The organism is Bradyrhizobium sp. ISRA436, assembly GCF_029910015.1.
Lineage (GTDB): Bacteria > Pseudomonadota > Alphaproteobacteria > Rhizobiales > Xanthobacteraceae > Bradyrhizobium.
The window spans coordinates 5,514,981-5,572,651 of the sequence record NZ_CP094519.1 but is presented as its reverse complement, the minus strand read 5'-3'; the positions used below and the strand labels follow the sequence as shown (position 1 = coordinate 5,572,651).

Below are 57,671 nucleotides of genomic sequence, written 5' to 3'. Positions count from 1 at the left end.
GGCGCGTGCCCTACGGTTTGTCATTGTCAGAATGCAAACGCGCAATGTCTGGAACAGAACAGGCTGTGCGCGAACGCGACATTGGGCTGCAAAACCGACGCGGACATCGTCTGCCTTGCCGTGGCCCAAATCCTGCAATGCATTCGGGAGCAGGCTGAAGGATGGGGAGGCGTGCTTGAATCTCAATTTCGCAAATGCCGATCCGGCAGCCACCGCGCCTTTGGTGAGGGGCGTGGCTTGCCCGTTTCATGCCGATCAAGCGCGCGTCCGACCGGGAGAACAGAAAACGCTGTTGCTGACAGGGGCATCGCGTGGCATTGGCCATGCGACCGCCAAGCTGTTTTCGGACGCGGGTTGGCGTATCATTTCCTGCGCGCGCCAACCGTTTGATGGCAGCCGCTGCCCATGGGAATCAGGGACTGACGATCATGTTCAGGCCGACCTCAGCGACCATCGGATGCTCCCGCGCGCCATCGCCGAGGTCAAGGAGCGACTTGCAGGGACGCCGTTGAATGCGTTGATCAACAACGCCGGCATGTCACCGAAGACACCAGATGGCACCCGCTTGACATCATTGGCGACGTCTATCGAGACCTGGATGCAGGTGTTTCATCTCAATCTGGTGGCGCCGATCCTGCTCGTACAGGGTTTGTTTGACGAGCTGAAATCAGCGTCAGGTTCGGTCGTCAACGTGACCTCGATCGCCGGCTCACGGGTGCATCCGTTTGCGGGCAGCGCCTATGCGACGTCGAAGGCTGCGCTTGCAAGTCTCACGCGCGAAATGGCGCACGATTATGCGCCACACGGCATTCGCGTGAACGCGATCGCTCCTGGCGAAATCAGGACCGAGATGTTATCGCCGGACACGGAAGCCCAGCTTGTGCCAAACATCCCGCTACGTCGGATAGGCACGCCCGAAGAAGTCGCCAAGGTCATCTTCTTCCTATGCTCAGATGCGGCAAGCTATGTCACGGGTACCGAGGTGCCGATCAATGGCGGCCAGCATCTGTAGCCGGCAGGATCCGGCAATTCATAACTTGATTTGAGCAGATCAATGGATCTCGCGTTCTCCGCCGATAACGTGCAGCGATCCACGAACATGAAGATGGCGGATCAACGCTTTGTGAAGTTGCTGTCGCACCATGAAAGGATGTCATCTATCTATGTCATCTGGTCAAACTGGGCGCTAGATTGAGCATGACATGCAACACGAAGCTCGCATACCCGAACAAGATGCCAGGCAGGATGATCATAACAACGGAGACCTTCGCATGCTGCATATGGCTTGCGCGCGCGAAAGATCACAGTCAGAGACAGACCGCGAGATCTGTGTTGAGCCGCGGCGCGAGAGCGCGCTGAGCGGCATCTTTGAAATATCGAAGGTGCTCGCCGCTCCGTGCCGGCTCGAAGTCACGTTGACCAATGTCGTGGATCTGCTGCAATCGTTTGTGCAGATGCGACACGGCATCGTCTCGCTGTTCGACGATGATGGCATGCCGGATATCACGGTCGGAGCCGGCTGGAGCGAAGGCAGTGATGAGCGTTATCGGATGCGTCTGCCACAGAAGGCGATCGATCAAATTATGGCGACGGACAGGCCGCTCGTCGCTCAAAATGTGGCTGCTGAGCCGGCCTTCACTGCCGCGGACCTGGAGGTGCTTGGGGCGTCCGACAATCAGCCGGTCTCCTTCATCGGTGTGCCCATTCGCATCGACGAAAAAGTCGTCGGGACCCTGACCATCGACCGCATTCTCGACGACAGGTCGGACGTTTTGCTCGATTACGACGTGCGTCTGCTGACCATGATCGCCAATCTGGTCGGGCAGACAGTGAAGCTGCATCGCCTGTTCGCCTGTGACCGCGAGCGACTGATGACGGAAAAGGACCGGCTGCAGAAGCAACTGTTCGAGCTTAAGCCGCCTGCGCGGGAACGTAAGAAGGTTCATGTTCAGGGCATCATTGGCGACAGCCCGGCTCTGCGAGGCCTGCTGGAGAAGATTGCCGTGGTTGCCAAGTCTAACAGCACGGTTCTGCTGCGCGGCGAATCCGGAACGGGTAAGGAGCTGGTCGCCAAGGCTATTCACGAGCTCTCGCCGCGTGCCAAGCGACCCTTCATCAAGCTGAATTGCGCTGCCCTCCCGGAGGCGGTGCTGGAGTCCGAGTTGTTCGGTCATGAGAAAGGTGCGTTTACCAGCGCGTTCAGTTCGCGCAAGGGACGCTTCGAGCTCGCCGACAAAGGCACTCTGTTCCTTGATGAAATCGGCGAGATCTCGCCCTCGTTTCAGGCAAAGTTACTACGCGTCCTGCAAGAGCAGGAGTTTGAGCGCCTCGGCAGCAATCAGACCATCAAAGTCGACGTTCGCGTGATTGCGGCAACCAATAAGAACCTCGAAGAGGCGGTCGTAAGGAACGAATTCCGCGCCGATCTGTATTATCGGATCAGCGTGGTTCCTCTGCTGCTGCCGGCGCTGCGCGAAAGGCGCAGTGATATTCCGCTGCTCGCCGTTGAGTTTCTCGCCGCTTTCAACAAGGAGAACGGCCGCGCGCTGACGTTCGATACCAGCGCGATTGAGGTGCTGATGAACTGCGGATTTCCTGGCAATGTCCGCGAGCTTGAAAATTGCGTCGAACGCACTGCCACTCTGGCGCCGGGACCTTCAATCGTCAGGAGTGACTTTGCATGCTGCCACGGTCAATGCCTTTCCGCGATGCTGTGGAAGAGCAAGCCGGAAGAGGCGACGCCCCAACCGGGACTTGCTGCGCCAATGTCGGTGAGGCCGGCCACGCGGCCCACTGAAGCGGCTGCGCCGCTCGTACCTGTCAGCGATGATCGGCCTCCGCTGCCTGCTGCCGGCACAGCTCTCGTGGCGGGCGGGAAGACGGCCGATCGCGAGCGCGTCATTGCCGCGATGGAACGGTCGGGCTGGGTGCAGGCAAAGGCAGCACGGCTGCTTGGACTAACGCCGCGGCAGATTGGCTATGCATTGAGGAAATATGGAGTCGAGATCAAGCGCTTCTGAACGCAAGAGCGCGTCGCGACGGCAATCAAGTGAGGCAAGCGGTCGGCACAGAGCAAGGCTCAAGGGTTCGCGCGGACTCCTGCATATGATTAGTCGCAGCGGTGAAGCGCTCGTCAAAGGCTGCCCGTAGGTAGTTAACTGGACGCTGCGAGCGCCGCCAAAGCGGCGCGATCACCAACGGCCCACCACGTCAAACCTGTCGTCCGTTGGGCGCTGCGGCCTTGCTGCCGCTGCCGGACCAGCGTCGGGATTGGCGCCAGCAACACAGATTCCATTTTGAATGGTGCGCCGTAGCTGGCAGGTCAACTCCACATCAAGCAGGCCGAACCTGCTGTCGCACCCACGACGAATGTCGGAGTTCTGTCGTCGCCGGAGCTTGTGCTGGTTATGCTGGAATCTCATAAGTCGCTGTATTAATTGATCTATTCTTGGAGTCTGCAATGGTACGACACTTGCTGTTCCCGTTGGCTGTCGAAGCCTCCGGAGAACAACATGCACACCGTCGTCTGCATCAAGCAGGTCCCCGATTCCGCGCAGATCCGCGTTCACCCAGTCACCAATACGATCATGCGCCAGGGCGTGCCGACCATCATCAACCCGTACGATCTCTTTGCGCTTGAGGCCGCACTGGAGCTGCGCGATCGACTCGGCGGTGAGATCACGGTGCTTACAATGGGGCCGCCGTCGGCGGAGGATTCGTTACGCAAGGCGTTGACCTTTGGCGCCGACCGCGCCGTTCTGCTTACCGATCGCTGTTTCGCCGGCTCCGATACGCTGGCAACGACTTACGCGCTGGCGACTGCGATCCAAAAGATTGGTCAGGAATATGGCGCGCCAGACGTCATATTTACCGGCAAGCAGACCATCGACGGAGATACCGCGCAGGTCGGGCCCGGCATCGCCAAGCGGCTCGGCGCCCTGCAGCTGACCTACGTCGCCAAGATCAGAGATCTGGATTTGACAGCGCGTACGATCGAAGCGGAGCGACGCTCCGAAGGCGGCGTCCAAGTTCTGCAGACCAAACTGCCATGTCTCATTACGATGCTCGAGGCGACCAACCAGATTCGCCGCGGTGCAATGGCCGATGCATTGCGCGCCGCTCGCGCGTCAATCGTGAAATGGAGCGCGCAGGACGCCGGCGTCGAGGACCTCTCCAAATGCGGACTCAAGGGCTCGCCGACCGTCGTCAAGCGTGTGTTCGCTCCCTCTGCGCGCGCTGAAAAGGCGGCGCTGGTGGAGGCCGCCGAGCAGCCGGCGCAAGCGTTGATCGATGCCATTTTCAAGCACCAGCCAAAGCTTGAGACCGATCTTGCGACACTCGTCCGCGATGTCTGATCCGCAGGATCGTTTGGCGATGGGCCACGTTGTCGGAGCAGCGCGTTGTCGGCGAGTGAGCGTACCCTGGTCAAAAGGGGCTGTTCAGTGCGTACAGCGCAGCTCGCGGGTCGCGAATATTCTCGTATCGCATGACGGCTCGCTGAACTGTCTCCCCAGCAGAGCGCGTGTGGTATACCATCACATCACTTCAAGGTGGCGCGATACGTCGGCCCCTGATAATGAGTTCGCTCTGTTTCAGGCCGAGGATGCAGCCGGGTCGAGGCCGACCTCTGCGAGGTGAAACGGAGCGCCTGCCAGCCGAGCCACAGTCAGGTCAGAGGCCCAGCGATACCGATCCACGAATCCCAACTGGAGCAAGTCGATGATCGCGATGATGGTCGTGTCCTCGCGGCGCGGGCGTCAGCGCCAGCAGTGCGCTGATGGCGATCGCGAGCGGGGTCGAGAGTCCATCCGCCAAGACGGCCCCTGACGATTCGCGTCAGGGGCCGTCATGACGGCCAAGCGATTGAGGCTAGCGCGGTGTGGCCTGCAAAGCCCCGGTGGGTCGTTCGGGCCGCGCCGGCTTCGTAACTCTCGAGGGCTTTTTGGTTCCGGGATAGACCGTAAGTGCCGCAATGATGCCGAGCAGGGCCGCGAACATCAGCCAAAAGCCGGGCGAAGCCTTATCGTCAGTTTGATTGATGAGCCAGGTCGAGGCAAATGGCGTAAAGGTGCCAAACAGGGCGGCCGCGAGCGCAAAGGCCAGGGAGAAGCAGGTGGTGCGCACATGCGTCGGTGCGATCTCAACAAGCGCGCCCAACATGGTGCCGCTGTAGATGCCGAAATAGAATGAGAACATCATCGCCACTGCCAGCATCTTGGCGAACGAGGGCGCGCTGACGAGCCAGGACAAGGCAGGATAGGTGGTCGCCAGCGCGAGCCCCGCAATGGTCAGCAGAACCGGCTTGCGGCCGATTCGGTCAGAAATGGCGCCGCCAATCGGATTCCAGATGAAATTGGTGACGGCAACCAAGAGTGTCACCAAGAGAGCGTCCTGGCTGGACAGTTTCAAGACGCTCTTGCCAAATGTAGGCGTGTAAACCGTGACGAAATAGAAGGTCGTCGTGGTCAGGATTGCGATCATCATGCCGAGAATGACCACGCGCCAGTTGGCCAGCGCCGAAGCAAACACCTCGCGGGTCGTGGGATGCTTCTTCATGGCCAGAAATTCCGGCGTTTCCTCCAGCGTCCTTCGCAGGAAGAAGATAAGCGGAATAATGAGGCAGCCGAGAAAGAACGGGATGCGCCAGCCCCAAGCGGCCACCGTTTCGGCCGGAATCGATTCGTTCAGGACGTAGCCTATGATCGCTGCGACGAAGATCGCGACCTGCTGGCTGGACGACTGGAAGGAGGTGTAGAAACCGCGCCGGCCCGGCGTTGCGATTTCCGACAGATAAACCGAAACGCCGCCAACCTCGACGCCGGCAGAAAAGCCCTGCAGCAACCGCCCGACCAGCACGATGATGGGCGCTGCGATGCCGATTGTCGCGTAAGTCGGACAGAAGGCGATAATCACGGTGCCGATTGCCATGATCGAGAGTGTGACGATCAAGCCTTGCCGACGTCCGAGCTTGTCGATATAGGCTCCGAGCACGATCGCGCCAACCGGACGCATCAGGGCGCCGAGCCAGAACACGCCGAAGGTGTTGAGCAGCGAAGCTGTTTCGCTCTCCGAGGGGAAGAACGCCTTCCCAATGGCGCTGGCGTAAAAGCCGAACAGAAAAAAGTCGAACTGCTCGAGGAAATTGCCGCTGGTCGCACGCAAGATCGCGCCGATGCGCGACTTGGCCGTTGCATGCGAATTGGACGCTTGTGACACCGCGAGTTTCCTTCCCATCTGAAATGGCCGGTTGCGGAAGACCCTCTCGCCGGCCGAGCTGTAATTCGGGCCGGGAATTGCCATGATTGGGTATTGCCGACCGGTCGGACAGCGCCTGATCTTTTCGGCATATTTTCGGCGGTTGCCGCGTGGTTACACAGATTATCAAGACCAGTTTTTTTCTGTTACGTCAGGAACCAATCGCGGAGGAAGTGGCAGCTTTGGCCGTTGGTAGGCGCACATCATCGACCGCCCGCGCAAACTTCTCGCAGCTGCGCGATCGTCAAGCTGTTTAGCCGAATCAGGCCTGCCTGAGCAGGTCAAACCTCCAAGGCGATCGTGCATCTTGTGATGGACGGCGTGGATGTGACCGTTCTCGTCGATGACGTAGCTGCACACCAAATATGCAGGTGCAACCCAAGGTTCACGTCATCAATCGGCGATGTCCTCATATCGGCGGTCGAAAATCGAGAAGCCAACGGATGCGTACAACTTCACCGCCTTCGGACTGTCGAACTCGTCGGTCCGAAGCCAAATCCGGCCTGGCTGGCGAGCCCATGCAATTGTAAGGCATTTCGACAGAAAATAACGTCCAAGTCCTTGCCCTTCCAGTTGGGCATCGATGCCGAAGAACAGGAGCTCGACTTCGCGGTCGGATTGTTGGCGGAATTCACATAGACCGCGGGCAACATCGCTGACACGCAGCACGAGCGTCATCAGGTCGTGCGCGCTGATCAGCTGCGCTACCTCGGCCTCGGATGCCTTGGTGCGAAGGTCCCATTGAACGCGATCCCCGACCAGACGGAATAGGCGCAGGTAGTCCTTCACAGCAAGTCGCCGTCCGGTAATCGAGAGCGGCAGCGCTGGCGCTGGAAATCTCATGACCTTCGATGGATCTGTCATCTCAAGATAGGTAACCCACGCCTTCATTGGCTTCGACCGTGTGAGCTGACAACAAGCGGAACCTGGTCGTTCAAGGCAGAAGGCCCATCGTGGCGAACGATCGCAACGACAAGCACCGTCGCCGGAGGTGGGTTTTCTGGACCGCCTTGCTCGTCAACAGTCACCGGCTCGCCAAGCACATGATAGTCCGTTATCGGGAGGCTGGATCGCAATCCGATCTTCAGGTCGGCACCGCGCGAACTGCCGTTATAGGCTGAGACACTGGCCAACTGCGGCACGGCCAAGACCGACGATAGATCATCCCTGATCCGATGCTGACAAAGTCTGATCCGGGAAAACGAGGTGATGTGAAATGGAAGCAGGAGCGTGGTCAGTCCGCCGACGCCTTGGACGACCAGGTTCATCTGACTTGTTCGCTTTCGGGGGAGCGGTCTTTGTGCGGGCCCAAGCGGGCTGCGCGCGTGGTGTCTTTCATCGCGCTCTGGTGGGCTGCGACGGCGTCGGGATCAATTGGGTGGGCGATTCAGTTCGTCTTGCTCTGCGGCTGTGAGCGGCTTTGCGATATTTCTCAGGATCGTGGCGCGGCACCTGGCAAGCATTTCCTTCGTGTACACCCGGCCGAAGTAGTCCAGAAGGAAGGTGCCACGATAAGTCGGATCATTGACGACGCCGCTGATCAGGCGATCGAGAATTGCGCCGGCTTCGCGAACGCGACCGCGATAGCGGGCACGGATAACATTAACAGCGTTCATCGAATGAACCGCCTCGTCGGCGATCAACTCCCTCAGCCAACAAACGAAGCTCTGGTTCTGAAATACGGCATAGAAATCCTTATCCGCAGCGTAAGCGCGGCAAGTACACATTTCATCGAATGCGATCACGACCATCAGTGCGAATTCGTCCTTCAGAAATTCGGTGATGTGACTAAAATCATGCGGTCGAGCGTCCAGTCGCTCCCAAAGATCCCTTTCGGATCCACCAGCGACCAGTTCAATGATGCGGATGAAGCCATTGGTGTGGCGCTCCTCGTCCACCGTCCAGGCATTAAGAAACGCCTCGGCTTCGCTGGTCGCAATCAAGTGGCGATTGGATAGCTCTGCCTGCAGATACCTTGCATCATATTCCGTGTACAGGTCTGGCCACAATTTGTCCCAGCGAGCGCGGACAACTGGTGGTTCGGCGGCGAACATCGCCGGCGTCAATGAATTGAATAACCCTTTCGCATCCCAATTCCGCCGAACCGGCGTGATCATCTGATTGCTCCGAACCGGTGCAGGCGATCTGCCAGACGCTTGTTATCTTGTTGAATGATCGCCGCGCATACTGTGCTACGCACAACATGCTGTCGCCTGTCGATTTGGGTGGGATGCAGCTTCGCATCGATGCTCGGTGAACGCGTCGGGCAGGCTTCCTGGATGAAGCAAGCATGCGCCAGATCGTCGCGAGCAATTTGGCGGGCACGGAACCGGTGCGGGCGTGACAGCGTCACTTCGCAAACCTGACCTACGAAGTCGTGACGTTCGATAGGGTTCAGAACCGCTTGCGAGCCGCTGCGACAGCTGCTGCTGTCCGAATGTGAACGTTCCTGATGTTTGGAATCCGCCAGGATGTTCGCGAACACGACATCAGGCAAGTCGGCCAGTTGCGTGGTCTATGGTTCTTGTAGAGGAGAAGAGTATGCAACTCAGTGGCAAAGGCCTGTCGATCCTGTTGTCCTTGCTTATGGCTGCAGCCGTGAGCCCGATCGCCAAGGCCGATGAACCATCGCCGAAATACGTTGAGGTGCTCAGTGCACTGCAAGCCGGCAAGAATGTGAAGCTGATCCTGGACCTCAGTCGTTGTGCCACCGTCGATGGGGGCAAGCCGGGGCCGGCCACGCAGGGAGGGCTGGTAATCAGTGCCTTCAGGGTGACCAGCCAGAATGGTATTAGCTTTGCCAATGCGCATCAGACCTTGGATAGTTCCGGACGCCCGGTGACGGAGTACATCCGCCACAGCCTCAGCCGCGAAGGCAGGCTCACCGTGCGGGCCGCTAAGCTGGCCGCGGGGGCGACCGAGGTCGTGAACCAGGGCGAATTCGTCTGCGAACTGCCGGACGGCGCCAAGTTTATCTGGTAATTGGAGAAGCACCGCGCACCCGACGGGTGCCGCTCTTCCAGCCTGATCCGCGAAACGTTCGTCGCAGCCATGTCTCGGTGGCCGCGATCGCAGGTACGTCCGGATAGTTTTTTGGCCTTCCTCTCGTGGCGGCTAGCCGCCACGAAGTTGGTTCAGTTTGGCGAGGCCGCACTCGACCAGGTGGTCCTCCGCATAGAGGTGTTTGTCGAGCGAGTATTGGACGGACCGCGCGGAGAGGGAGGTGGCATGAGCGTATGTCGGCTGCTGCGCCGCGGACGTCATCTGTCGCGACATCTGCGATAACTTCGGTTGGGCTCTCTCGAGCGACGAGTTCGCTTGGGGAGCGGCACCTTTTATCGGGATCTGGATCCCCTGTTGTCACTGGGAGGTGCGCGACTAGATTAATCTTGCCGCTTGCTCGCCACCAGGGCCGCTCCTCTAATCGTGCTCGTCGGCTGTGCGAGCTGCATGCCCAACAAATTGCTATTGATTGGCGGCGCCTTACAAGCGGGCGGCGACGGAAATATCCGTCGCTGCCCCATCAAATTGAAGGCAATCCGCCTCAGATCCGTGATGCCGTCAGATTGTCAAAATTGACGGAATTGCGAGGGCGCCGCGACGCTTGTGGCGGTCAGCGAAGGCAAATATCGCGCAATATACGCGCACTCTCGCAACACTGATGTCGTTTGCGGGTTCTTACTTTCCTCTTGCAAACCTGCCTTGTCCCGCGAGGTGCGCCGTATACCTATCCGGTTGATACCCGCACCAAGTCGTGCCACTGTTGTCACTGGAGACGCCGCAATGACCGAATCTGTTCGAAGCGCAGAAATGCTGCGGCTCGCGGCCAAATACGTCTGGTGGACGCCCCCCCGACATCGTCGTGTCCGAAGGAATGTCAAGGCTCGTTGCCAATGTGATGGAGATGGGTACGTGGGAAGATGGCACCGCGCTCATCGAATGCGTCGGAGTTGACGCGTTCAAGGAGGTTCTGAAATCTCCGCCAGCCGGCGTAATCTCCAATCGATCGCTCGCTTTTTGACATTTTCGATTGGGCGAATGTGGAACATCGCCGAGGTCGAGTCGCCGGTTTTCCTGAAACTGGACTTGCTCATCGTGCCACGGCGTCAGCCCGCAGCACCTGCAAGCGTGCCTCAACGAGCTCAGCTTCCGGTTCGGCTATTCTGTCCGTTTCACGGCTTCCGCGCTCTGCTCGGGGTCGCTGGTGAAGCCGGCGCGCCGGCTTACGAAGCGCCTCATTGGGGCGAGGGGCATCCTACATATCGCCAGATGAGTGAAAGAAGCTGATCGGGCTCTTGCTCGTCGTGAGGGCGCAGGCGCTAAATTCACCGTATCTTGTTTCCCCATGAATGGCGTCCCCTGCGCCAGCAAGTGGACTGTGCGTTCATGTGTCCGATTCCTCGGGCTAGTTGGTGATCTGTGAGCAGCGCTTTGAGCACCACGATTTCAACTACCTCTGGTTAGCGGAAGTGGCAAACCGTCGCTTCTTAGCCGTCGCCATTGTTCACTTTCTGACCGCCCATCAATCCTGTCGGATTCAAAACATTTGGCGTGATCGGTTAGTTGCGCACCTTCAACGCATACTCAGTGTCTTACAATGTGAGGACGGGTTGGCACGGCGGTTGCTCTGAGCATGCTACAACGCGGAATGAGGCGAGGGCATGCGGAGGCGCGCCGCTTTCCTTCATCTTAATGCGTCTCACATGCGTGCAACTTTTCGCAAAGCTGCCGATAGGAGAGTAACATTGCTGCCTGCCGCTCGTCCCGATCTGCAAACATGCGGCACACCGATAAGGAGGTCGAACTGACCAAGACGCTGGCCACGAAGCTCAGCCGCAACTCGCTGCAACGCGACAACGTCGTGAGACATGTGGACTTGCATCGCGCGATGCATGGGCCGACCGGGCGATCACAGCCGCAAGCACACATGTCGGACGACGTTCTACTGGTCTCTTTGGCTCACCACGATCTCTTGCCAACCGCCAGAGCTATTGAAAACGAAAGGCACCCATCTTGGTTAGCTCCTGTTTTGTGTCTTTCCCGCTTATCCAGGGAAAGCTCTCGTGCATAGTTGGGGTCGCATGACGTCGTCTCTCGCTTCTCACTCTAAGATGCAGCAACCTTCCGGGCTATCAGCCGGCGATCACCCGGTGCACCAAGCTCGGGCCAGGTTCGGCCCCCATCCGTTCGCTGCGGAGATGTCCAAAGAGCAGCTTGCGACCCTACTGCCTGAATACTTCGCGATGTCACAGGCGTTTCCGTATCTGCAATCGGGATCACAAAGCGATCTCATCTTCGATGCAATGCATCGCAATCGAAGCGTGCCGAAGGACGTTGAATTAACCAGCGTGGTCGCAAATTTCATCTGCTGGGACGAGACGGGAGGCCATGGTCGCGTTCTCAAAGGCGGCAACGCTGCGTTGCCCGATATTCTGGACACAGACAGCTTTCACGCCAATCTCTTTAGAAGAGACGCGTCGCGGCTGCTCGGCCGGCCGATACAGCCTAGTTACAGCTCCACGACGCGCCGGTACCTGCGAGCGCTGTATCATGGCTTGTCATCTACAGACGCCATAGTGCGTTGCGCCTACATGGTCGCGTTTGAGCTGCACGCTGCCGAGATGATCCAGGCGCTGTGGGGCAGTGTGGTTAAAACCTTTGATGTTCGCTCTGACGACCTTGAGTATTTCCGAATCCACGTCGGTGGAGAGGATCCCGCGGAGAAGTACCATGGTGAGATGACAAGCCGCCTTATCAGCGAACTGGTCCCCATCGACGCCTATAGCCGTTTCTCAGATGAGTACGATCGTGCGTACCGCCTCAACTTGGAATGGTGCCGCAACGTCGCTCGATCCGGCTCTCCTGGTGGAGACGATCGGCTCGAGATTGAGCATTACGGTCGCTGCCACTGCGGATCTGTCAAATTTTGCGTCCGTGCGCCGCAGGACGTAGCTGCAGTGAGCTGCAATTGCTCAATCTGCGATATGTCCGGATTTCTGCACCTGCTCGTTCCTGGCGACAAGTTCAGAATCGAGTGCGGCGAAGAATTCCTAACGACATACAAGTTCAACAGCAATATTGCTCATCACACCTTCTGTCGGATTTGCGGCGTAAAGCCATTTTACCGGCCGCGGTCAAATCCTGCAGGATTCAGTGTGAACGTTCGCTGCCTGGATAAGACCACCATCGAAAGCATCACAGTGGATGAGTTCGACGGTGAGAATTGGGAGCAGGCGATCCGCTCATGGCAGATACAGTAGGCTTCCCTAAATTCGAATCGTTGAATGAACCTGAAAGGCGTGCACAATGAACGATAAATCCAGCCTGCTTATAGAAGAAGCTCTCGCGAAATACCGAGGCGAGCTAAGAGATAAAGGTACCGTCCTGGTTAGTCCCGGGGTGCTCTTCACCCAAGACGACCTGGCGGAGATCAATCAGCTGCAGTCAGATATCCCTGAAGAGGTGGTTCTACAGGGAGATGCTGGAGACTCTCACAATCTGTTCGTGAGGCGGCTCCGCACAGATCACCCCGGCCGTCGTCCCAGCAACGTAAATGGGAAATCATCAGCGCGGATCATCGAACTTCTCGAAAGGAAGGACCGTAGTTCCGTGCTTAAGAAGATCTTCGGAGCATCGTCAGAGTACGTCGTCCGGCGATGCCAAATGCATCGCATGCCGCCTGGGTCCTTTGTCGGCATTCATTTGGATGCTGAGAGCGACCCAGACTTTGAGTATTCTGTGATTGTTCAGCTCGCGAAAGACTTCGAGGGTGGTGAGTTCGTCGTATATCCAACCGGGCGCGAGCCCGAAATATTTCGTCCATCGCTAGGTACGGTGGTTATCACCACGTGCAAGTTCCGCCACGAGGTCAAGCCCGTGCATAGCGGGGAACGCCGCTCATTGGTGTACTTTTGTTCGAGGCGCGGCGGTGCAAACCGCCGGATGATCGAAGACGTCGTAGTTGCCGGATAATCCAGGCCAGCTGAGAGGAACGGTCGGATTCGGATCCGGACGAGGACGATTGATGTATGCCGGCAATCTCTGGCATGCTGAATAGGCTCGAGCTGGGCCTTCAAGTCGTGCATGAACGCCGTACCGGTGTGCGAGCCACGGTTGCCCACATGCCAAGAAACGATCAGTTCGGAGTCTGGATCCATCGCGGTCCACGTCCAAACGTCGCCAGCATCGGCCGGGGCTGACTTGGCGAACTTGACATTCCTGGCCTTGGCGTAGCTGAACGACCAGATTTCATCACACTGGACCGGCTTTGAGGGCACGTTGCGCCGGTTGCGTCATACCCCTCGCGGATTTGGACGCGGGTTTGGAGCGACAGCTTGTTCATGCCCCGAGTATTTATGCTTAGCGTCAATGTGAAAATTCATTTACTTGACTTCCCGCAACTCCCTCTCTCCCGGACGGCTCTCCGGACCTGCTAGGTTCCAAATCAGTCCTTCAAGCTCATCAAGGGGCAAATGGAGGCTTTTTGCGATGTCGTTCTTCGTAGTTCTCTCGCTCCATAGCTGTGTAAGCACCTTTCGCCAAATTGCTGACGTTTCTCTTTGAATGCCATTCGGTTCTCCGTCGCGATATCCCCATTTGCCCAAGTCCATGATGATCGACTTGTAACGCCAGTCTGACAGCATGCCTAAGGCATGCAGACGATATGAGAGAGCCATCGCGGAAACGCGCCACCTGGACTTCGCTCCTAAGATCGCCTGCGTGGAGATTGGTCTTTGAACTTGGGCCCGCACATCTCTTGAAGGCATCAAAAATGCGGACGCGAAACCGTTGGCCTCTCGTTCGGCAGCTCTCGTTTCTTTAGGGTCACCGTGCTTGTGCATTACGAGATGGCCAAGCTCGTGAGCCGAGTCAAAAATACTGCTTTCCGCTGTCTTGAAATTGTTCAGGAAAATATACGGCTTATTATCTCGCCAGAATGAGAACGCATTGACTGACGCGGTGTTCTCGGCAAGGGAAAAAATCCGCACTCCTTTGGTTTCCAGAAGGGCCAGCATGTTGGCTATTGGGCGCTCGCCCAGTCCCCAGTGCTGACGAAGCGCCGCAGCAGCGGATTCCGGCTCGGTCTCATAGCTTAGATCTATCAAACTCGGCTGGGGAAGCTGAAAGCGCTCTTCTACCCATGCGCTCAACTGCAAGCCCATCGTGCCAGCGGCAATAGCCGCATCGCGCTCCTTCGCGCTCATTTTAGTGAAGCTGCGAAAGCTAACCGCGCCTGTGTCAATTTCTTCCGGATCACGGTCGAGGAAAAACTCACGCGGAAACTCTAAAGCCTGCACAAGTTTGTCGAATGTTGCGGCATCAGGCACGTTGGTGCCCTTCTCCAGCCGAGATATTGTTAACTCGGCTAGCCCTGTCTTTTCCGCAAGCGCTCGCGCTGTCAGCCTTCTGCGCATTCGCGCAAGGCTGAGCCTCCTAGGATTGAACATCTACTTACTCAGAGCTTGCGCGCAATCTGCGGATCAAATTCGACGGGCGCGTCCGGTGTATCTTGCAGGAGCCCAGTCCCATCGTCGTCAGCTCCGTAGGAAAGATAGATGCGCTCGATCATGGCTGTGAATCCACCGCCTTTCACCACAGGCCTAGATAACTCAGCCGCCCCGTTTTCATCGACCATAAGGTAAAAGAACTGCCATTCCCCTTTGGGACGCGGCGCATACTGGGGAAGCTGCTCGAACAATCCGGGCTCGGATGCTCGCTCAACACCGCTTCCTTTCTTCGTTCTTGGTTGAGGTTTATGGAAATCCACGCAGGCAAGATCGACGTTGCAGAAACTCACCACCAGTTTGAGTCTGTCGTTCCGGATCGTTTCTACCCCATTGGTCCGATCCACTCGCCAATCGGCTCCGACGAAGCGGTGTCGGAGCGCCCAAATGCCGTGGTGATATGAGAACGTGCCGGGTGCGTTGGCGGCATGGAACGCCGTCGCATTGGCCCTTTCGTGCACTGCAATATCACGAACCTCTAGCAACTTATTCTTGTGGAGAGTTAGTTCCTGCAACCTAGGCGTCACTTCCCAAGGCTCGCGCAGTATGATGGCTTGGACGATATCCATAGAGCCCTCGATGTTGATTTTCTCGCCCTACAAGTAGGTCACAAAAATCAACATTACAAGAGGCCGCCACGAAACCCACGAAAACCGTTCCCACGTTGGGAATTTTTAAATTGATCCCATATTGGGAACATGCTATGGCAATGAACGTAATAGCGAGGAGGGCGCTCAAAGTCTTTTGGGAGCGGTACCCCCAAGCAGAGACCCCTTTGGGAACTTGGTACGAAATCGTTTCCAAAGGTAACTGGGGTGGCCCAGCAGACCTGAAGACGGCATTTGGGAACAATGTGGACTTTGTTGGAGATAATCGGGCCATTTTCGATATCGGCGGCAACAAGTACCGCCTCGTGGTCCATTTCTCCTACAAGTTCAAAACCGGCCTGATCAAGTTTGTAGGCACGCACGACGAGTACAACGGAATTAATGCGGAGACTGTGTGATGATGGACGTAAGGCCTCTCCACAACGAACAGGACTACGACTGGGCGATCCGCGAAGTAACCCGTTATTTCGAGGCAGAGCCCGCTCCAGGCACGCCCGATGGTGATCGTTTCGAAGTCCTTTCCTCACTTATTAAGGAGTACGAGGATGGGCACTTTTCCACGCCTCGCGGCGACCCGGTAGACGTTCTCCATTTTGCGATTGAGTCTATGGGCAAATCTCAAGCCGAACTCGGCAATCTTATCGGGCGCAATCGCGCATCTGAAATACTGAACCGAATTCGACCTCTAACGCTGGAAATGATCCGCACCATTAGCAAGGAGTGGAACATTCCAATTGATGCCCTGACGGCTCAATACGAACTAGCCCGCGCATACGCCTAAATTTTGAAGGCCCCGCTTAGGCGGCGCCCTTTTCTTAATTGGCCAAAATACTACTTGCCCCAACGCTTTGACGACCGGGGCCAGACAGATCAAGCAGGCACGACCCAGCGGTAGATACCCGATTTGTGGGCGTTCGTGCTCAACCTCGGAAAGAGTCGCCGTGATCCAAATCGGATTATCTCGGTAGTCGATACTGCAAATTGCGAGCCGACAGCCTGTCGTGCGCGATCACCAGACACTCTACCGTGCCTGCATCTTGGTCGGCGGCGAGCGGAATGAGCCCTTCCTTGCGTGTGTCGTCGAACAGCCATCCCCTCTTGGCGAAATGGTCAATTGCAGCTCGCAGGGAGCTTGATCGAACGTCCCGTACAGACGAAACCACGTAGGAATCAGAATAGTCGGAACCGAGCAGCCGGGCTGCGATGCTGTGCAACACCGAGCCTCCACCCCACCGGCCGTTCGCCTCATTGAACAGCAGTCGACCGTCCGTCGAGAAGATGGCGTCGATGTTGATCAAGCCGCGGTACCCCAAGGTCCGCGCCAACTCTGCAAATCGATAGGCGTGAGCGTGAGCGATCGAGCGTTGACGATTGCTCATGTCACTTGGAAGCTCGAGTCCGGTCCAGACGAGAGCTCTTTCCGACCGATCTTTGCTTCGACGCAGACGGATGTCTCCACTATTGACGTATGTGATTGCACCTTTTTCCTCGATCTCGAACTCGAGGTAGAACATGGACCGAGCCAGGTGGTACGATTCAACAACCAGCGTCCTGCATGACGGTGTTGTCATCTCGGACCAAACTGCATCGGGATCAAACGTCGGCCAATGGACTCGCCGAGTTTCTCTTGCGCCGGGGAGCGGCGTGGTCTTCTTGCTGGTTAGGACGATATTCCCCGCGCCGCCGGCTCCGTTGTCCAGTTTTAGGATCACGTTGCCGGTCTCAGACCTCAGGCGGGTAACGGCTGCGAGGAGTTCGTCCGAGCTCGTCGCTACGCATCCATTGGCCAACGGAAGGGCGACACTCGTTGCCAACTGACGAAAGTGGCTCTTGCGATTCAGTAGGTCGGGCCCTCGCTGAAGAGCGAACTTGTCCCCGTCCTTGGCTATGCCGAGCACGGCGGCCAGCCGGGCAACACCTTCAGTTGCGTAGCAGGCGGATATCTTCCAATGTGTATTCTGACGAACGATGTGGCTTATTCGTTCGACAACAGCATCGGACTGTAGGGTGACATCACAAAGGACCGGATGGTCGTGCGCGCCCTCAGGAACAAACAGCAGCAGGCTCGCAGGATCGAACTTAAGCGTCGAGCCAACGAATGACAGCAGATCTGCTGGGATGGGGATCGGCGAGACAATCAAGTCACCCTCCTGTGCCAGCCACACCGAGCGCCAGGCCGACTTCGCGGCAAGCGAAAGCTGGATCGCCGTCAAGTCGGTCCCCGACATTTGAGCCGTACCGGCGTTCATGATGAGGATCTGAGGCATCAGCTGTCTCGGGCGCTTTTGGCTTTGTTGGCCGCAGAGGGCCGCCATCCGTGACGACAAACACCTAGCCGCAAATTCGCGTGGTCTTTTTGATCGCCGCGACTTTCATCGCGGCGAGAATGAACGTCGTCCGTGCCTGGTTGAGGGATGCCGTGCCGATTCCAGGTGACGGAGTTCAATTGTTATCGCCTTGCTGTGGTGATCGCGTACCGAGTTGCTTCAGCATGAAGTGCTGGACCTTACCCAGCGCCGTTCGCGGCAATTCTTCTGTGAAAATGATCTCGCGCGGCACCTTAAAGCCGGCGAGTTGCGATCGCAGATGGGCGATCAGCGCTTCAGCCTCAATTTGTGCTCCAGCTCGTTTGATCACATAAGCGACAGGAACTTCCTCCCAGCGTGGGTCCGGACGACCGACAACGGCGCAGTCCGCGACGTCGCCATGCTCCCTGAGCACACGCTCAACTTCGGCAGGAGAGATATTCTCCCCACCGGAAATGATCAGATTCTTCTTGCGATCTTGGATCCAAAAATACCCATCACCATCGCGTCGTCCGATGTCGCCGGTGCGATACCACCCGCCATGTAGGGCCGCCTCGGTTGCTTGTTTGTCACCCCAATATCCGCAGAAGACGTTGGGGCCGCGCACCACGATCTCGCCTGGGCTATCCGGGGGCACCGTGGTGCCGGCATCATTGATGATCGCTGCTTCACAGCATAGACCGGGCAAGCCGCTCGAACCCTCGTGCGCAGGATCGCCGCCAAGCTTCGTATAGACAGCAATGGGGCAGGTCTCCGTCGAACCGTAAACCTCCAGAACCGGCACCCCCCGCGCGGCAAAACGGTCGGTAAGATGCCGCGGCACCATCGTTGAGCCGGTGCAAATTGCTTTCAGCGAGGACAAGTCCGTCGTCGGCCATGATGGATGGTTTGTGAGGGCCTGAATCGCTGCCGGCACCAATGCCGCAAGCGTCGGCCGATCGCGCTCAAATGCAGCGAGCGTCGCCTCCGGCGTAAACCGCGCGTGGAGAGTGATGGTCGCGCCATTGTGCAAGGCTGGCGTTGTCTGGATATTGAGGCCGCCAACGTGAAACAGCGGCAATACTGTCAAGACATGATCCGACGAACTGAGGTCATGCATGTGCTGACTCATGACCCCATTCCACAGCAACGCGTCCTGCCGTAGCACGGCGCCTTTCGGCCGACCGGTGGTGCCGGAGGTGTAAACAATGAGAAGCGGGCAGGAGAGGTCCGCACCCGGATTGCGACCATCGCCGGGGGCACGGTCCAGCAGGCTGTCCCACTTGCTGCCGCCGGGAGGCGCAAAATCCAACCCGACAACGGCGGTATCAGGCGATTTCTGTGCAAGTGCGGGCAGCAGACCGTCGAACGCCTGCTCGAGAAGCAGCACCTTGGCCCCGGCGTCGGACAGGATGAAGAGCTGCTCGGTGACAGCAAGGCGCCAATTCAACGGCACGACCATGGCTCCGAGCCGTGCACAGGCATAAAGCAGCGCCAGATAGTCAGGCCGGTTGAAGCTGAGAATCGCGACCCGGTCGCCTTTATCCACACCGAGCCGGCTTTTCAAGGCGCCAGCGATCTGCCCGATCCGTTGATTGAAGGCCGCATAACTTAAAGTCTCGCCCTCGAAATGGATCGCCGGCCTGTTGGGAGCGAACGCCGCATTACGCTCAATCAGTGTTGCGAGATTCATTTCCGTTCCCCTGGATCGGTCCATGCGCGATCAGGCCCTTCCTGAAATTCTTTGGAAAGTCTGTTGATGGTGATGCTATTGTGTTGATAGGCATCTCAGATGCGGACGATCGTCAGACTGTCTCAGTGAATGCCAGTCAAACGATGTTACAATCGTTTCGGTGAAGGGCCCTCGAGAGCTGGTGATCCGGACGCTTCATTTCGCGCTGAGGGTTGCTCAACGGATGTTGAGTGCATCTGTCCGTAATGATAGGCGCACCACGACGAAATCTTCTTGCCCGGCTTTCTAAGTACAGGTTCGCCGCACATATACGCCTCTCTCTCATCCTCATCTTTGAAACCGACAATGGCCCGGCATTGCCCCTCAGTATGGTCGATCAAGAGAACCTTCCTGGCGCCATCGGGTTTTTTCACTTTGCTGCTCCGATCTGCCAAGCAATCGAAGCGCCGCTTATGCAGAGCGGCCCTTTCAACCTAACGCGGTTGAAAATCTCCACAGTAAGACCGATCGTCATGGATTTGCGCGATAGCAGCACCATACCATTGCTCATCGACCGCTGTGAGCGGCATGTTCGCCAAACTCGTTTCGAGGCGCACGTCGGCTGGCAAAGGTGCTTGTGTTCGGATGTGTGAAACGGTGGACCCGCGCAGAATCTCTCAGGCGATGCCGATCGCAGCGGGCATATGGCCTCGGTTCTGGATTGCCCTGTCTTTCACTATCGTTCGCCAATAACGGCGCCGCAGTTGACGATCGATGCATCACCATGTCGGCAAGCTCGATGTCGGGATCCAGTGTCAAGATGAGATCTCGTGGCGTCAGTCTTTCAATTTGGGGCATTCGGAATCCTTACCTCGATGCAAGTCAAAGACTGGCCACCTCAAGAACGTACAATTTAACGTTACGTGCGATTCAAGTCCCTCGGAGCTGGTCATGTGGAATATCTACAACCGGACGTGGGAAACGCGACAAGAAAGCTGGATGATCCCAACCCTTTGGCGCGAGCCCGAAGCAGTCCGTTCGCCGCTCGTGTGTGCTGGGACGGCGGTAGCGAATTCCAGGACACAACCGTGCACGATTTGCTGCGTAACCTGCGATGGTCAAAACGAGTGCTCGGCGGTCGTAAGTCAGGCTAGTCGCGACGAGCGAAAGGCACGTCGCCTTCTGGTGTTTCCCGCACTAGCGTCCGCGTTGTCCGGTCGTCCCCTGGGCGCGTCATGGTCGCCGGCATCGCGTGGAGCAGCGATCATCGCAGCGTCTGATAGAGGCGATGCAGGAGCCGCGCGCGCGGCTCGAGCGAGGAGATATAGAGCTGCTCGTAATGGGTATGCGCACCCTTGCCGTCGACGCCGAGACCGTCGAGGGTCGCGGTGTGCGGCGCGGTGAAATTGCCGTCGGAGCCGCCGCCGGTGAAGACATCGAGCAGATCGAAGCCGAGCTCGGCGGCGACCGTCCTGGCGTGCTCGTAGAGCGCGGTGCCGGAATTGCTCTTCTCATAAGGCGGACGATTGAGCTCGCCCGCCACCGTCACGGTGACGCCCTCGGTGCGCGATGTGATCCCGAGGATCTTCGACACCAACTCGTCGGCGTCGGCCATCGTCGGAACGCGCAGGTCGACTTCGGCATAGGCCTCTTCGGCGATCACGTTCGGCTTGGTGCCGCCGCGGACCACGCCGACATTGACGGTGATGCCGCGCTCGAGGTCGTTCATCGACTCTAGCGTCTGGATCACGTTGCCGAGCTCGCGGATCGCACTGCGACCTCCCTCGGGGGACGCTCCGGCATGCGCCGGCGCGCCCTTGATGAACACGTCGAACCGCGCGACGCCCTTGCGCCCGGTGACGATCTTGCCGCCGGCGCGCGCTGGTTCGGTGACCAGCACGTATTTGGCCTTGCGGCCCTCGGCCTCGATCAGCGCCCGCGAGGTCGGGCTGCCGACTTCTTCGTCGGAGACGTAAAGCTGGGTGATGCCGAGCGGCGCGCGTGCATCGTCGGCGCAGATTTGCCGGAAGGCGTGATAGGCGAGATAAGCGCCGCCCTTCATGTCGTAGATGCCGGGGCCGAACGCGCTGTCGCCGTCGATCCTGAACGGCAGCCGTTCGATGAAGCCCATCGGGTGCACGGTGTCGAGATGGCTCAGCACCAGGATGCCCGGCGCTTCCTGGCCCCAGGACGAGCGCGCGACCAGGTGATCGCCGCGGCCGTCGCGCCCGGCGATACGTTCCACGGTGGCCGGCAGATCGCGATAGCTTGAGGCGACGAGGTCGGCGAGCTTGTTGACCTGATCGGGCCGTTCGGTCGGCGACTCGATCTCGACCCAGCGGCGGATGCCGTCGAGGATCGCGCCTGATTGGAACCGGTTGCTCGACATGGATGTTGTCGCCGCCTGTGAAATGAGATTGTCATTGCGGGCACGAGATCATGATACGATTCGCCTGGTCCCAACCATGATGTCCCGCGACGATACGTTCCGCTCGCAACCCGTTACCGGCCGAGAGTGGCCCTGTCGGCGGAAACTGATGTTACTTACTTGCCGGCAGGAACGGAGCTGTCAACGTTGGTAGGTGTCGACGCAAATCATGCAGGACAGATCTGACTCGCTCTCGAAATGAGCGATAGCGTCTCCGACCTTAGGACCTTCTTTCGATGTGTGCGCGAATCGCATCCGCGTCGACGTCAATCCAGCCGTACTCGCGAGCGCTCGCCACCATCTTGCCATAGGCCACTTGCCAGGCTTTGCTTTCCTTGGGGCAACCGGACAGCGTAGGCACCAAGTCGACAGGGACAAGCGCATTGCCTTTGTCAACGAGGGTGATGCCCCTCAAGGCTTGAGTGTTAGAGCAAGTGAGCCCTTCAGCACGAGTTTGAATCCGCCAAAGTCCAAAGGATCCACCAACTGTACGCCGCTTTCGGGTGAGTATTCTATGATCATTTGCTCCGGTCCTCATTGCGGTCTTCAACGTGATTGAGCCGGCTGCTCGTCCGCCTCTTGCGTGCAAAATGCATTCAATCTTCCGGTATGGTTCGAAGCGTACCGCGGAAGTTGATCAACGGATCGCCCTGGCCTGGCCGGGTCGCGACAATTCGTCCGACAAAGATGGTATGCGTGCCAATCCTCTTATGGTCATGCAAGATGCACTCGAGCGTAAACATCGCGCTTTGCAAAAGCGGTACGTCGAGAATACCCTGATTCCACTGCGCCGAAACGAAACGGTGAACTCCTTTCGCGCCATCCCGCCCCCCAAACCGCAGCGCAAGGTCTTCCTGATCGCTGCACAGAAAACTCACTCCAAAACTGTTGTTGGCGAATATCGCGTCATGCGTCTCGGAACTGGCGTTAATGGCGACCAGAAGACAGGGAGGCTCCATGCAGATCGAAGTCACAGAACTGACTGTTAACCCGCGCCGCCTGACGGCCGCTCCAGTCGTCACAATCGCGACGCCACTCGCCAGATTTCGCATAGCCTGGCGGAACTCGATCGCCTGGACCGACGGAATATCGTGCATCTTGAAAGGGGACCGGCAGCTCATGATGATTGGCCTGTAAAGGGGCGTCGAGTTGGCTGTCTCATTCGCCGCGCGGAGAGTGCCGTGGTGGCCGTTCTCGAACTCGCGGTTCGGCGTACGGGCTCATGACCGCCTTCTGGCGGCAATCGGCATCAGAGCGCGCCTGCCAGGTCTGCAAGTGTTTGGCGGCGCCATGTGAGGCCGATTCCGATATTGGACCGCCGTTCGTGTTTCTCTTCGTATAAGGGGCATCATCGCACCGGTTGCGTATCCAGAACGCGCTGTTTTGCCGCGCACAGATGCTCATCGAGCGTGATGTGCAGCGTGCCCCGCAGCTCCGGCGGGATCGAGCCATCTGTATCGATCAGTTCTCGAAACTTTCGAATAATGTGTTCTATCTTCGCGATCGATCCGAGAACTTCCAGCGTTTGCCATGACATCGTCGATTGTCTCCTTTGACGCACTGCGTGTCTTTCACTAAGTTGTAATGGCTGCCATCGGCGCCAGCAGCGAACGTGTTGCGGTGCGTACATCAGCTTGCCGCATCAAGCTCTCACCGACCAGGAAGGTCGAAATCCCAACACGCGAAAGCCTCGTAAGATCGCCGGGCCCGAGTATGCCGCTTTCCGAGACGATCAGACGATCTTTCGGGATGAGCGGTGCCAGGGTCTCGCTCGTTGAGAGCGTGGTTTCGAACGTGCGCAAATTGCGATTATTGATGCCGATCATCGGTGAGCGAAGGATGAGAGCACGGTCGAGTTCCGCGACGTCGTGGATCTCGACCAGCACGTCCATGCCGTGCGTTAGGGCAGCGGCTTCGATATCGCGCGCGGCAGCGGCCTCCAGCGCTGCCATGATGATCAGGATGCAGTCGGCGCCATGGGCGCGTGCCTCGGCCACCTGATAGGTATCGAACATGAAGTCCTTCCGCAGCACCGGAAGAGTTGTCTGGCTACGCGCCGCCACCATGAAATCGAGATGTCCCTGGAACGATGGCGTATCGGTCAGGACAGAGAGGCAGGCTGCGCCACCCACCTCATAGGCTTGCGCGAGCGCAGGAGCGTCGAAGTCGCCACGAATGCAACCCTTGGAAGGCGAGGCCTTCTTGATCTCGGCTATGAGAGCATGCTCGCCGGAAGCCTGCTTATTGCGGATCGCATCGACAAAGCCTCGGGGAGGCTGCGCTCGCTTCGCGAGTGCCTCGACGTCCGGAAGCGGTAACGCCCGTTTGGCAGCTGCAATTTCCTTGCGCTTATAAGACTCGATCCTGGTCAGAATATCGGACATCGGTCGGCTCGGCAGTTAAGCGTTGGAGACCGCTATCAGACGTTTCAATCGTGCGGCCGCGGCGCCGCTGTCAAGCGAGCGCTGGCCGAGCGCAACGCCCTCCTCCAAAGTCGCAGCCCGGCCGGCTACGATCAACGCCGCGGAGGCATTTAGAAGCGCGACGTCGCGATAGGAGCCTGGTTTGCCATCGAGTACGCCTTTGAGCGCTACCGCATTGGCATCGGCGTCGCTGCCTTTCAGTGAACCGACGTCACAGCGGGCCAGACCAGCGTCTTCGGGCGCTACTTCGAAGGTGCGGATCGCACCCGCATCAAGCGCGGCAACAAATGTGGAGCCGGTGAGAGTGATCTCATCGAGCCCGTCTGAGCCGTGAACCACCCACACCGACGTAGCGCCGAGAGTCTTCAACACCTGCGCCAAAGGCTGCACCCACTGGCGCGAAAATACTCCGACGATCTGCCGCTTGACCCCAGCAGGATTGGATAGTGGTCCGATCAGATTAAAGATCGTGCGGGTGCCAAGTGCGGTCCGAATTTGTCTAACGCGCTGCATGGCCGGGTGATGGGTCGGCGCAAACATGAAACCTATGCCGGCCTCGTGCAGACAACGACCAACGGCTTCCGGCTTGAGGTCAATCTTCACGCCAAGGCGCGCCAAAACGTCCGCGGCGCCTGATCGCGAGGACACCGCGCGGTTGCCGTGCTTGGCCACGGGAACGCCGGCGCCGGCAACGATAAAGGAGGCGCATGTCGACACGTTGAGCGAGCTAGAAGCATCGCCACCCGTGCCCACGATGTCGACGGGATCGCCCGGTACGCTCACCGACAGCATTTTGCTTCGTATCGCTGACGCCGCCCCGGTGACTTCTTCCACCGTCTCGCCGCGCACCCGCATTGCCAGCAACAGTCCGCCGATCTGCGAGGGCGTCGCCTGGCCTGACATGATGATGTCGAAGGCGATCGCAGTCTCCTCGCGGGTCAGGGTGGCACCGCTGGCGAGTTTGCCAATGATCGATTTGAGGACGTCCATCGTGCTCCAGAGCGTGCCTAGTTGTCCCAATTAGCCGTATGCGCATGCAGCCCCATCGATCGGCTAGCCGGCCTCATCTCCTGGTCTGATGACGGAAGTGGCGAGCTACCCGTCACCCGAACATAGACTCAGCTGACGCGCCTTCGACGGATGCGCGGTGTTAGCTTGATCCCAGGAGCGCTGTGAAAGCTACAACCTGACGTTACGTCAAATTCAAGCCCTTCCATTCCAATCTGGCGGTGGGTCGGTGCAAAGCGCAAGGGTGGTCGCGAACGTTGCAATCTGATCGGTGGGCTGGACTGGTGCCGTTCGAGTAGGTCATCATCCGACCGAGGTCGCCAAATGAAAATTGTGATACGGGGAGCGAAACGGAGAGGTGGATCATCAAGGCGGTGGCCGGCTTTCCGGTCTGACCGACGCCGGTTCTGCTGTGTCGGCGCGCTGCGAACGACGTCGCGACGCTGCAGACAAATTGCAGGCACGTTCGACAAGCCGCGTGCGGATAGCTTGGCGATCCGTTCATCGCTGCATTCCGCCTGACGCATCGACCGTGCCGCCCTCGCGAACCGAAGGTCGCATCCAGCGGCACCGCCTACCCAGATCCGCCGCTACATTCGGAATACGCCGTAATGCGGTGCTTCAATTGGAGCACTTAACGAAGCACTCAGGGCAACCGCGAGCGCGCTTCTGGTATCGATCGGATCAAGAATGCCGTCGTCCCAGATTTCAGAGGTTGCATAGTAGGCGCTGGAACGCTCCCGATACTCTTCGAGAATCGGTTCGCGAATGGTTTCCAGCTCCTGCTCCGACAGACGACCGCCCTCGCGGGCCAATTGCCTTGCCTTGACATGAGTGAGCACGCCGGCCGCTTGCTCGGCGCCCATCGCAGAGATCTGAGCTTGCGGCCAAGTGAACACAAAACGGGGATCGAAAGCGCGTCCCGCCATCGCGTAAGTACCTGCGCCGTGTGAGCCATTGCAAATGACGGTCAATTTTGGCACCGACGCGCCGGACATCGCCATGATGAGCTTGGCGCCATCCTTGGTAATACCGCGCCGTTCGTACTCGCGGCCGACCATGAAGCCCGTGACATTCTGCAGAAAAAGCAGTGGCGTGCGGTTGCGGTCGCACAGCTGGATGAAATGAGCACCCTTCAATGCGCTTTCGTTGAACAAAACGCCGTTGTTTGCGATTACGCCAATTTGATAGCCATGAAGCCGCGCGAAGCCGCACACCAGCGATGTACCAAAGCGCGGCTGGTATTCGTGGAATCTGCTGCCATCAACCAGTCGAGCGACAATCTCCCGCATGTCGAACTGGACACGGGGATCCTTGGGAATGATGCCATACAGTTCGCACGGATCGTAGAGGGGCGGCTCCGGGGCAGTTCGATCAATCGACGCCTTGGCGGGACGCTTAAGGTGAGCCACGATGTCGCGGGCAATTGCGATCGCATGCATCTCGGAGCTTGCGAGGTAGTCGCTCGTGCCCGACACGCCGGTATGCATGTGGGCTCCGCCAAGCTCCTCAACCGATACATTTTCGCCGGTGGCGGCCTTCACGACCGGTGGGCCGCCAAGAAAAATCGCTCCCGTTCCCTCAACGATAATGTTGTAGTCGCTGAGTGCGGGGACATAGGCGCCTCCCGCCGTGCAGTGGCCCATCGCAATGGCGACTTGCGGTACTCCCATCTTGGACAGGATCGATTGATTGCGCAGAATTCGACCAGCGTGGTAGCGATCTGCAAAAAACTCGGCCTGCAACGGCAGGAATCCGCCGGCGCAGTCGCATAGATGGACCACCGGCAAGCGATTTTCGATGGCTATGTCCAACGCTCGCACGATCTTCTTGACGGAGAGCGGATACCATGCCCCGCCCTTGACGCTGGCATCATCGGCGTGAACAATCACCTCGCGACCTGCTACGATGCCGATGCCGACCACCTGGGCTGCACCGGGTACCTCGCCCTCGTAAGCCTTGTTGGCGGCTAACGTCGAAAATTCAAGGAACGGCGTGTGTGGATCGAGCAACGCTTCGACCCGATCTCGAACAAAGAGCTTATTCTGGCGACGCAAGCGCTCGAGCTCTCGCTCCGGCCTCTGGAAGCGGGCAGCACGCTGCCGCTCCTTCAATTCGTCCGCAAGGCGTCTGTTGTGGAGCTCGTTGTTGCGGAATTCGTGCGAGTTGACCTTCAGAACAGAAGTGATCCGCTGCATGTCAGCGTCCTTCCTTGGTCAGCGTGACCAGCACTGCGTCCCGCTCGAAGCTGTCCCCTTCCTCGAAGTGAATTCGATCGACGACACCGTCCTGCGGGCAGCGTATGATGGTTTCCAACTTCATGCTCTCGATCATCATCAGCGCCATGCCCGCGGAGACCGATTGGCCCGGTGATACCGTGGTCGTTACAACCACGCCCGGCATCGGCGCGCGGGCCACAAGGGAATTGTCCTGTCCAGCTACGGAAGCGAGCGTTCGCAGTGGGTCGCGGTAGCGCAAGGTACGCGTCCTGCCGCGAATGAGAACGTGAATGACATCACCGTCGACGACGAAGCGGACTGGCTCGGCTTCGCCGGCAATGGTCAGCAGACCGCAACTGTCGTTGTGATAGACGAACTTGACCGGAGCAATCACCTGGTCAGTTAGGTGAAGACGGTACCCTTGCCGGCAGGGTGAAAGCCACAGCTTGTGGTCGACGCCATCAACCTCGAAAGTGTGATACACGTCAATTTCTCCAACTGCCGATTGCTGCGTGAAGATCAGGGATAGCATCGGCCGAATCACGGACGGTTCGCGTCAAAAGGGCTGCCGATGCCAGGAAGGCGGACAAGCCGTCAGAAGTATTGCCCACTGCGATGTGCGGGTTCTGTTCAAGGTATCCGGTATGGAATTGTCCGCCGAGAAATGCTTCGTCGGCGAGAATGCGGGCGAGAAAGCCGGCATTCGTCTCGCAGCCGAGAAGCACCAGTTCCTGAACCGCCCGATGGGCCTTTGTCACGGCATCCATGCGCGTCGGAGCATGAGATATAATCTTGGCGAGCATCGGATCGAATGCCGTCGTGATGTGCTGACCTTGCAGGATACCGCTGTCGATGCGCACGCCGTGCGGGTACTCCAGAAGCAGTACCTTGCCGGTCGTCGGAACGTATCCGCGCTCGGGAGCTTCTGCATACAGCCTGACTTCGATCGCGTGTCCGTCCGAGACTATGGCCGATTGCGAGAAGTCGAGTTCTCGGCCCGCGGCCGCATAGATCTGTTGGGCAACAAGATCTATGCCGGTGGCCATCTCCGTCACAGGGTGCTCAACTTGCAGGCGGGTGTTCATCTCCAGAAAATAAAACTCACCTCGGCCGAAAATGAACTCGACGGTCCCTGCGTTCTGGTAGTTCGCGGCGCGGGCGATGCCGACCGCGGTTTCGCAGATCCGCTCCCGCAATTCTGGTGACAGCGCTGGAGAGGGCGATTCTTCGATGATTTTTTGGAAGCGACGCTGGACAGAACATTCGCGCTCGAACAAATGCACCACGTTTCCGAAGGCGTCGCCAAGCACCTGAACCTCGATGTGCCGTGGGTCTTCGACATATCGCTCGACGTAGAGCCGGCCATCGCCGAAGTATCGCCGGCCCTCGCTCCGCGACAGGTCAATAGCGTCTTCCAGGGTATCGAGATCGCGCACGATCCGCATGCCCTTGCCGCCACCGCCTGCCGACGGTTTGACCAGCAGGGGCGCGCCGATAGCCCGCGCTTTGGAAACAAACGTCGCCGGATCATCCTCCTCAATCGCAGAGGGGGCGACCGGAAATCCGTTCCGCTGCACGAAGTTGCGGGCCCGGATCTTATCGCCCATGAGTTCTATGGTCTCGGGAGTGGGTCCGATGAACGCCATTCCGGCCTGTATCACCGCCCTGGCGAACTGCGCATTTTCGGAGAGAAAGCCGTAACCCGGATGTAGCGCGCCGGCGTTCGCCTTGCGGGCCGCGGCGATGATCTGCGCGATATCCAGGTAGGCCGCGATCGGCATGCGAGCGCTGACCTCAATCGCTGCGTCGGCCATGGCGATGGCGGGAGTTTGCGCATCGATCTCGTGATAGACGATTGCGGACCGAAGTCCCAGCTTGCGTAATGTCTTGATAATTCGGACGGCGATCTCGCCCCTGTTGGCGATCAGAACCGTATCGAAGGGGAGTGTGTGCATTCGCCGTTCCGAATCAATGCGTGAAATCAGATAGTCCATTGGTTGCGAGAGCGGGTCGTTCGTCCCGAACGCCCGTGCCGGCGAGCAGTCTCCGTCAGGCGTGGCTCTGGAGGAGCTCCCCGAACCGAAGGCGCCCGGAGATACGGGCTGCCCTGTCGCACTTCATCGGGAGTCAGCTTTTCCTTTGGTCGTGTCTCGCGTTGACATCACGTAGCGGCATTGGTGGCTCAGGCTCGCCTGCTTGGCCCTGAGACACGCAGTGATGGCGGCCCGATCCGGTATCTGGCTGCTGCATAGGCGGAAGACGTCCTCCATGCAGGCCTCTTTCTCATCCGCGGTCGGTGCCTGATCTCGCGCACTCACGCATCCGAAACCTAGAAAGGTTGCTGTAAGACCAGCAACAATCCCAATCGCACAGCGATTGGCCTTGGGGCGCGAAGACCCATGCGTTCGTCGTTGTTGATTCACGATATCCTCTTTGGATGGTGGTGTCTGCGGTAGCGGTTTCCTACGCGAGGCGCACTGTGACCTGACTACCGATAACAGGCCGAAGTCATTGAAGGTCTCGACCGTCGCGATCTTTCTGCGGGCTTACCGCGGTGGTGGCTCGGTTGTTGGTCGCTGCTCGGCCACGGCCGCGATTGAAGCGGAATCAGATCCGCTGGAGTTGCAGCAAGGCTCGCTGCGCAATTGATAGGGCGACCTTCCGATGTGTGCTCTTGGTTGTACCATGGCTTTGATGTGTAGCTTTTGTCGTCACACGCCGGTCGCTACCGGAAATCGTCGGCGATCCGATGAGATCATCGACCGGAACGCAAAGTGAGACTTGCGGTCCCGATGGGAGACGGTCGCGACGGCGGAGAAGCGAAGGCGATTAGCGCTGGTTGCCCGCGAGGCGCCACAGGGATGGCTCGCGATTAAGCGGAGCGCCCTGAAGCAGGAGTGAACGCTCGATCGAGGGCCAATGCAGTCGGCAGTTCATGATTGACGTCGTCCAACGTCGCTCAGCATGCTTGAGAATGGTGATTGAGCTTTCAGGTGTGAGACATTCGCAATTCTCATTGGCTGTCATGAATCGTCTGGATTGTCCGGGGTGGCTCCCAATTGTCCTTGATCGTACAATCTGACGCTACGTGCGATTCAAGCCCATTCGCGATGGTCGTGCGAATATATTCGCACTTACATATGTTCGAGATGAACCTCGCACAAAGCGAGGGCGGAAGGTCACAAGCGGAATTGCGCGGCTCGCTCTCGCTCGACTGGATGGCTGAGCGATGGTGCGCGATACGCACGATAGTGCTGGCATGGCGGCTCGGCGTAAGCGATAGAGGATCTCGTGGCTTGTAGGCGTGCGATCCGGCTCATTTGCGCATGGCCGCTCACAGGTCTGTTGCTGATCGCCGGACGTGAACAACGATCCGAACGAATGCGCGTCGAATCAGCCACTCTCGTTTTGCGAGCAACCGCGCACCGCCTTGCTGGTGAGCACACGGATCGACCGTCACAACGCTGCAAGAGCGTGCAAAGCTCGGACGTCATTTCGACAATTCGTGTTGCGAGGGAAGGCGCTTACGTAATCGTACGGAGCCCACATGTCGCATTACTTTGATCCGAAGACTGCATCTTGGTCGACATGAATCCGAAGAGTAAACTCTACGATCCCGACCATTGGCGAGGCCGTGCGCGAGCAACGCGAACCAAGGCCGAATCGTTGGCGAATGGCAGGCCCCGAGACAAACTCCTCAGGGTTGCCGAAGAATACGAGAAGCTGGCCCGGCGTGCCCAAGAATGGCAAGCGCGCAGAAACGACGACGAGCCAGATCCTGGTCAGGAGTTCTGATGCTTCGCTGCGTCTGGGCTAAGTGAGAGTTGGGCGGCCCGACGCTCGGTCGGAGCCCTTTGGGAAGGCCAGCCGGCCTTGTTCGATATCGGGTTTACGCACATGCGAGCGTGGCTGGTCGAATTCGCAAGGCCGAGAAGGGGAGCGATCTCGATCTATTCCAGTGACAAGCGAGGGGTTGAGCCCGAACCAAGTGCTTGGACGCTTCCTTGCAAACGAGAAGGTCGCCTTGATGGTGCGGTCAAGCGATCTGCGAATGGTTCGGCACGGCATTTGCAAAAGCAAATATGGGCATCGCGATGGCCGTGCGCCGGGAAGCGCCACGATGGTCCACTGCCTCGCCGATGCCCTGAGCGGCTCGACGCACATTGATCTCCTGCAATGTGCGCCGGGTCGGCTCATCTTGCCCGAGCCAGCTCATCACGCGCTCCCAAGCATCCCATCTGGGGGCGCATGTTCCCGACAGGTCGTGAGGCGCGTGTTCGGTCGACAGCCCGACGCGCGTCGATCCGTGGCTCCGACGACAGGCTTGCATGTGCACTGGCTTACGACGTTCGGTGGCTTGTTCCGGTCAAAAGAACACGGCGAAAGCCCAGGCGATGGCCCAGCAGATCAAAATCCAGAGCAGCGCGTTGAGGAGGAGCGCCGCAAGCGGCCAGAAGTTCCAGACGGTCCGCGCTTGTGAAGCGCTGAGGTCCGATGCGCGGTTGTCGTGTTTGATCACGGAATGTCTTGATACGCGCCAGTGTGTCATCCGTACGCTTTCTTACCCTGCCGTCGTCACGAGCCATGGCTTGGCTTATGGTCGAATAAGGTCACTCAAGGCCATAGCTCGTCCGATGCCTGGGATCAGGGTCGTGAGGACGAAGTCATGCGGTGGGCCTTGGTTCCCGCATCTTCATCTGAGCAATCGCCATGCCACGAGTGAAACGTGCCGAGCGTCGCTATAAATGAGAAACGAGCGTGTTCGCCGCGGGGCGGCGGAATGATTTAGCTGCGCAATCGTCGCATTCGCTACGACGACGTCTTAAACACAACGCGATGCGTGAGAACTGGGTGACTCCTCCCGAACAGTCCGCGGCTCTTTCGCTTGAAATGCGCATGCGCATCATGGTCTCCAGCGATGATCTCCTTTTCATAGCGTTTGCTGCGCGACGGACAGTTCGATTGTCGGATCGTCCAGCCGAGGGCTCTCCGTACGCATGGAAGTAATGTTGTTCCGCGAGGGACATCATTCAGAAGCTCAGCGGCAGCACCGGCGTCGGGTGGTTCTGGGTCGGTGAACGAACAACCCACGCGCCACGGCAAGGGAGGCGAATGAGGATCGCGGTCTGGCGCTGCGTTCCGGCCAGATCTGAACGGAGCGCATCACGCGGGACGATATCGGTTGGGACGACTTGACTTCCAACGATCCCGCGATGGACGCGATAGGAAGGAGATCGAGGTCCGCACGATAGTGAGGGTCAGCGCGAAAGCGGATACCGTTGGCGTGAGCGCAGGTGGAATGCCCAAGCGCGTCGTAGACCCGCGAAGCGGCCGGCCTGACGTTGTCGGAGGCTATGACGGCTCGCGATGCGCCCTGCGTTCAGGCTTTGGATTGGTTCCATGTCGTCAGAATGCCAGCATCTTGTCGCAACCTTCCCGGATTGGCGTCCCTGCTTGCGCGTGAGGTTTGCGAATGCGCCCCGGCACGGCGGAATTGGACAGGCGTGGCTCATCAGTGAGCCAGAGCACGCCAGCCGCGGCCGAAGTTGAAATGGTCCGGATGTACCTGCGCTACCGGACGTCGTTGCGGCCGGCTCAAGATGCTCGCAGCAGGAGATGCTCGGCCCGCAGTGGGCGATCGCTGGGAAGCCAAGCCCATGCCAAAAGTGACCCAGGCGATCACACACGCGCCAGCGTCTTGCGATCAGCTGACCAGTCCAGGTTTGGACAGCCCGTTGGTCAATCGCAGGCCTTAGCTACGCGGCTCGTCTGCATGCGAAGCAATTTGGCTGACGGATCGGTCAACGTACCGACCACGGCTGAGGGTGAGCATACGCGTCAGCCTGCCGGACATGCGCGTGTCGCGTTGCGAGTATCTTCGTCCAGAATGCAAGCCGGCTTTCAAGCCTGAAATCGATTCCAACTGTATTCAGAACCCCCTTGCACGAAATATGGGAGCGGTCTGCTGCTCCGGTGCTGGCCCGAATCCTGCACCACCGTCTGCGCGTCAGAGAAGACGGCTGCGGCAATGGAACGGGAGTCGCGTTTGAGCCTCGATCTGCCAATGGACGATGCAGTTGCCGGTCAAATGCCGACTTCGCAGGCCGCCCATGCGCATGCTGGAGTGAACACCGAAGAGCCTTGCGCTCGTCAAAGCATCCCGCAGCGCTGGCCTCACTGCCGGAAAGCCACTTTCGAAACTCCGTTGGCACATCGTGATCGGCATATCGCGTCGCTTCGACGGCGCGCGATGTCGGTCGAATGGCGGAGCCAATCATCGACCAGCACCAGTGGCCGCCGAAATCATGGAGCGACCGGCGGCCGCCGCGTTACGGGCACTGATCGACAACGTCTGGATTTGGCTCCAGACGCGGGGCGGTATCCAGCTGACGTCCTGGACGGCCTTAGCCCAAGGCTGACAGACGCCGTTCCGTCCCTGCTTGCCGACGCTGATTCTGCTCCGGCAAAAAAGCTTTCAGGTACTGAAGGCGACTTCGGAATCGGTCGTCGACAAGGCTGCAGCCCACGGTTCGGGTGCCCGCCTATGGCCGGCTCACGCCAAGGCCACTCACGCCAAGGCCACTCATGCCAAGGCCGCTCATGCCAAGGCTGACGGTTGTTGCTCTTCTGAGGCGGGTCGTCACAACATGCTCGATGAACTGGATTTGCGAATCTTCACGCTGCATCCGCAACGCGACGCCGCCCTCGGTGAAGTGCATGCCCGGCCTTTCATGCGCCTCGTTTCACCATTCACCGTGGTCCACTTTGCTCTTCTAGCGCAGGGCGAGGTGGCCGCTAGCGATCGTCGCCGCTTCCTTGAATTCTGCCGGCAGAATAACCTTCCCGTGCCCGAGCTATCGGCGAAACATCATGAGATAGGGATCGGACCTATTGTGCTGCGTTGGGAGCAGCATTCGGAATTTGCGACATTCACCTTGATCTGGAGTACCGCGACCAGTCCGACCGCTCACCAATTCGACCCAGCCGGAGGTACGGTCCAGTCGCTGATGCGCGCGCTGCGGCAGGATGGACAGCTGCTGGTCGCGATCAAGTTGGAGGCGGAGCGCGAGGCGTTTCCGACTAAACGTGCGGAACAGATGTTTGACAAGAATAGCCTGGCTATGGTCCGTATAAGGGGCGGTGCAGCCGTGGTGGCCTCGGACTTTCGTGTCGACGACAAAGGCTTCACCAAAATCCGCATTTGCGATCTCGGACTGACGCCGCACGACCTCGGCGCGCTGGTGCAACGGCTCGTGGAAATCGAGACCTATCGTCCGCTGGCACTGCTTGGCCTGTCGGCCGCCCTTGAGCTGTCGCCGACAGTCGATCGCATCGATAAACGTCTTGTTGAAGTGCTCGAAGAAATGCAAGGCGCGGAGGGATTGAAGCTCAACAGCCATCTGCTTGCGGAATTGACGGCTCTGGCCTCATCTTTCGAGCGAAGCGCAACCGGCAGCCTGTTTCGATTCGGCGCCAGCAGGGCCTATAACGAGCTGGTCCAATCGCGTCTGTCCATCATCGAAGGCAACGAGGTTACGGGTTATCCGACCTGGTCGTCGTTTCTGGCGCGCCGCATGGCGCCTGCGATGCGAACCTGCGCAACGGTGGAGGATCGTCAGGCGACATTGTCGATCAAGCTGGCCCGTGCTGCCGATTTGTTGCGCACCCGTGTCGATGTTGAAATCGAACGACAAAATCGTGACCTGTTGCGCGCCATCAATGATCGCACCAAGCAACAATTGCGGTTGCAATGCACGGTAGAGGGATTATCGGTTGCGGCGATCGGATACTATGTCGTCAGCCTGTTTAGCTACCTTGCCAAGGGCGCGCACGATGTCGGACTTCGTGTCGAGCCGTCGTACTTGACCGCGGTCTTCGTGCCGATCGCCGTCGGCGTGATCTGGCTGGTGAGTTACAATATCCGAAAGCGTCACCTCAAGCATGAGGACGTGCCTTCCGGCGCCGGCGACTAAACGTCCTTGTGTCGGATGTAGCAATTGAAAGCAGGCGGCGAACAGCGATCATTTCCGTTGTCGGAGCCCTGGCGCCTGGAGTTGCGCGACAGCCGCAGGCCTCAACCCATGCCTCGTTGCTGATCGGCGAGTTCTGTTGCGCTCTCAGGTCAGCGGCCATCAGGCGTCACGTGGCCAGAATCGCTGTTCACTTTGTTCGGCGAGCCCAACCGCAGTCGGACTATCGGACGATTGCGGAATAAACGATGTCCTGGACCTGCTCACGGTAATACGTCCGGATTTCTCCGGGAGCTGCCGTTCCCACGACGACGACGAGACGTTCCTTGGGATCACAGAAGAATTGCGTACCGTACGCGCCTGCCCAGGTGAACTCGCCTGGATTACCTGGCACTGCCGACAGACCCTCATTCGTCCGGACCGCCACTCCGAGCCCGAACCCGAAGCCAGCACGATGTGGCTCCACATGAGCGACGTTATTCTTGATCTCCGGCCCAAGATGATTGGAGATCATGTGATGCACCGTCCTGGGACCGAGAGTGCGCCGTCCCTCGAGTTCCCCGCCGTTTAGCAGCATTTGTGCAAAGCGCACGTAGTCACCGACCGTCGAAAATGCGCAGGCTCCCCCGCAATCGAACTTCGTTGGCGTGTCGAGCAGCTCAATCGCCTGTGGCTTGCCGGTCAGCGGATCGTGCGGAAATGGACGCGCGAGACGTTCACGTTGCCGCGCGGAAGGGTGAAACGTGGCATCGTGCATCCCGATCGGATCCCACAGGGCCTTCGTAAGGTACTCCCCCAATCGCTGTTCAGTGACCAGCTCGACGACGGCGCCCAGCACATCGATCGAGCAGCCGTATTCGAATTCCGTCCCCGGTTGGTGCGCCAGTGGAAGCCTGGTAATGCTGTCGATGAAAGCCTCTTTATCGCCTCTGATCGCTGGAGTTGCAAAATCCGGATAGAGGCGCGCGACCTGGTTCGAGCTGTCCGGCCGCCCACCATAGGCGAGGCCTGACGTGTGGCGATAGAGATCATGAATGCGGATCGGCGAGGCCTGCGATTTGAACTCCAGCGATTCGTCAAACCGCGGAACGCCCACTTTCATGTTAGCGAATGTCGGATAGTAGTCCGTAAGCTTGGCCTGCAGGGGCAGGCGGCCTTGTTCCATGAGCGTAAGCCCGGCAACCGCCACCATCGGCTTGGTCATGGAGGCAAGTGCGAACACTGCATTGAGCGGCATGGGCGTGCCTTTTGCCGGATCGAGCTGCCCGTACGCCTTGTAGTGAACCAGCTTGCCGTCTCTGGCGATGGCGACCACCGCCCCTGGCACGCGCTGGTCCGCGATCTCGCGCGCGAAGAACTCATCCAGCCTGGTGAGCCGCTGCTGCGAAACTCCGACGTCATCGGCCTTGACCTCAGGTAGAGGCGCGGCCTGCCCCGAATTGAGGCCGATTACCGCTGCCGCCGCGCCGATGATAAGCTCCTTCATGGACATCTCCCTCACAGGATGGATGGATCTTTCGTCGTGCAACCTGTCCCTCGTGTTTGCATGATCCGATCACATTGTTGATAGCCCGGTTGTTCGCCTTAAAAACGTGCGGCCATCCGGCCCTGCGCAGAGCGCGGCCTTTACACGACGAGCCGCGTCGCATCCGCGGCGCCGTCCCTACCTGCCTTGATCCGACCGCAGGCCGGCATCTTGAGCGATGTCTGCCTTGACCATCTTTGCGCAAATGGTCCGAACATCGAACAAGCGGTCGTGGATTGATGGATGCGCGAAAGACCCCGTCTGTCGATGTTTGGCCTCGCCATCGATTGCGGAGATCGGCGCCGAAACGCTCCAGCTTCGAGGATGAATCCGGACCTTGGTGGGTCGCGGCCGAGCCGGTCTGAAGATCGCAGCCTGGCCGCCGGCTGCCACATTGAGCCCCATCAAGCCGAGATGCTGCTGCCTCGGCTGCTAGGGGCGATCCGATCCGGCGTGGGGCACCTGTCCTCAACTGCCCCTCTTTCCACAGTATTTGTCGATCACGCCTAGGCTGAGGAGCACTGCAAAGGCGAACAGCACCATGCCGCCGGCGACCCAGCTTGCTTCCTGCCAACGCGACGCTTGAACATATTCCAAAACATAGGCCGACACCACTTTGGTGCGCCCAGGAATGTTGCCGCCGATCATCATCACGACGCCAAACGTCCCGATCGTATGAGCAAAGCCTAGCACAGCTGCCTTGAGACATTCCGGCCGAGCCAACGGCAGGGCGACTGCGAAGAACGAATACATCGCAGAGGCGCGGCGAGCCGCCGCATCTTCCAGCGGGCGGTCACCCATTGCGACGAAGGCGTTTCGGATTGGCTGCACCACAAGCGGTAGCGCGGAGAAAACCGAGCCGACCACGACACCAACAAAGGTGAAGGCGAGCGTGTGCTCGCCCCACAGAGAGGCCAGAAAGCCCCCTGGACCGTTCGGACCGAGCAGGATAAGCACGCAGAATCCGAGGACGGTCGGTGGCAGAACCAGCGGAAGCGCAACAATCGTCGCGATCGCGCTGGCCAAAGCGCCTTTCGAGCGCGCCAACCACCACGCGAGCGGCGTGCCGAAAATCAAGAGAATTGCGGTCGTTATGCCCGCAAGCTCGATTGTCAGCGCGACCGACTGCCAGATCTCGGTCGAAAAGGCATCCATCCACGCTACCCCAAGGTTGACGGCAGCAAGCCGGGTCGCGCTACGACCGCCTCAACATCAAGCTCGCTGGCAAAAACGGCAAGGATGCCCATCGCCGTCGTAGCAGCGTCACTGAGCAAGGACGCGGCACCCATCCAGCTCGGATCACTAAACTGCTCTGCTTCCGTCCGGTGCGTGCTTTCGCTGCTTGGTCGTAACGGAGCGGCGGGGCCAACATCGGCGCCTGCGATCTCCACACGTCGATGAAGCTCAGTGGTGGCTGCCAGCGCAAAGAGCGTCTGCCGCTCCGCATCAGGTGTTGCGAACGCATTCATCGTCTGCATCTTGCCTGCGCCGTCATATCTCATGGCGCGGTCGCGGATACTCAATGTTGTGACAGCTGTCATGACCACTGTCCTGGCACCATCCATGACGTCGGAAATCGAACGCGACGGGCAGAGGTCGCCAAGCGTAGGCATGAAATGGACCTTCGCAGCCGTATGGGTGTTCTCGATGAGCTGGATCGGGCGGACGTCGCCAGGCGAGAGCGACACCTGAAATGCCACGGCGTTGGTGAATTCTCTGTAAGACCTCTCGCTGGAGCGCACGTTCAAGGCGATCCTTGGGCCGGTTTGCCTGCTTCGACGACCCTGCGGGCGCGTTGGCCAACACAGGAAGGTTCGGGACGACCGGTATATTGATGTCCGACGCGTCCGCGCTTCCAAGCAGGAGAGGAATCAGAACCGAATTGACAAGCATCAGTTGGGCGAGCCTCATCGAAATCTCCTGAGACAGCGTCGCCTCTAGCGCTGGGCCGCGGCGACTCATTGCTCCCCATCCAGCAATCGCCGTGCCGCTCGCGAAGCACGGCGCGTTCCGTGCCCAACGAGCACGAAACGGGGATAGATGCCCGCGCTACTCTGGAATGGACAGAACCCCGTTGTCAGGTTTCCGGCCTGCTTTGTCCTCAAACAGACGCCGATGGTAGGACGACCCCAAGTGATGCCGCTCAAGTTCGAGCATCAAGCGCAGGATCTGGACGTCGCCCCCGTGGCGGCCGCCGCGTTGCGGCTTCGGCGTGCCAGACAACCCCGGGCTCGCGGCCGATCAAGGTCGCTTGACGATCTGGCCCTCGGCGCGCCGTCAGTTTGGAGACAGTGCCAGCGAACCATCGTCGCCCTTGGCTTGCTCGCTCGGCTTGAAACTGACGTGGCGATGGCAGTCCGTCAGATACTGGAAAGCATGTGGTCTTATTCTGCAAAGCGCATCTGACAGGCTGATGCAGATCTATGGCGGGAGCTCGCCGCCGGCATGGGACATTAAAGAGGGGCGGCATCGGCGCACGTGACCGTCCACCCCGCGAATGCAGACGCTTTATCAGGCTTTCGAGCCGAACTTCGCTCATGCGGCCACATAGATGACGCATTGGCCTGTTTCAGGCTCGCCGAGGAGCGAGGGCCTAAGAATGATCGAGTACTACGGCGACAAGCGCGCATCTGACCGAGGCGGCAACGCTTGTGGAAGCCACAACCATGTGAGGGCGCCACACGGCTCGCTGGCCATGACGGAAAGTCCTGACGAAACATGCTCGATAGCATTGTATTGCGCACGCCAGTCGACGCATCGGTGATGAAGGAGACCATTTGTCAGCGGCGCAAGTCCTGTGCTGCTCATTTATTCCGCCCGCCGCCGCGACAATGCGCTATCTGCGTTCGATCAGGCCGCTCGCAATGATCGCCTCGTAGCGGAGGCTGGTCGAGACGATCACCGGTCAAGCTGTCACGGGTTCGTAGGCCTGCCCTTCGGGCGCTGTTCCGTCACGTTCAGCCGGTCCGGGTCAGTCGCGCGTCTTGCGGCCCGGATTGCGGTCGGCTCGCAAGACGGATCGTACGTGGGCAAGAGCGAGGAAAACCAAATCTGGGGCTGGCAAAGTCTTCCGGATCCCTGTCGCGCCGGGTTCTGTGAGAGCCGCTTTGCCATTAGGCGGTGATGAATCGGGAAAGCGCCATTCCGGCGCGCCGGCAAGACCGCTTGATCGAATTCTTCGAAGAGGGTCCTGAGCTTTCAAAAATGGGTAGTGGAGGGATGAATGATGACCGGCATCTGCGCCTTGCTTCGCAGATTGTTCGTGCAGCCGCTCACGCAGGCTGACCGGAATGTTGCATTGAAAACTCAGCTCGCGCCGATCAATGGGACGCGGGACAACGTAATCCACGTGGATTTCAAAAGGATCCGCGAAGCGAAGGAGGGGGCATGCGATCACGGATCATAGAAAAGCTGGAGGCTGGCCGTATACGATCCGGCCGATTCGCCAGTGTTCCGGGATCAGGTCCCTGCGGCCTGTTCTTGGTCCAAGGGCCTTGCGGCTGTGAACTCAAGATCAGCGGACTGGTTCGCCCAGGCTGGGAGCATGTCTCCGCGTCGACGGCGCGGCGCTGCCCGAACTGGGAAGAGATGTGCTTTGTCAAGGATCTGTTCTGGGATGAAGAGGAATGCGTGATGCAGCTGCATCCGCCTCATTCGCAATATGTGAATAACAGCCGCTATTGCCTGCATCTGTGGAAGCCGACATATCGGGATATTCCGATGCCACCGCCAAGCTTTGTAGGCATTGTCGGACTTGGACCGTCGGACTCTGCAACGTTGTTTGCGCAGATGACGGCGACATCGTGACTTGATCGATGATGTCGGTAACTGGTCAATGACGTCGAGCTCCCAACGCTTGCCGATAACCGGCCCGTCCGCGCCAAGCTCGCAGCGCTCGCCACTCTTATTTCGAGCGTCGGCGCGGCGATCACGACCTTCGTCGTCCCAGTCAGTTCGCTGGCGGCGAACATCTCGCGATAACGCCATCGCTCACTCCACACTTGACGTCCGTTGCTCGGAAGAGGCAAACACCACATGCATGCCACTCGAACTATAGCACAAGAGGTCGAAGCATGATCGGGAATGAGCGATGAGGCAGTTGCTGCGCCCAGTATTGCACTCGCCCTTACGACCGCAAGGCGAGAGGCTGCAATGCGCCACTGGCCCGAGCAGCAAAGCAATGCCGCCGATCTCTCTTGGCCCGCAAGCCAGGAGAGCGGCTCCGCTCGTTCTTTGGCGCCAGGGCCGTCGGGTGTGACGGCAGGAAGGACATAAGAGGATGCATATCGAACCGGGACTCGTAACGGGCACGAAGCTCGTGCTGGGCTACGCGACGGGCATGGCCGTAGGCGGGGTCGCGCTCAAGCTCGCGGTCGAAACCGTTCGTGAAAAGGGCATCGCGTCGTTTCTGGTGCGGACGGGCGTGGCGACTGCGCTCGTCTTCACGTTTTTTGAGATCTTGCCGCATTATCCGGTCGGGGTGTCCGAAGTGCACTTCATCCTCGGCTCGACACTGTTCTTGTTGTTCGGTGCAGCGCCAGCTGCGCTCGGATTGGCGCTCGGCCTTCTGGTGCAAGGCCTGTGCTTCGTGCCGACCGACCTACCGCAATATGGCATGAACGTAACCACACTTTTGGTCCCGCTGCTCGCGATTCAGGCGCTTGCCCAGCGTATCATTTCCCGCAACACCGCTTATGTCGACCTCCGATACTCGCAAACGCTGGCGCTATCGACCGCATATCAGTCGGGTATCGTGGCGTGGGTGGCCTTCTGGGCCCTGTATGGCGCCGGATTTGGCGCGGCGAACCTTTCCAACATCGTAACTTTCGCCGCATCCTATGCGATCGTCATTGTCATCGAGCCGTTCGCCGACCTTGCGGTGTTGGCGACAGCCAAGGCAGTGCGTGATCTGACCGCCGATGCGCTGGTGACGACCCGCCTCCACAACTCTGGCTAGCGATGATCGGCGGGACGGGATGTGCCGCCATTCAAGGGATGTGGCTCTGTTCCCGATTGTGTATCGGTTGCGGGAATACCGGGAAGCTGACGCTCGCCGCGGCTCGCACGGAATAGCAAACCGTCGACATTTCGTGCAGCTATAGGAGGAATGGGCCGGACTGCGCGTGAGGGCAGCTTCTCTCTTGCTCGTCGTCGATCATCGGGCAGACTGGGCGCCCACCGGCGTGGGAGCTCCTATGGCGGCGAGGAATTTGGTTCGCCACCCCAGGCCTCCGACGCGACGGGTTGCAGCGAAGTCGGCGTCAAATCCAGTCGGCAAGCGGTGACTTCGCTATCCTGCAGTCGCTCAGCCTCGCCTTCAAGCGACTCTCTCTCGGTTATCTGGTGCCGGCGTTCATCCATCACGCTGGATTGACACCCAGCCTGCGCAGTTATGCGTGCCTGCCAGCGCGGCGCAAGCGGCGGCAACTGTGAAGAAGTGGCCCATCGCGGACGGGCGTCTGGCCTGATCGTCCCGCTGGAAGACCGGCCCAAAAAGCCCGGCCGCCAGCTACAGCGACCGGGCGAAGGCAAATACGAATTTCATGAACGCTCCAATCATATGGCAGTCCATTCGGGACGGACATCCCCTGCCAATGCGGGGCCGCACCCGGTGGGCCTGCCGGCTTACAATGAAAATTGGTATCCTCCGGGTTCGATAATTCTCGCGCCAACGTTGCGGAACGGGCCAGAGCACGCCGAACTCAACTTGGACGAATGTCACGCCGAGACATCGTCAATCGTGAGTGATGCGGTGGAATCAGCCGGATCCGTTGTGAGCGCCGCCAGATAGCGAGCGAAGAGTGAGATCGTTCGGGTGTGCGACTCGAGGGCGCTCTTGCCGCTGCGGCCTCCAAGCCAATCGTTAAACAGTCGTTTGCGGCTAGCGCCAAGGTCGGCGTTTTCGACGAGGGTATCGCGTGCTGAATAGACCCTCTCCCGCAAAGCGGATCGGCCGAGGAAGCCGCCATTCCGGCAAAGCATAATATGCGCCTCCTTGGCGGACCGCGGACCACCGTCTCTGTCCGAATGCATCCGCTGAAAAACTCTAGCCTCGATCGCAGCGAACGGACCGATGTTCAAGCGGATAGCCTCCGAGGTGTACCGCCCATTCTTGTTGTAGACATTGGTAGGCAGCTGGCGCCAATTGCGAAGTGATACGCTGGTCTGCAGGAGGTCGAGCCGGAAAAGGCAAACGGTTTCGCGGCTTCCACTACGGCGTGCGGCTCCAGCTGAGACGAGGTCAGTCTCGCCCCAGAACGTCGGAGTGGGGGACAGTCCAGGAATTGGTGCCTCGCCCCGAAGCCTGCGCACCGCGTCCGGGCCGATCTGCCGGACCTGGTCGGCCGCCGTCGCCCGGTGGATATCCAATTCGATCGCGAGGCCCCCAAAGTTATCCTCGTTGTGAGCCAGCATGCCGGAAAGAACGTCGATGTAGTGATAGCCGGAATGACAAAGCATTCCGTAGCCGTACCGGTAGGGATGGTCTTCGCGGCAGAGTATCTCCTCCTCGGTGTTCCATACCCCCGCGTGATGCTCGATACCAATATACGTGACCGGGGTACCGAGCTTGCGAGAAGCGTGGCGCGCATACCGTCCAATCAGTTCGTAGACGGCATTGTAACGGCGAGGCGTCATTACGGCGCAACGCCCGCCTGTGCGCCTGCAGATCTCCTTCAGCTCCGTGATTGCATCAACGATGCGGTTGGCTGCAGGGCGCCCACACGAAGTCATGGGAAGTATGACGGGCTTATCGACCAGACAATCGAGGCCAAGTCCGAGAGCCGCTCGGAGGTAGCCTAGATGAGCCTTTGGTTCCGTTGAGATGATTACTTTCGTGGCTGGAGTTGCTCTGGCTTTGAGAACGTCCTCCCCATCACGGGAGTACCAGATTCCGTATCGGCGCAGATCGGGGACGTATGAGACGCTCGCCGGCTTGCATGCGCGACTCCGAAAGAAGGCATTCACGCCATCTCTGGCGCTCTCAAGCTCAACGACATGAAAGTCCGACGCCAGCCTGCCGGCGACGGCATTCTCGATCAGAGGAATGTACTTCGCCCGGGCGTAGGGACCAAGCCCAACGAGTATGAGATCCCCTTTCATTCTTCTATCGCCCTCTCTTCTTTATCATGGATCGGAACTTCAGGTTCGATGTCAGCAGACAGCCGGCCCCAGCGGTGAGCGTCCAGCGGCTTGCGGCCCCCAATCGTTCAATCAAGAAAGTGCTCGCTGCTTGGCATTGTTCGCAGCCGGCGTCGGCAACAGGCGCTGCCGCCGGCGTCTGCTGGTGGTTGGGGCCGACGAAGGTCCGGCAAGCGGCCGTCGGACGGATTTTGGTGATCGGTTGCTGTTGAGGCCGGACCGCCAGCCGTCAATGGCGCCGGCCACGAAGATGCCGCGTCAACGAGCATCCGTGATCGGAGTGTGAAGCGATGGGATAGACCTGCAGGTTCTCCGGTTTCTTCAGTCACGCCCAGCGGTGCGTCTTCGTTGTCGATAGAAAGACCTGCAGCGACGCCAGTCTGATCTCGAAGGAGCCGAGACACGCGCAATGAAGAAGGTGGGAGAAAGATGCATCAATTCATATCTGGCCAGCGATGGTTGAATGTGGTGTCGAGGCAGATGACTTCACCTCGATCTTCTTGGTCTCGAACAAGAAGCAGGATTTGGGCCATTGCAAATGTTGAGAAATACCGACATTCCTTGTGCGGCAAATGTCGCGCAGCAGACAGCTTGGCGGACTGCAGACACCGGATGGCTTGCCTGCAGCGAGCAGCACGCGGACGCCTTGGCAGTCCAAGCCAATCGTCGAATCTCGTCAAGTATTGACGTCATCAGCCTTTTGCTTGCAGTAAAGGAGATCCGCATCATCATTCCGCCGAGAGTATCGAGCGCGCCGGCGTGCAGAACGCTCTTCTTGCAGAGATTCGAGATCATCTGATGTGCTCGAGACGCGATCCTTCGCTGCCACCGTTTTCGGTTCTTGGAGCGTTGACCCTCCGGTGGGCAGTAGATCGCCAGGCTCGCGTGCGAGTGGCACCATCGATGCTAGCGACGCCCTGAACCATCGCCAGTTTCGGGATATCTACAATATACGTTGATATACGTTGTGCGTGGAGAGCTGCCGTGTAATTGCGCTTTTCGGACAAGGTATCAATGGACCTCCACGCCGATGGGAAAAGAGCCCATGTCTTCCGCAGAAGTGCACCGGCACATTATTTCGCTTCTCCAGAAGCCAAACCCGGTCATCCTGGATATCGGTTGCAACGACGGCACCGATACGAAACATTTTCTCAAGCTGTGCCCGCAGGCGCAGCTCTATTGCTTTGAGCCGGACCCTCGAGCGATCGCTCGTTTCAAGAACAACCTGGGACCGTGCCTCGACAAGGTGAGGCTGTTTGAGGTCGCGATCAGCGATCGAAATGGATCGATCGAATTCCACCCAAGCAATGGGGAGGGAGAGGCGAAGGAATGGGATCTCTCGGGCTCGATACGCCGGCCCAAAAACCATCTCACCGAGTACGGGTGGGTCCGGTTTGACAAGCCATTCTCGGTTGAAACGCGACGGCTGGACGACTGGTGTAGCGAAGCGAAGCTGGACAAGATCGATTTCATTTGGATGGACGTGCAGGGAGCAGAGTCCGATGTGATCGCGGGCGGCAGAAAGGCCTTCAGCAATACGCGCTTTATTTATACAGAATACAGCGACCGGGAGCTCTACGAAGGGCAGCTATCCTTGCAGGCCATTCTTGAGCTGTTGCCTTCGTTCGAAGTGGCAACCCATTATCCGGGCGCGGTAGAAGGCGATGTGCTGCTCAAGAACACGCGATTTTAGAACGATCGCCGCTTTTGGGCACGACAGGCGTGCCATCCAATGTTCGCATCGTGGCCGACCGTGAACCACAGGGTACTCGTTTTGTGATATCGACCCTGCCAGCTTCTATGCGGCACGTTGCGAAGAGGAGCGAGATGGTGCACGATTGGTTTTGATGGCGCATCCTCGCTTCAATCCCGACCGTCGCGCTTGAATGGTTGCAATCGGCGCAATCTTCAGTCCTAACGGTACTTGGCAGTCAGCACGACCCATCTTCGTCCAGCATCAGACCCGCCATGCTCCTGTCGAGCGATCTCGCGCGCGACTATTGATTCCCGGCGCCGCCTGCGACCCTGCATCGATCAACGGCATCGACCGTCTTTGCCTCGCCTCAGGCGCGGCAAAGGATCTGCAGGCCAACGAGGTGAAATTCGTCGCGCCGGATCTACGCGATCGTCCCAGACGGCCGGGTTTCCCCGTCGGTTGATCTGGTTTCAGATATTACGATATGACGCCACGTGCGATTCAAGACCCTTGAACTGGCGGTCGCTTGAATATTTCAAGGCGGCCGCTTTTCACAGGCGGAGAGCTCATCCGCGCACTAGTCCGAGGCGCACGCTCGCGCCGCCTTCGGATGGGCTTGTTCCGCATAAGCAGTTGAGGCACATTACGCCCCATACTTTTTGAGTGACGTCCCATGTGTCGGCCTGCTTCAGAAGCTCGCCTATTTCTCGTTGCCCTGTAGTGGTCCATGAATCTTCAGGTGACCATTTTGAAGCTGCTTGTTAGCTATCCGAATGGCCTCGCCAAGCTCGACGATCTCAAGCGCGACATTGCCATTCTGGCCACGAGCGGCCAAGATTGGTCCGAGCGCACCAAGCGCCTCGCTGCCAGGGTACCTGATCTGAGTATATTTTCCATGAGGCTTGTCGAACGCTACTCGTTCGGATGGCACATCACGGAGAAGGGGCGTGGCGTGCTGGAATACATGGAGAGCCACGAGCGGCCGTCAGTCGTCGACACAAACACTCCAGAGCCCGAATGTGCCCTTGGTAAAATCCCGCCGATGAGGGGTAAGGCATCTCGGCGAGCTCGTGGAAGATCGCGGCAACGGCGCAGTCCACGCGCCCACATCGCCTGAATATTCGATACGCGGTCGATCAATTCTATCTCCGCGGCCGTGCGTCAGAACGTCATGGTTTCCTGGTGGTGATCAAGCCTATGGAGCGAGCCGATGGGTTCCGCCGAAAGAGCGCGTTCAGGAGCTCAATTCGTCCTGCCTGGCTCGCTGCCTGGCTCAAGAAGGTTCCATGTTTGCCCGAGGTTCGGCAAAAGCCGTCGGTATCGACTGACGTTGCGGCCCGGGCCGAGCACGATCGGCGAGAAACCGTCCTCGGAATCGTCAATGACCAGATGATTGCGGCGTCCATGTCGTGGACGCAACGCGGGCGCTGGTTGGACGATTGGCGCAGAGCGAACGGCCTCAGCAGGAGCCGATGTACCTCGATAATCCGGCGAGGCGGATTTCGTCCTATATAATACGGCCCGCATCATGGGAGAATTCGAGCAGTTCACCAGCACTCTCTCTGGAACCAGGACATCGAGGGTCAAAATGATGGTCGTGTTGGATCGCGTAAAGGCCGGCTTTGCTGTTCCAGAGGAGACGCCATCCGACCACTGAGCGAATGCTGACATGTCGCGATCTTGCCAATCGCTGCCTTTGCGTCTTATTGCCTACATCTGCGCGACCGTTTTCTATAAGCCGATCGTGAAAGTCCTGGGTCGTCCTTCGTTGGTGACGGCGTGTTTTCGTCAATAATCCTCATTTTGATCTGAGGTGCTTTTATTCGGCCATGGACAGTCTTGCCTCGAGGTCCGCACTGATCTCGCGCTGGCCTGCAAGGGCACCAACGCTGGTACGATCCGGACGGCGCCGAAACTCGTCGGCCGCCCAGCGCCGAGCAGCGAGGTATGGCAGGCGCTGGTTTCGTCTAGGACGAGGACAAATTCCCGTAGTCTGCCAAATTTGACAGTGACAATGGCGGGTGTCTCAAGCGTCGCCCGATCTGCCTGGCATGCTTGACAGTTGCCGACGCTTTCGCAGATATGGCGGCCTCTCGCAAAATAGAGTGGATACCCGCGTCGATGATCAAGTCCGAGCTCGTTCAGCGCATCAGCGACCGCAGCCCGCATCTTTATCAGCGTGACGTCGAGAAAATCGTAAGCGCAATCCTGGACGAGATCGTCGACGCACTCGTGCGCGGCGACCGGGTCGAGTTGCGTGGCTTCGGAGTATTTTCGGTCAAGCAACGCCGGGCTCGCACGGGCCGCGACCCACGAACAGGGCGGAACGTTCACATTGACCAGAAGCGCCTTCCGTCCTTCAAGGCCGGCAAGGAAATGCGCGAGCGCCTGAAGCGCGAGATGCAATGCGAGACGGTATCCTCACCATCCGACAAGCAGCTCGACAGATGTATTTGGCCAAAAGAAACCGCGTGACCACAGGGCAACTGATCTTCGCCCGCAATCACCACAAGGCTGTCTTTTGTTTCGTCTATGCGCAATGCGGCCGTACTCGCCATGCGGCCGGCGCGGACTCAAATTGAAGCGTTTTTCTACCTGACCCATGACCGTCACCGCTGAAATCGGATGGTTAGGTTGACGACGGTGAGCGGTCAAACCACGACCGTCGACAGCGGACATTCTCTGCGGCCCTTGATATGAGGCCGGCTGCGCCGATCAGCGCGGCAATGATCCATTTCGACCGAGGGGTGAGCCATTCGAAGCTCGTGACGATCGCGCAGAAAGAAGGGCGCTTATGCGACGTCGTCCAGGACAGTCTACGTGCCTCATGCGCCTCGACGAACCCAGACATGCATATGCACGCAGTTGTGTCCGCTGTCCTGGCTGTAGGCTGCACGTGCAACGCGACGTTCTCAGCTTCCCTCGGACAACGACGGCATCAAAGTCCTTGCCGGCTTTGGGCCCCGTGGAGCGCGGTGGTTCGCCTTCACGGCGCGTGTAAAACAATCAGGACGTCCGGCTAAATGAAGGCAAGGACGAGCAGGCTCGAACAGAGCAGCGCGAAGCTGGTCGCAGTCAGTGCGAGAAGGCTGCCGGAGACAAGGTCATGATTGCGCATCAATCACCCTCGATTGCACAATTAGACAAGCCAGGAGCGGTAGTTCCAATGCCCACTTTGATATAAAACCGATAACTGATTCCGGATGCACTATTCCTGCTTCTTCGAGGACATCATGCATCTTCGCTGCGCCATTGGACTGAAGTTCGTTGAACTTTGGCGCAGGCAGGCTCTTTGAGAGCCTTCCGAAAAAGGCAGGATCTGATGCGGCGATTGTCGAATGTTGATCGGCACGCCAGGCGAAGCTGAGACCAATGACCCGATCGCGGGCCGATGGCCAGCCTTTGAACTCGCTGTGGAACCTGCGGGAAAATCGGTGTTCGGTTGTTTAGTGTCCCAGACGGTTCAACTCTCAGCAAGCTGGTCCACCCGATCGGCCGGGGCGGCCGGCTATTGGTGCCTTTGCCGAGCTTGCGCCCGTATTATCGCGTGTCCCAGTTCGGGCGTGTCGTCCTTCCAACGGACTGAGCCGAACGGCCTCTCCAACATGCGGCGGACGCGTACCGGGGCAGGGCCGAGATGGAAGCGAATGGCCCGCTGCTCCAATTCACGTTCCCACTGGGTCGAGCGGTTGCGCCAGCGCAAGTAGTCGAACCAGGTCGGGCAGTGATAGCGCTCGGTCCACAATTCGGGATCGGCAATGTCGCGCGCGATCGACCAGCCATAGGCCCCGTTGCGCTGGCGTGACAGTTGCACGTCCTGCATCACATTATGAAACGCTCGCGCATTCTCCTGTGCAACCCGATACTCGATCTCGACGACGAGCGGTCCGCTACGCCCGGTCAAGGCGAGACGTACCTCGGGATCGCCGACAAGCCCGGCTTCTTCTCCTCTCGCGCCGACGCGGGGCATGGGCAGCCAACGGCCGATCAGTGGAGAGGCCAGCATCAAGGCGGCCGACACCATGAGCGCAGTTTCGACCCCTGCCGCGTCGGTTAGATGACCCCAACCCCAGCTGCCGACGGCAATTCCGCCTGAGCTCGCCGCCTGATAGGCTGCGAGCGAGCGTCCGGCCACCCAGCGCGGTGCCGACAACTGCACCCCAATGTTGAACACGGTCCACGCCATCATCCAGACGGCCCCGGCCAGGACCAGTGCCGCCGCGGTCAACACAGCTTCGCGGCTGAGCGCGACCGCGGCGATCGCCGCGCCCATCGTCAGCGCGCAGGCGCGGATTGCGGCCTCGCCGCTCATCCGCTTGCGGATCTCGGTGATGTTCAGTGCGCCGACCACCGCGCCCAGGCCAAAGGCGCCGAGCATGATGCCGTAGGTCTGAGCGTCACCATGCAAGAGGTCGCGCGCCACCAGCGGCATCAGCGCGGTGACTGCGCCGCCGACGACGCCGGTCACCAAAGTGCGGACGAGCACAATCTTGATCGATGGCGAATTGCTGATGTAGCGCACACCGGACACTATCGCGCGGCTGAACCCTTCAGGCGGCAGGCGTGAGGGCGCGCTGCTGCGTTTCCAAAGGAACAAGGCGATTACCAGCGGCAGATAGAGCAACGTGTTAAGCGCGAATGCGGCCACTGCGCCCGCAGTCGCCACCACGACGCCGCCGATCGCCGGACCTACGCTGCGCGCGATATTGTAGCTGATGCCGTTCAGCGCGACTGCCGCAGGCAGCTGCGCTTCCAATGGCACTTGTTCGCCAACCGACGATTGCCAAGCCGGTCCCATCAGCGCCATGCCGCTGCCGACGATGAAGCAAAGCATGAGCAAGAGGTTCGGTGTGGCTAGACTAAGCCAGGCGACCACGGTGAGGGCGGTTGCGCCGGCGCACGCGATGCCAAGCGAGATCAGTGCGACGATGCGACGGTCATACATATCGGCGATCGCGCCGGCTGGTAACGAAATCAGCATCACCGGCAGCAACAGTGCGGTCTGCACCAATGCGACCTTGTCGGCCGAGGACGTCATCTGCGTCATTGCCCAAGCCGCACCAACACCTTGAATCAGGATGCCGAGATTCGAGAGGAGGCTCGCAAGCCAGATGCGCCGGAAGGTCGCGTGCCGAAGCGGCGCCGTGATGCCGTCGGCAGCGCTACGCATCTGGACTTTGGCTCGATCGATCATATCGGTTCGTGATGATCTACCATGATTCGAGTCGGGTGCGGATCACAAGGATGTTCCCGGCGCGATGCCGCGCTCAAAAGTCTGGCATGCGTGAAGCGCTGCGTCGATCGCCTGTGACGCAGACGATGATAATGGCGGCGTGCGAAGCGGCACCCTTACCGGCGTGATATCTGCAATCTCCTATCACGACATGATGCAACGAAGATGCAACAGGGAAGCGCCGATCGCGCTCTCGCGTACGCTTTTGCTCCTCGAGCCACCTGTCGCAACTTGTCCCACAACGTCCGGCGATCGCTGAAGACGATGAAGGCGCGCTATGCCACGAGAAGAAGGCGGGCGTAGAACGATCGCATTGGTTCGTTTCGTACAAAGTGCGCATCCAACTGCGAGCACAATCTGTCAATATAACCCTGCCAGCGGTGTACGAAATGTTCTGCGCCGCGAGATGCGTGGTGAACTGCGCTCTCGATCAGACGGAGCCGACACATTCCATGTCGCGGGACTTGTCCAATATCAAACTCACACAGGTGTGCGGTGATTGGTGGAGTTTGCTGTCGCCTACCGAATGGCTTCGTGCCAGTGTGTCTGGCGCGGGTTCTAACCCGTCTCAGGCGGCGATGCTAGCGAACGAGCTCCGCCGAACGCAAGATGGCGCAAGAGATCGATCTCGATTGGAGCTGCGGGACCAACGATTGTTGAGGCCGCAGAGAGCGGGTCTATCGCAGGTGGAATGAAAGTATTCGAGAATCGAAATACTGACACCGTTGCTTGATCCACCATGCAATCTTCATCCTAGGGAAGCGAACGTGACGGCATACCGTGGACCTGTCTTTGACATGGCCGTGAAGCAATTCGAAGTCATCGCAGATTATCTATGCATACCGCAGGACGCGAGAGCTCGGCTACTTATGCCAAAGCGCGCGGTCACGGTCTCTTGTCCGATTCATCGTGATGACGGCACGATGGCGGTCTTCGAGGGCTATCGCGTGCAGCATCACCTAACCCTTGGCCCAACGAAAGGTGGTACGCGCTTCGCTGCAAGCGTTGATCTCGGCGAAGTTGCGGCACTCGCCATCTGGATGAGCTGGAAGTGCGCACTGGTCGGATTGCCCTATGGTGGCGCGAAGGGAGGAATCAACGTCGATCCCTCAAGCTTGTCCAAGCGCGAACTTGAGGTGCTTTCGCGTCGCTATATGCAGGAGATGATTCCGTTCGTTGGACCGCATACAGATGTGATGGCGCCCGACATGGGAACCAACGAGCAGATCATGGCCTGGTTCATGGACACCTACTCTATGTATCAAGGGCAAACAGTCACGGAAATCGTGACGGGAAAGCCCGTCAGCGCCGGCGGAACATTGGGACGTCGTGAAGCCACAGGCAGAGGCGTCGCTCATTTGGTTCATCGTGCCGCAGATGAGCTTAAGATCCGTCTCAGTGGTGCAACCGCGGTCGTACAGGGGTTCGGAAATGTCGGTTCGATCGCCGCGCTCGAACTGCACAATATGGGTGTGAAAGTGATTGCGGTAAGCGATCACACCGGCGCGCTATATCGGCCCGCGGGCCTCGACATTCCCCAGTTGGTCAGGCATGCAGCCTCGCGAGGGAGCCTGAACGGCTACTCCAGCGAACTTGCTTTGGACTCAATGGAGATGCTGACGTTGCAGTGCGATGTGCTTGTTCCAGCCGCCGTGGAACGGGTCATCAACGGCAAAATTGCCGGTAACCTGCGTTGCCGGATACTTGCTGAAGGAGCGAATGGTCCGACCACGCCAGAGGCCGATCGAGTTCTCGAGAAGCGTCAGAAGGAGATCTTTGTGATCCCGGATATTTTGTGCAACTCAGGAGGTGTGGTGGTCAGCTACTTCGAATGGGTGCAGGACCTTCAGCGATTGTTCTGGGAGGAGGAAGAGGTGATGCGGCGAGAGTACCAAGTGCTCGATCGCGCGTTTGAGCGCGTATTGTCGCGAAGCAGGCGAGACAAGATTTTCAACCGGAGCGCCGCTATGGCAATTGGTGTGGAGCGGGTCCGTGGTGCAAAGGACACGCGTGGACTGTTTCCGTAGCGATATCCGAGCACCGAATTGACTGAGCGCGACGCAGCCGCAAGAGACTCTCAAGTGGAACGGCCAGCGACCGTGCTCGCGTGTCGTTTGGCGACCGCGATGACGGCAGGCATGTGTCGAGCGGTTACGACCGCACCAGGGCGGAGCACGGTCGCCCCGGCGCTCTGCTCCTTCAGTCCATTTGGCGGTGCGTCGGGACACAGTCAGAGCCATATTATGCTGATGCAATGTCTGGCGCATCCGTACGATACGCATGATGAATGGGTCCAGATGCGGCACGGCTCAACCCGAGTTGCCGTCGGCGACGCTTCCGCCGCCGCATGCGCTGGCTCAGGCTTCTGTTGCGGCAAATCCTGTCTCGTCCCGCCGCCGCGTCCTTAGTCGTTGCTCCGGCCTGAAATCAGGGGCTTTCGCCGACGATTGCCCAGGCGCAACCGAGGGTTGAGGTGCCGGTGCTTGTCGGAGTCGAGGAGCGCGCTCGTCGCACCAACAGAGTCCAGAACGCCTCTCAGCCAGCCTGCCGTCATCCGAGACGGCAGACCCAGCAGCGGGGGCTCACCCTTCTCCTCGCGTTAGTCAGCTTCTCGAAAGCCAACCTTCCTAGCATTCGAACCTGGTCTCTAGGTGTCGATGCCGTCCATGACTGAACTGGTCACAAACCTTGGGGTACCCGCTGGGCGGATCGGCGAGAAGCTTAGTTCTCATAACAGCGAGGAGGGCAATATGGATTCCAATCGGATAAGCGGTACCGGCTCGCCAGCGGCGCCAACGCGGTATATTGGCGCACAGGAGGATCATAGTCTTCTATTTGGGCAGGCTCTGAATGAAGCCAGGTCATCGTCTGCCACGCCTGGAAAGGCTCCGATCTGGAGTTCGAGCGCTCCATACGGGAACTTCTCACGCGATGGCTACACTTGGAACAACGACGTATGGGGCGCGGGCGCCGGACCTCAGACGATTTCTGTGCGTGCGGTCAACCAGTGGGGCGCGTGGTCGAACCAGCCTAATACCGGGGGAATCAAGAGCTATCCGCACCAGGCTTTCAATGTCGGGAAGCCGCTGAGTTCAATCAACACGCTACGCTCGAGCTTCAATCAGGGTGTTCCTGCCGGCGGCGCCTGGGACGTTGCCTACGATATCTGGGACAGCTCAAACCAGTATGAGATAATGCTATGGACAAACTACACCGGAAACTCGGACGGCGGCGGCAACGTAAAGCCCATTTCATATCATTACTCTCCTTCGCGGGCGGCGATCCCGGTCTATCGAAATATCGATGCAGGCGGGGCGACTTGGAACGTGTTTGAAGGCTTCAATGGTCACAAGGTCATCTCACTCCTTCGCACTTCGAAGACCAACAGTGGGACAGTGGACATCAAGAGTATCCTGGAGTGGATCAAGTCGAAGGGCTACTTTGGCGACATAAACGTCGGTAGCGTCCAATACGGCGTCGAGATCACCTCGTCCCCAGGCGGAATGAACTTCAATTTCAACGACTGGACCGTGACCTCAAAATGAGGATCCACGGGCCGTGAGGTGACCTGCGCTTATCCAGTCGTGTCCATGCGCCGTGGGCTGCCTCGATCTGGCTGCGGGGATCGATGCTCGCCCTTTGACTTGCCGGAGGGGTCTCCACACCGCACCCCATGCCCTCGGGCAATGCGATTTCCGTTCTTTGGCGCGAAGCCGGATTGGAGGGATCGCCGGAGTTACCTTCAACTGGCTTAACGTTTTGGCATACCGCCAAAATGAAGCCGAGCAACTCGCTTGCCACCGCCGCAACTGCAGTTGTCTTGGCGTGCCTTCCATGCGAGGTCTTTGATAATTTGCTGCGCGTCCGCTCAACGGGTCAAGAGACACTGACCAACGCTGGCTCTGCTGTGACGACGCCACGCAGCATCCAGCAAGCTCTCAGACGGCAACGGCTCTAGCTCGTCGCAGAGCCGTTGGCGCCAGTGGCTCAGGTCCGAGCGCACCTGCGGGAACCCGTGCTGAAAGAACGTATGCTTCCGACCCCATGTCGACCAGCAACTCCCTTGCTTAGGCCGGGCCACATCGCGTCGTGAGCAAGGCCCGGCAATGCACAACTGGATCGTCCCAAGCCTGCGAGACTATGCTGTGAGTGTCTTCGGCAGGGTTTATCGCTCCCGCTGCGTGCCGTTCGATCGATCACCATTTCTGCCACGCCGTCACTTGCACATCGCTCTTGAGCGGGCCGAAGGGTCTCCATGGCCCGGCCCGCGTTATTTGATCCGCTGATGAAAGTCGAGCGCCAAGCGGCCGCAGCAGTATCGATCCATTTGCGGCGTTGGGCTTCGTGTGAACCTGTGCCGGCTCTAATCGGGAGCGGGAGCGCGGCCGCACGTGCACTGACTCTCGACTGATCGTTGCTGCAGGACCACCTGCTTGGCGGCCCTTGAGAAGCGGCAAGCGTATTCTTTAGTTCTGACGATGGAGAAATTGATGGACGCAGGACAGGCACAGCGGAGTGCAGGTTCTTCCCCGAACACGTTTGAAGAGGGGCCGCAGGAAAGTTACCTCGGCGGCTCCACCCGAGCCGTGGCGGATTGGGTCGAAGCCTTGACGGGGTATCAGACCTCCGCCTTCTCGCGCGAGCGAATCCTGAGAGACTGGGCTGGCGAGGAGGGGCTGGGCGAAGCCGAGGATCGGCAACGGGGGTTTCACGAATTAGGGCTTCAAACAACATCGGCTCGCGTTCGGTGGATTTGTCATCCCTGTCCCTGACCGCTTTGCCCGCCGCCCTGCCGCGAAGGTTGCTGCAACTTCGCGCCACCCACAACGAGCTGAGCAGCCTGCCCGCTGGATTCCCGCCCGGTCTCCGACAACTTCTCATCAGCCACAACCGTTTGACCAGTTTGCCGGACACCCTTCCGGCGAGCCTCGTTGAGCTGGACGTGAGCGATAACATGTTGGGCAGTCTGCCGGCCACTCTGCCGGCTCAGCTCGAAATCCTGAGCGCAAATAACAACCAGCTAAGTAGCCTGCCCGCCTCTCTTCCGAGCACACTCTCCTCGCTCGCGATTAGCGGCAATCAGCTGACCGACCTGCCGTCCCTCCCATCGGGGCTCATCGAGCTCGACGTCAGCGGCAATCAATTGACCGACCTTCCCGAACCCCTTCCGAGCTGGCTTCAATCGCTCAATCTCAGCGGTAACCGCCTGACCAGCCTGCCTGAGGGGCTTCTTGAGGGCCTTCTACTTAGTTACCCGCATTTGGCGAACCTCGAGTTCGGGGATAACCCACTGCCGGCCGCCGTCCTCGCTCATCTGGCGGCTGAGGCGTTACCGCGGCTTGCGCAGCCGTCTCTGGACGAGGCGGCCGCGAACTGGCTCGGGGACGACCCGGCGGCACTGGCCGAATGGCAGCACTTTGCGGATGAGCCAGGCGCCCAGGACTACGCACGGTTTCTAGAGAGGCTACGAGGAACCGTGAACTACCGCAATGACGCATTTCGGCAGGCAGTGGCTGATGATCTGCGGCAGGCGACGACCAATCCGAGATTGCGCGAGCTGTTTTTCGCACAGGCTTCCGAGGCCAATGAGAGCTGCGAGGATCGTGTTACTTTGCACTGGAACGGTATGCGGACCGCGCGCCTTAACGCTGACGTCGAGGCCGGGGTATATGACGATCGGCTTGCCGAACTGATCCAACATGGCCGTGTTGCGTTCCGCTTGGAGGCGCTGGACCGGATCGCGCGCGACAGGGTCAACTCCGACCCGAGCATAGACGACGTCGAAGTCTACCTGGCCTATCAACATCTGCTGCGCACCCCGCTCGAGCTCAGTCACGTCGCCCCTGACATGCGCTTCCTGGGGGTCTCTCACGTAACTCCGGATGATGCTGCGCGGGCGCTGGACTTGATTCGAGAGCAGGAAGCGAACCAATTCACCGACTACATGGCAACCCGCTGGTAACCGTGGGAGACGGTGCTAGAGCGTATCGCTCCGGACGAACATGCGGCGATGCCAGACCGGCTCGTCGAAGCCATGGGCGAGGAGTTTCAAACCCGCCTGGATCAGCGACTGGCCGAGCATAACCTGCTCGGCGACCTGGATGCCGAGCGGGTGCTCGGAGCCCAAGTCCGAAACGAAATCGCCGGCGAGATCAAACGCGAGGTCATGCACCGTGTGGTCGCAGACCGTGGCCTCGAACTATGAGACTTCCCAAGATTCTCGGAGAAATATTTGGGTGCACTGTGGCGCCGCCGAAAGATCGATCGTGCTTGACATCATCTTCGAACTTCCGCCGACGATTGCTTCCTGCCGTTTCGTTGACCGGATAAATCCGGAAAGGCCGTCAACGCGGAAGCGTGCTGCCGTTAGCAGGCCTACCTGTCAATTAGCTGACGAGCGTCGCTGCAGAACACCCGGTTGGCTCGACTATGGCCATCAGCGACCGAAGCGGGTCCACGTTGCGGGTGAGCCGGTCAAGCTTCGCAATGAGCAGTTTGGCGCCGATTGCCTTGGCATGTGAGAGGGCCACCGCGAACTTGGGCGGTCGAAGCGCCTACCGCTCCCGGGTTCCACGTACCCGGTCGAAAGCGTCCACTTATAGCGCGACAATCTGGATGGGAAGCGCGCGAGCAGGGGCTTGCGCAGATTTGGAGCAGCTCCCTCTTCGCGTATCGTCCTGGATGATGCCAATAGTCGGCTGACCG

General features: G+C 59.1%; 43 protein-coding genes and 3 pseudogenes. 21 read left to right on the top strand and 25 right to left on the bottom strand.

The window, feature by feature from the left end; genetic code table 11:
• Positions 1 to 220: 220 nt before the first annotated feature.
• The 3 genes from MTX23_RS26165 (at position 221) to MTX23_RS26155 (ending at position 4,355) form a co-directional block, all read left to right on the top strand.
• Positions 221 to 1,012: an SDR family oxidoreductase gene (locus tag MTX23_RS26165; RefSeq protein ID WP_280978199.1), complete on the top strand. Its 792-nt coding sequence runs from the start codon at positions 221 to 223 to the stop codon at positions 1,010 to 1,012.
• A gap of 190 nt (positions 1,013 to 1,202) precedes the next feature.
• Positions 1,203 to 3,020: a nif-specific transcriptional activator NifA gene (nifA, locus tag MTX23_RS26160; protein ID WP_280973087.1), complete on the top strand. Its 1,818-nt coding sequence runs from the start codon at positions 1,203 to 1,205 to the stop codon at positions 3,018 to 3,020.
• Positions 3,021 to 3,512: 492 nt separating this feature from the next.
• Positions 3,513 to 4,355 (top strand): electron transfer flavoprotein subunit beta/FixA family protein, encoded by an 843-nt coding sequence (locus tag MTX23_RS26155; RefSeq protein ID WP_280973086.1) that lies wholly within the window; start codon positions 3,513 to 3,515, stop codon positions 4,353 to 4,355.
• A gap of 514 nt (positions 4,356 to 4,869) precedes the next feature.
• Here the strand turns inward: MTX23_RS26155 and MTX23_RS26150 are convergent.
• The 5 genes from MTX23_RS26150 to MTX23_RS26130 all read right to left on the bottom strand — a co-directional run bounded on the left by MTX23_RS26150 (position 4,870) and on the right by MTX23_RS26130 (position 8,752).
• Entirely contained in the window at positions 4,870 to 6,234 is a 1,365-nt protein-coding gene (locus MTX23_RS26150; RefSeq protein ID WP_280978198.1) for an MFS transporter, read from the bottom strand.
• A gap of 414 nt (positions 6,235 to 6,648) precedes the next feature.
• The gene (locus MTX23_RS26145; protein ID WP_280973085.1) at positions 6,649 to 7,146 is read right to left on the bottom strand and encodes a GNAT family N-acetyltransferase; all 498 of its coding nucleotides are present in this window, start codon (positions 7,144 to 7,146) and stop codon (positions 6,649 to 6,651) included.
• Positions 7,143 to 7,523, bottom strand: a complete 381-nt coding sequence (locus tag MTX23_RS26140) for a hypothetical protein (protein WP_280973084.1) — start codon at positions 7,521 to 7,523, stop codon at positions 7,143 to 7,145. Before MTX23_RS26140 ends, MTX23_RS26145 begins: the two co-directional genes overlap by 4 nt.
• A 102-nt stretch (positions 7,524 to 7,625) precedes the next feature.
• Positions 7,626 to 8,372, bottom strand: coding sequence for a hypothetical protein (locus tag MTX23_RS26135; protein ID WP_280973083.1), 747 nt, complete (start codon positions 8,370 to 8,372; stop codon positions 7,626 to 7,628).
• Entirely contained in the window at positions 8,369 to 8,752 is a 384-nt protein-coding gene (locus tag MTX23_RS26130; RefSeq protein ID WP_280973082.1) for a hypothetical protein, read from the bottom strand. Before MTX23_RS26130 ends, MTX23_RS26135 begins: the two co-directional genes overlap by 4 nt.
• A 44-nt stretch (positions 8,753 to 8,796) precedes the next feature.
• Here MTX23_RS26130 and MTX23_RS26125 point away from each other — a divergent pair, with 44 nt between their 5' ends.
• The 4 genes and pseudogenes from MTX23_RS26125 (at position 8,797) to MTX23_RS26110 (ending at position 13,227) form a co-directional block, all read left to right on the top strand.
• Positions 8,797 to 9,237, top strand: a complete 441-nt coding sequence (locus tag MTX23_RS26125; RefSeq protein ID WP_280973080.1) for a VirK family protein — start codon at positions 8,797 to 8,799, stop codon at positions 9,235 to 9,237.
• Positions 9,238 to 10,354: 1,117 nt separating this feature from the next.
• A pseudogene (locus MTX23_RS26120) lies at positions 10,355 to 10,542 on the top strand (hypothetical protein); the annotation flags it as partial.
• A 911-nt stretch (positions 10,543 to 11,453) separates the two neighbouring features.
• Positions 11,454 to 12,515, top strand: coding sequence for a GFA family protein (locus MTX23_RS26115; RefSeq protein WP_280973079.1), 1,062 nt, complete (start codon positions 11,454 to 11,456; stop codon positions 12,513 to 12,515).
• 46 nt (positions 12,516 to 12,561) lie between these two features.
• On the top strand, positions 12,562 to 13,227 hold the full coding sequence (locus MTX23_RS26110; protein WP_280973078.1) for a 2OG-Fe(II) oxygenase: 666 nt from the start codon (positions 12,562 to 12,564) through the stop codon (positions 13,225 to 13,227).
• 89 nt (positions 13,228 to 13,316) lie between these two features.
• Here the strand turns inward: MTX23_RS26110 and MTX23_RS26105 are convergent.
• The 3 genes and pseudogenes from MTX23_RS26105 to MTX23_RS26095 all read right to left on the bottom strand — a co-directional run.
• Positions 13,317 to 13,538 (bottom strand): annotated as a pseudogene (locus MTX23_RS26105) (IS1 family transposase); the annotation flags it as partial.
• 99 nt (positions 13,539 to 13,637) lie between these two features.
• Entirely contained in the window at positions 13,638 to 14,669 is a 1,032-nt protein-coding gene (locus tag MTX23_RS26100; RefSeq protein ID WP_280978197.1) for an ImmA/IrrE family metallo-endopeptidase, read from the bottom strand.
• 41 nt (positions 14,670 to 14,710) lie between these two features.
• Positions 14,711 to 15,328 (bottom strand): hypothetical protein, encoded by a 618-nt coding sequence (locus tag MTX23_RS26095; protein WP_280973077.1) that lies wholly within the window; start codon positions 15,326 to 15,328, stop codon positions 14,711 to 14,713.
• A gap of 140 nt (positions 15,329 to 15,468) precedes the next feature.
• Between MTX23_RS26095 and MTX23_RS26090 the strand changes: the two genes are divergently transcribed.
• Positions 15,469 to 15,765, top strand: coding sequence for a type II toxin-antitoxin system HigB family toxin (locus MTX23_RS26090; protein ID WP_280978196.1), 297 nt, complete (start codon positions 15,469 to 15,471; stop codon positions 15,763 to 15,765).
• Positions 15,765 to 16,148 (top strand): XRE family transcriptional regulator, encoded by a 384-nt coding sequence (locus MTX23_RS26085; RefSeq protein WP_348637516.1) that lies wholly within the window; start codon positions 15,765 to 15,767, stop codon positions 16,146 to 16,148. The genes MTX23_RS26090 and MTX23_RS26085 overlap by 1 nt, the downstream gene beginning before the upstream one ends.
• A gap of 175 nt (positions 16,149 to 16,323) precedes the next feature.
• Here the strand turns inward: MTX23_RS26085 and MTX23_RS26080 are convergent, their stop codons facing one another.
• Both MTX23_RS26080 and MTX23_RS26075 read right to left on the bottom strand, forming a co-directional pair.
• The gene (locus tag MTX23_RS26080; RefSeq protein ID WP_280973076.1) at positions 16,324 to 17,634 is read right to left on the bottom strand and encodes a hypothetical protein; all 1,311 of its coding nucleotides are present in this window, start codon (positions 17,632 to 17,634) and stop codon (positions 16,324 to 16,326) included.
• A gap of 175 nt (positions 17,635 to 17,809) precedes the next feature.
• On the bottom strand, positions 17,810 to 19,345 hold the full coding sequence (locus MTX23_RS26075) for an AMP-binding protein (protein WP_280973075.1): 1,536 nt from the start codon (positions 19,343 to 19,345) through the stop codon (positions 17,810 to 17,812).
• 230 nt (positions 19,346 to 19,575) lie between these two features.
• On the opposite strand from MTX23_RS26075, the gene MTX23_RS26070 reads away from it, so the two are divergent.
• Entirely contained in the window at positions 19,576 to 19,977 is a 402-nt protein-coding gene (locus tag MTX23_RS26070; protein ID WP_280973074.1) for a hypothetical protein, read from the top strand.
• Between the two features lie 611 nt (positions 19,978 to 20,588).
• Here MTX23_RS26070 and MTX23_RS26065 read toward each other — a convergent pair.
• From MTX23_RS26065 to MTX23_RS26030, 8 genes are all read right to left on the bottom strand, one after another.
• On the bottom strand, positions 20,589 to 21,713 hold the full coding sequence (locus tag MTX23_RS26065) for a M20 family metallopeptidase (protein WP_280973073.1): 1,125 nt from the start codon (positions 21,711 to 21,713) through the stop codon (positions 20,589 to 20,591).
• Between the two features lie 635 nt (positions 21,714 to 22,348).
• The gene (locus tag MTX23_RS26060; RefSeq protein WP_280973072.1) at positions 22,349 to 22,873 is read right to left on the bottom strand and encodes a flavin reductase family protein; all 525 of its coding nucleotides are present in this window, start codon (positions 22,871 to 22,873) and stop codon (positions 22,349 to 22,351) included.
• Positions 22,874 to 23,100: 227 nt separating this feature from the next.
• Positions 23,101 to 23,289, bottom strand: coding sequence for a hypothetical protein (locus MTX23_RS26055; protein WP_280973071.1), 189 nt, complete (start codon positions 23,287 to 23,289; stop codon positions 23,101 to 23,103).
• Between the two features lie 37 nt (positions 23,290 to 23,326).
• Positions 23,327 to 24,136, bottom strand: coding sequence for an indole-3-glycerol phosphate synthase TrpC (gene trpC / locus MTX23_RS26050; RefSeq protein WP_280973070.1), 810 nt, complete (start codon positions 24,134 to 24,136; stop codon positions 23,327 to 23,329).
• 15 nt (positions 24,137 to 24,151) lie between these two features.
• Positions 24,152 to 25,165: an anthranilate phosphoribosyltransferase gene (gene trpD, locus MTX23_RS26045; RefSeq protein WP_280973069.1), complete on the bottom strand. Its 1,014-nt coding sequence runs from the start codon at positions 25,163 to 25,165 to the stop codon at positions 24,152 to 24,154.
• Between the two features lie 608 nt (positions 25,166 to 25,773).
• The gene (locus tag MTX23_RS26040; RefSeq protein ID WP_280973068.1) at positions 25,774 to 27,381 is read right to left on the bottom strand and encodes a carboxyl transferase domain-containing protein; all 1,608 of its coding nucleotides are present in this window, start codon (positions 27,379 to 27,381) and stop codon (positions 25,774 to 25,776) included.
• A 1-nt stretch (position 27,382) separates the two neighbouring features.
• Positions 27,383 to 27,886, bottom strand: a complete 504-nt coding sequence (locus tag MTX23_RS26035; protein WP_280973067.1) for a biotin/lipoyl-containing protein — start codon at positions 27,884 to 27,886, stop codon at positions 27,383 to 27,385.
• Between the two features lies 1 nt (position 27,887).
• On the bottom strand, positions 27,888 to 29,396 hold the full coding sequence (locus MTX23_RS26030) for a biotin carboxylase N-terminal domain-containing protein (RefSeq protein ID WP_280973066.1): 1,509 nt from the start codon (positions 29,394 to 29,396) through the stop codon (positions 27,888 to 27,890).
• A 517-nt stretch (positions 29,397 to 29,913) separates the two neighbouring features.
• Between MTX23_RS26030 and MTX23_RS26025 the strand changes: the two genes are divergently transcribed.
• The gene (locus MTX23_RS26025) at positions 29,914 to 30,051 is read left to right on the top strand and encodes a hypothetical protein (RefSeq protein WP_280973065.1); all 138 of its coding nucleotides are present in this window, start codon (positions 29,914 to 29,916) and stop codon (positions 30,049 to 30,051) included.
• 1,387 nt (positions 30,052 to 31,438) lie between these two features.
• On the opposite strand, the gene MTX23_RS26020 is transcribed toward MTX23_RS26025, so the two are convergent.
• Both MTX23_RS26020 and MTX23_RS26015 read right to left on the bottom strand, forming a co-directional pair.
• Positions 31,439 to 31,618, bottom strand: coding sequence for a hypothetical protein (locus MTX23_RS26020; RefSeq protein ID WP_280973064.1), 180 nt, complete (start codon positions 31,616 to 31,618; stop codon positions 31,439 to 31,441).
• Positions 31,619 to 31,768: 150 nt separating this feature from the next.
• The gene (locus MTX23_RS26015) at positions 31,769 to 31,921 is read right to left on the bottom strand and encodes a hypothetical protein (protein WP_280973063.1); all 153 of its coding nucleotides are present in this window, start codon (positions 31,919 to 31,921) and stop codon (positions 31,769 to 31,771) included.
• 2,128 nt (positions 31,922 to 34,049) lie between these two features.
• Between MTX23_RS26015 and MTX23_RS26010 the strand changes: the two genes are divergently transcribed.
• Entirely contained in the window at positions 34,050 to 35,375 is a 1,326-nt protein-coding gene (locus tag MTX23_RS26010; RefSeq protein ID WP_280978194.1) for a DUF3422 domain-containing protein, read from the top strand.
• A gap of 220 nt (positions 35,376 to 35,595) precedes the next feature.
• Here the strand turns inward: MTX23_RS26010 and MTX23_RS26005 are convergent, their stop codons facing one another.
• From MTX23_RS26005 to MTX23_RS25995, 3 genes are all read right to left on the bottom strand, one after another.
• A complete protein-coding gene (locus tag MTX23_RS26005; protein ID WP_280973062.1) occupies positions 35,596 to 36,864 on the bottom strand; it encodes a serine hydrolase domain-containing protein in 1,269 nt (422 codons plus the stop codon).
• A gap of 501 nt (positions 36,865 to 37,365) precedes the next feature.
• Positions 37,366 to 38,052, bottom strand: coding sequence for a molybdate ABC transporter permease subunit (modB, locus tag MTX23_RS26000; protein ID WP_280973061.1), 687 nt, complete (start codon positions 38,050 to 38,052; stop codon positions 37,366 to 37,368).
• A gap of 5 nt (positions 38,053 to 38,057) precedes the next feature.
• Complete coding sequence (locus tag MTX23_RS25995) at positions 38,058 to 38,645, bottom strand: hypothetical protein (RefSeq protein ID WP_280973060.1); 588 nt, start codon at positions 38,643 to 38,645, stop codon at positions 38,058 to 38,060.
• Between the two features lie 1,475 nt (positions 38,646 to 40,120).
• On the opposite strand from MTX23_RS25995, the gene MTX23_RS25990 reads away from it, so the two are divergent.
• The 3 genes from MTX23_RS25990 (at position 40,121) to MTX23_RS25980 (ending at position 41,854) form a co-directional block, all read left to right on the top strand.
• Positions 40,121 to 40,303, top strand: a complete 183-nt coding sequence (locus MTX23_RS25990) for a hypothetical protein (RefSeq protein WP_280973059.1) — start codon at positions 40,121 to 40,123, stop codon at positions 40,301 to 40,303.
• A complete protein-coding gene (locus tag MTX23_RS25985) occupies positions 40,285 to 40,704 on the top strand; it encodes a hypothetical protein (RefSeq protein ID WP_280973058.1) in 420 nt (139 codons plus the stop codon). Before MTX23_RS25990 ends, MTX23_RS25985 begins: the two co-directional genes overlap by 19 nt.
• A gap of 472 nt (positions 40,705 to 41,176) precedes the next feature.
• Positions 41,177 to 41,854 (top strand): energy-coupling factor ABC transporter permease, encoded by a 678-nt coding sequence (locus MTX23_RS25980; protein WP_280973057.1) that lies wholly within the window; start codon positions 41,177 to 41,179, stop codon positions 41,852 to 41,854.
• Positions 41,855 to 42,615: 761 nt separating this feature from the next.
• Here the strand turns inward: MTX23_RS25980 and MTX23_RS25975 are convergent.
• Positions 42,616 to 43,533 (bottom strand): hypothetical protein, encoded by a 918-nt coding sequence (locus MTX23_RS25975; protein WP_280973056.1) that lies wholly within the window; start codon positions 43,531 to 43,533, stop codon positions 42,616 to 42,618.
• A 1,549-nt stretch (positions 43,534 to 45,082) separates the two neighbouring features.
• Here MTX23_RS25975 and MTX23_RS25970 point away from each other — a divergent pair.
• From MTX23_RS25970 to MTX23_RS25960, 3 genes are all read left to right on the top strand, one after another.
• Positions 45,083 to 45,730 (top strand): FkbM family methyltransferase, encoded by a 648-nt coding sequence (locus MTX23_RS25970; protein ID WP_280973055.1) that lies wholly within the window; start codon positions 45,083 to 45,085, stop codon positions 45,728 to 45,730.
• A 730-nt stretch (positions 45,731 to 46,460) separates the two neighbouring features.
• Positions 46,461 to 46,850: a hypothetical protein gene (locus MTX23_RS25965; protein ID WP_280973054.1), complete on the top strand. Its 390-nt coding sequence runs from the start codon at positions 46,461 to 46,463 to the stop codon at positions 46,848 to 46,850.
• 1,004 nt (positions 46,851 to 47,854) lie between these two features.
• A complete protein-coding gene (locus MTX23_RS25960; protein ID WP_280973053.1) occupies positions 47,855 to 48,208 on the top strand; it encodes an integration host factor subunit beta in 354 nt (117 codons plus the stop codon).
• A gap of 1,033 nt (positions 48,209 to 49,241) precedes the next feature.
• Here MTX23_RS25960 and MTX23_RS25955 read toward each other — a convergent pair.
• Positions 49,242 to 50,927, bottom strand: a complete 1,686-nt coding sequence (locus tag MTX23_RS25955) for an MFS transporter (RefSeq protein ID WP_280990700.1) — start codon at positions 50,925 to 50,927, stop codon at positions 49,242 to 49,244.
• An 806-nt stretch (positions 50,928 to 51,733) separates the two neighbouring features.
• Between MTX23_RS25955 and MTX23_RS25950 the strand changes: the two genes are divergently transcribed.
• From MTX23_RS25950 to MTX23_RS25940, 3 genes and pseudogenes are all read left to right on the top strand, one after another.
• Entirely contained in the window at positions 51,734 to 52,993 is a 1,260-nt protein-coding gene (locus tag MTX23_RS25950) for a Glu/Leu/Phe/Val dehydrogenase (RefSeq protein WP_280973050.1), read from the top strand.
• 639 nt (positions 52,994 to 53,632) lie between these two features.
• Positions 53,633 to 54,511: a glycosyl hydrolase gene (locus MTX23_RS25945; RefSeq protein WP_280973048.1), complete on the top strand. Its 879-nt coding sequence runs from the start codon at positions 53,633 to 53,635 to the stop codon at positions 54,509 to 54,511.
• Positions 54,512 to 55,456: 945 nt separating this feature from the next.
• Positions 55,457 to 57,171: pseudogene (locus MTX23_RS25940) on the top strand (NEL-type E3 ubiquitin ligase domain-containing protein).
• Positions 57,172 to 57,671 lie beyond the last annotated feature (500 nt).

Coding starts and splice junctions, on each gene's coding strand:
- nifA (WP_280973087.1), top strand. CDS start 1,203: ATGCAACACGAAGCTCGCATACCCGAACAAGATGCCAGGCAGGATGAT.
- MTX23_RS26155 (WP_280973086.1), top strand. CDS start 3,513: ATGCACACCGTCGTCTGCATCAAGCAGGTCCCCGATTCCGCGCAGATC.
- MTX23_RS26150 (WP_280978198.1), bottom strand. CDS start 6,234: ATGGGAAGGAAACTCGCGGTGTCACAAGCGTCCAATTCGCATGCAACG.
- MTX23_RS26145 (WP_280973085.1), bottom strand. CDS start 7,146: ATGAAGGCGTGGGTTACCTATCTTGAGATGACAGATCCATCGAAGGTC.
- MTX23_RS26140 (WP_280973084.1), bottom strand. CDS start 7,523: ATGAACCTGGTCGTCCAAGGCGTCGGCGGACTGACCACGCTCCTGCTT.
- MTX23_RS26135 (WP_280973083.1), bottom strand. CDS start 8,372: ATGATCACGCCGGTTCGGCGGAATTGGGATGCGAAAGGGTTATTCAAT.
- MTX23_RS26125 (WP_280973080.1), top strand. CDS start 8,797: ATGCAACTCAGTGGCAAAGGCCTGTCGATCCTGTTGTCCTTGCTTATG.
- MTX23_RS26115 (WP_280973079.1), top strand. CDS start 11,454: ATGTCCAAAGAGCAGCTTGCGACCCTACTGCCTGAATACTTCGCGATG.
- MTX23_RS26110 (WP_280973078.1), top strand. CDS start 12,562: ATGAACGATAAATCCAGCCTGCTTATAGAAGAAGCTCTCGCGAAATAC.
- MTX23_RS26100 (WP_280978197.1), bottom strand. CDS start 14,669: ATGCGCAGAAGGCTGACAGCGCGAGCGCTTGCGGAAAAGACAGGGCTA.
- MTX23_RS26095 (WP_280973077.1), bottom strand. CDS start 15,328: ATGGATATCGTCCAAGCCATCATACTGCGCGAGCCTTGGGAAGTGACG.
- MTX23_RS26090 (WP_280978196.1), top strand. CDS start 15,469: ATGAACGTAATAGCGAGGAGGGCGCTCAAAGTCTTTTGGGAGCGGTAC.
- MTX23_RS26085 (WP_348637516.1), top strand. CDS start 15,765: ATGATGGACGTAAGGCCTCTCCACAACGAACAGGACTACGACTGGGCG.
- MTX23_RS26080 (WP_280973076.1), bottom strand. CDS start 17,634: ATGCCTCAGATCCTCATCATGAACGCCGGTACGGCTCAAATGTCGGGG.
- MTX23_RS26075 (WP_280973075.1), bottom strand. CDS start 19,345: ATGAATCTCGCAACACTGATTGAGCGTAATGCGGCGTTCGCTCCCAAC.
- MTX23_RS26065 (WP_280973073.1), bottom strand. CDS start 21,713: ATGTCGAGCAACCGGTTCCAATCAGGCGCGATCCTCGACGGCATCCGC.
- MTX23_RS26060 (WP_280973072.1), bottom strand. CDS start 22,873: ATGAGCTGCCGGTCCCCTTTCAAGATGCACGATATTCCGTCGGTCCAG.
- MTX23_RS26055 (WP_280973071.1), bottom strand. CDS start 23,289: ATGTCATGGCAAACGCTGGAAGTTCTCGGATCGATCGCGAAGATAGAA.
- trpC (WP_280973070.1), bottom strand. CDS start 24,136: ATGTCCGATATTCTGACCAGGATCGAGTCTTATAAGCGCAAGGAAATT.
- trpD (WP_280973069.1), bottom strand. CDS start 25,165: ATGGACGTCCTCAAATCGATCATTGGCAAACTCGCCAGCGGTGCCACC.
- MTX23_RS26040 (WP_280973068.1), bottom strand. CDS start 27,381: ATGCAGCGGATCACTTCTGTTCTGAAGGTCAACTCGCACGAATTCCGC.
- MTX23_RS26030 (WP_280973066.1), bottom strand. CDS start 29,396: ATGGACTATCTGATTTCACGCATTGATTCGGAACGGCGAATGCACACA.
- MTX23_RS26020 (WP_280973064.1), bottom strand. CDS start 31,618: ATGAGCTGGCTCGGGCAAGATGAGCCGACCCGGCGCACATTGCAGGAG.
- MTX23_RS26010 (WP_280978194.1), top strand. CDS start 34,050: ATGCTCGATGAACTGGATTTGCGAATCTTCACGCTGCATCCGCAACGC.
- MTX23_RS26005 (WP_280973062.1), bottom strand. CDS start 36,864: ATGTCCATGAAGGAGCTTATCATCGGCGCGGCGGCAGCGGTAATCGGC.
- modB (WP_280973061.1), bottom strand. CDS start 38,052: ATGGATGCCTTTTCGACCGAGATCTGGCAGTCGGTCGCGCTGACAATC.
- MTX23_RS25990 (WP_280973059.1), top strand. CDS start 40,121: ATGATGACCGGCATCTGCGCCTTGCTTCGCAGATTGTTCGTGCAGCCG.
- MTX23_RS25985 (WP_280973058.1), top strand. CDS start 40,285: ATGCGATCACGGATCATAGAAAAGCTGGAGGCTGGCCGTATACGATCC.
- MTX23_RS25980 (WP_280973057.1), top strand. CDS start 41,177: ATGCATATCGAACCGGGACTCGTAACGGGCACGAAGCTCGTGCTGGGC.
- MTX23_RS25975 (WP_280973056.1), bottom strand. CDS start 43,533: ATGACGCCTCGCCGTTACAATGCCGTCTACGAACTGATTGGACGGTAT.
- MTX23_RS25970 (WP_280973055.1), top strand. CDS start 45,083: ATGTCTTCCGCAGAAGTGCACCGGCACATTATTTCGCTTCTCCAGAAG.
- MTX23_RS25965 (WP_280973054.1), top strand. CDS start 46,461: ATGAATCTTCAGGTGACCATTTTGAAGCTGCTTGTTAGCTATCCGAAT.
- MTX23_RS25960 (WP_280973053.1), top strand. CDS start 47,855: ATGATCAAGTCCGAGCTCGTTCAGCGCATCAGCGACCGCAGCCCGCAT.
- MTX23_RS25955 (WP_280990700.1), bottom strand. CDS start 50,927: ATGATCGATCGAGCCAAAGTCCAGATGCGTAGCGCTGCCGACGGCATC.
- MTX23_RS25945 (WP_280973048.1), top strand. CDS start 53,633: ATGACTGAACTGGTCACAAACCTTGGGGTACCCGCTGGGCGGATCGGC.